Origin of the sequence: Streptomyces sp. NPDC001373 (assembly GCF_042895815.1) — a bacterium.
In the GTDB taxonomy this organism is placed as follows: domain Bacteria; phylum Actinomycetota; class Actinomycetes; order Streptomycetales; family Streptomycetaceae; genus Streptomyces.
In genome coordinates this window covers 1-55,168 of the sequence record NZ_JBIAWQ010000025.1, presented here as the reverse complement: position 1 = coordinate 55,168, position 55,168 = coordinate 1, and the positions used below count along the sequence as shown (strand labels likewise).

The 55,168-nt window shown below is 71.7% G+C and carries 55 protein-coding genes and 1 pseudogene (1 of these 56 cut by a window edge); 13 read left to right on the top strand and 43 right to left on the bottom strand.

What is annotated here, in order from left to right; all coding sequences use genetic code 11:
* The 27 genes from ACFY15_RS33465 to ACFY15_RS33335 form a co-directional block, all read right to left on the bottom strand.
* Positions 1–371, bottom strand: partial view of a BTAD domain-containing putative transcriptional regulator gene (locus ACFY15_RS33465; protein WP_390826693.1) — the 5' end (the start) only. Its footprint begins 418 nt before the window's first position; the window shows 371 of its 789 coding nt (coding positions 1–371); its start codon is at positions 369–371; its stop codon lies beyond the left edge, outside the window.
* 265 nt (positions 372–636) lie between these two features.
* Entirely contained in the window at positions 637–4,485 is a 3,849-nt protein-coding gene (locus ACFY15_RS33460) for an amino acid adenylation domain-containing protein (protein ID WP_390691132.1), read from the bottom strand.
* 309 nt (positions 4,486–4,794) lie between these two features.
* The gene (locus ACFY15_RS33455; protein ID WP_390691136.1) at positions 4,795–5,736 is read right to left on the bottom strand and encodes a ribose-phosphate diphosphokinase; all 942 of its coding nucleotides are present in this window, start codon (positions 5,734–5,736) and stop codon (positions 4,795–4,797) included.
* Between the two features lie 14 nt (positions 5,737–5,750).
* Positions 5,751–6,830, bottom strand: a complete 1,080-nt coding sequence (locus ACFY15_RS33450; RefSeq protein WP_390691131.1) for an alkene reductase — start codon at positions 6,828–6,830, stop codon at positions 5,751–5,753.
* Between the two features lie 59 nt (positions 6,831–6,889).
* Positions 6,890–7,834, bottom strand: a complete 945-nt coding sequence (locus ACFY15_RS33445) for a pseudouridine-5'-phosphate glycosidase (protein ID WP_390691130.1) — start codon at positions 7,832–7,834, stop codon at positions 6,890–6,892.
* A 10-nt stretch (positions 7,835–7,844) separates the two neighbouring features.
* A complete protein-coding gene (locus tag ACFY15_RS33440; protein ID WP_390691129.1) occupies positions 7,845–8,078 on the bottom strand; it encodes a tautomerase pptA in 234 nt (77 codons plus the stop codon).
* Positions 8,079–8,218: 140 nt separating this feature from the next.
* Positions 8,219–9,139: an EamA family transporter gene (locus ACFY15_RS33435; RefSeq protein ID WP_390691128.1), complete on the bottom strand. Its 921-nt coding sequence runs from the start codon at positions 9,137–9,139 to the stop codon at positions 8,219–8,221.
* On the bottom strand, positions 9,139–9,804 hold the full coding sequence (gene upp, locus ACFY15_RS33430; RefSeq protein ID WP_390691127.1) for a uracil phosphoribosyltransferase: 666 nt from the start codon (positions 9,802–9,804) through the stop codon (positions 9,139–9,141). Before upp ends, ACFY15_RS33435 begins: the two co-directional genes overlap by 1 nt.
* A gap of 97 nt (positions 9,805–9,901) precedes the next feature.
* Complete coding sequence (locus ACFY15_RS33425) at positions 9,902–10,591, bottom strand: phosphoribosylanthranilate isomerase (RefSeq protein ID WP_366455842.1); 690 nt, start codon at positions 10,589–10,591, stop codon at positions 9,902–9,904.
* A gap of 161 nt (positions 10,592–10,752) precedes the next feature.
* Entirely contained in the window at positions 10,753–11,691 is a 939-nt protein-coding gene (locus ACFY15_RS33420; RefSeq protein ID WP_390691126.1) for an alpha/beta hydrolase, read from the bottom strand.
* Positions 11,692–11,741: 50 nt separating this feature from the next.
* Positions 11,742–11,978: a hypothetical protein gene (locus tag ACFY15_RS33415; protein WP_390691125.1), complete on the bottom strand. Its 237-nt coding sequence runs from the start codon at positions 11,976–11,978 to the stop codon at positions 11,742–11,744.
* Between the two features lie 7 nt (positions 11,979–11,985).
* Positions 11,986–12,483, bottom strand: a complete 498-nt coding sequence (locus ACFY15_RS33410) for a nuclear transport factor 2 family protein (protein ID WP_390691124.1) — start codon at positions 12,481–12,483, stop codon at positions 11,986–11,988.
* Positions 12,484–12,519: 36 nt separating this feature from the next.
* Positions 12,520–13,824: a lipopolysaccharide biosynthesis protein RfbH gene (gene rfbH, locus ACFY15_RS33405; RefSeq protein WP_390691123.1), complete on the bottom strand. Its 1,305-nt coding sequence runs from the start codon at positions 13,822–13,824 to the stop codon at positions 12,520–12,522.
* Positions 13,825–13,910: 86 nt separating this feature from the next.
* Positions 13,911–14,147: an acyl-CoA carboxylase subunit epsilon gene (locus ACFY15_RS33400; protein WP_390691122.1), complete on the bottom strand. Its 237-nt coding sequence runs from the start codon at positions 14,145–14,147 to the stop codon at positions 13,911–13,913.
* Positions 14,148–14,211: 64 nt separating this feature from the next.
* Positions 14,212–15,162 (bottom strand): ACP S-malonyltransferase, encoded by a 951-nt coding sequence (locus ACFY15_RS33395; RefSeq protein ID WP_390691121.1) that lies wholly within the window; start codon positions 15,160–15,162, stop codon positions 14,212–14,214.
* Between the two features lie 23 nt (positions 15,163–15,185).
* Positions 15,186–16,013, bottom strand: coding sequence for a 4'-phosphopantetheinyl transferase family protein (locus tag ACFY15_RS33390; protein WP_390826692.1), 828 nt, complete (start codon positions 16,011–16,013; stop codon positions 15,186–15,188).
* The gene (locus ACFY15_RS33385) at positions 16,010–16,372 is read right to left on the bottom strand and encodes an acyl carrier protein (protein ID WP_042810227.1); all 363 of its coding nucleotides are present in this window, start codon (positions 16,370–16,372) and stop codon (positions 16,010–16,012) included. The genes ACFY15_RS33390 and ACFY15_RS33385 overlap by 4 nt, the downstream gene beginning before the upstream one ends.
* A gap of 69 nt (positions 16,373–16,441) precedes the next feature.
* The gene (locus ACFY15_RS33380; RefSeq protein WP_390826691.1) at positions 16,442–17,785 is read right to left on the bottom strand and encodes an MFS transporter; all 1,344 of its coding nucleotides are present in this window, start codon (positions 17,783–17,785) and stop codon (positions 16,442–16,444) included.
* Positions 17,786–17,914: 129 nt separating this feature from the next.
* Positions 17,915–20,290 carry an SDR family oxidoreductase gene (locus tag ACFY15_RS33375; RefSeq protein WP_390826690.1) on the bottom strand — a complete coding sequence of 792 codons (2,376 nt, stop codon included), beginning with the start codon at positions 20,288–20,290 and terminating at the stop codon, positions 17,915–17,917.
* 112 nt (positions 20,291–20,402) lie between these two features.
* The gene (locus ACFY15_RS33370; protein WP_390691117.1) at positions 20,403–20,672 is read right to left on the bottom strand and encodes an acyl carrier protein; all 270 of its coding nucleotides are present in this window, start codon (positions 20,670–20,672) and stop codon (positions 20,403–20,405) included.
* A gap of 128 nt (positions 20,673–20,800) precedes the next feature.
* A complete protein-coding gene (locus tag ACFY15_RS33365; RefSeq protein ID WP_390691116.1) occupies positions 20,801–22,018 on the bottom strand; it encodes a ketosynthase chain-length factor in 1,218 nt (405 codons plus the stop codon).
* Positions 22,015–23,286: a beta-ketoacyl-[acyl-carrier-protein] synthase family protein gene (locus ACFY15_RS33360; protein ID WP_390691135.1), complete on the bottom strand. Its 1,272-nt coding sequence runs from the start codon at positions 23,284–23,286 to the stop codon at positions 22,015–22,017. Before ACFY15_RS33360 ends, ACFY15_RS33365 begins: the two co-directional genes overlap by 4 nt.
* A 34-nt stretch (positions 23,287–23,320) precedes the next feature.
* Positions 23,321–23,650 (bottom strand): TcmI family type II polyketide cyclase, encoded by a 330-nt coding sequence (locus ACFY15_RS33355; protein ID WP_100865011.1) that lies wholly within the window; start codon positions 23,648–23,650, stop codon positions 23,321–23,323.
* A 38-nt stretch (positions 23,651–23,688) separates the two neighbouring features.
* Positions 23,689–24,366, bottom strand: a complete 678-nt coding sequence (locus ACFY15_RS33350) for a TetR/AcrR family transcriptional regulator (RefSeq protein WP_390691115.1) — start codon at positions 24,364–24,366, stop codon at positions 23,689–23,691.
* An 84-nt stretch (positions 24,367–24,450) separates the two neighbouring features.
* A complete protein-coding gene (locus tag ACFY15_RS33345; protein ID WP_390691114.1) occupies positions 24,451–25,917 on the bottom strand; it encodes an FAD-dependent monooxygenase in 1,467 nt (488 codons plus the stop codon).
* Positions 25,918–26,154: 237 nt separating this feature from the next.
* Entirely contained in the window at positions 26,155–27,027 is an 873-nt protein-coding gene (locus ACFY15_RS33340) for a hypothetical protein (RefSeq protein WP_390691113.1), read from the bottom strand.
* 67 nt (positions 27,028–27,094) lie between these two features.
* The gene (locus ACFY15_RS33335) at positions 27,095–27,865 is read right to left on the bottom strand and encodes a response regulator transcription factor (RefSeq protein ID WP_390691112.1); all 771 of its coding nucleotides are present in this window, start codon (positions 27,863–27,865) and stop codon (positions 27,095–27,097) included.
* Between the two features lie 231 nt (positions 27,866–28,096).
* On the opposite strand from ACFY15_RS33335, the gene ACFY15_RS33330 reads away from it, so the two are divergent.
* Positions 28,097–28,711 carry a ScbR family autoregulator-binding transcription factor gene (locus ACFY15_RS33330; RefSeq protein WP_390691111.1) on the top strand — a complete coding sequence of 205 codons (615 nt, stop codon included), beginning with the start codon at positions 28,097–28,099 and terminating at the stop codon, positions 28,709–28,711.
* A gap of 89 nt (positions 28,712–28,800) precedes the next feature.
* Here the strand turns inward: ACFY15_RS33330 and ACFY15_RS33325 are convergent, their stop codons facing one another.
* The 4 genes from ACFY15_RS33325 to ACFY15_RS33310 all read right to left on the bottom strand — a co-directional run bounded on the left by ACFY15_RS33325 (position 28,801) and on the right by ACFY15_RS33310 (position 32,223).
* A complete protein-coding gene (locus ACFY15_RS33325) occupies positions 28,801–29,760 on the bottom strand; it encodes an SRPBCC family protein (RefSeq protein WP_390691110.1) in 960 nt (319 codons plus the stop codon).
* A 76-nt stretch (positions 29,761–29,836) separates the two neighbouring features.
* Positions 29,837–30,100 carry a phosphopantetheine-binding protein gene (locus ACFY15_RS33320; RefSeq protein ID WP_390691109.1) on the bottom strand — a complete coding sequence of 88 codons (264 nt, stop codon included), beginning with the start codon at positions 30,098–30,100 and terminating at the stop codon, positions 29,837–29,839.
* A 153-nt stretch (positions 30,101–30,253) separates the two neighbouring features.
* Complete coding sequence (locus tag ACFY15_RS33315) at positions 30,254–31,075, bottom strand: AfsR/SARP family transcriptional regulator (RefSeq protein ID WP_042811903.1); 822 nt, start codon at positions 31,073–31,075, stop codon at positions 30,254–30,256.
* 326 nt (positions 31,076–31,401) lie between these two features.
* Positions 31,402–32,223 (bottom strand): BTAD domain-containing putative transcriptional regulator, encoded by an 822-nt coding sequence (locus ACFY15_RS33310; RefSeq protein WP_390691108.1) that lies wholly within the window; start codon positions 32,221–32,223, stop codon positions 31,402–31,404.
* Positions 32,224–33,393: 1,170 nt separating this feature from the next.
* On the opposite strand from ACFY15_RS33310, the gene ACFY15_RS33305 reads away from it, so the two are divergent.
* Positions 33,394–34,392: a ScbA/BarX family gamma-butyrolactone biosynthesis protein gene (locus tag ACFY15_RS33305; RefSeq protein ID WP_390691107.1), complete on the top strand. Its 999-nt coding sequence runs from the start codon at positions 33,394–33,396 to the stop codon at positions 34,390–34,392.
* Positions 34,393–34,411: 19 nt separating this feature from the next.
* Here ACFY15_RS33305 and ACFY15_RS33300 read toward each other — a convergent pair whose 3' ends face one another.
* Complete coding sequence (locus tag ACFY15_RS33300; protein WP_390691106.1) at positions 34,412–35,251, bottom strand: SDR family oxidoreductase; 840 nt, start codon at positions 35,249–35,251, stop codon at positions 34,412–34,414.
* A gap of 145 nt (positions 35,252–35,396) precedes the next feature.
* Here ACFY15_RS33300 and ACFY15_RS33295 point away from each other — a divergent pair, with 145 nt between their 5' ends.
* Positions 35,397–36,053 carry a ScbR family autoregulator-binding transcription factor gene (locus tag ACFY15_RS33295; protein WP_390691105.1) on the top strand — a complete coding sequence of 219 codons (657 nt, stop codon included), beginning with the start codon at positions 35,397–35,399 and terminating at the stop codon, positions 36,051–36,053.
* A 318-nt stretch (positions 36,054–36,371) separates the two neighbouring features.
* A pseudogene (locus ACFY15_RS33290) lies at positions 36,372–36,843 on the top strand (GNAT family N-acetyltransferase).
* Between the two features lie 18 nt (positions 36,844–36,861).
* Here ACFY15_RS33290 and ACFY15_RS33285 read toward each other — a convergent pair.
* From ACFY15_RS33285 to ACFY15_RS33275, 3 genes are all read right to left on the bottom strand, one after another.
* The gene (locus ACFY15_RS33285; RefSeq protein ID WP_390826689.1) at positions 36,862–37,857 is read right to left on the bottom strand and encodes an AraC family transcriptional regulator; all 996 of its coding nucleotides are present in this window, start codon (positions 37,855–37,857) and stop codon (positions 36,862–36,864) included.
* A gap of 19 nt (positions 37,858–37,876) precedes the next feature.
* The gene (locus ACFY15_RS33280) at positions 37,877–38,704 is read right to left on the bottom strand and encodes an NAD(P)H-binding protein (RefSeq protein ID WP_390691103.1); all 828 of its coding nucleotides are present in this window, start codon (positions 38,702–38,704) and stop codon (positions 37,877–37,879) included.
* Between the two features lie 79 nt (positions 38,705–38,783).
* Complete coding sequence (locus tag ACFY15_RS33275) at positions 38,784–38,987, bottom strand: DUF4287 domain-containing protein (protein ID WP_390691102.1); 204 nt, start codon at positions 38,985–38,987, stop codon at positions 38,784–38,786.
* Positions 38,988–39,170: 183 nt separating this feature from the next.
* On the opposite strand from ACFY15_RS33275, the gene ACFY15_RS33270 reads away from it, so the two are divergent.
* Positions 39,171–39,719: a flavoprotein gene (locus ACFY15_RS33270; protein WP_390691101.1), complete on the top strand. Its 549-nt coding sequence runs from the start codon at positions 39,171–39,173 to the stop codon at positions 39,717–39,719.
* An 11-nt stretch (positions 39,720–39,730) separates the two neighbouring features.
* On the opposite strand, the gene ACFY15_RS33265 is transcribed toward ACFY15_RS33270, so the two are convergent.
* From ACFY15_RS33265 to ACFY15_RS33245, 5 genes are all read right to left on the bottom strand, one after another.
* Positions 39,731–40,237 carry a DinB family protein gene (locus ACFY15_RS33265; protein ID WP_390691100.1) on the bottom strand — a complete coding sequence of 169 codons (507 nt, stop codon included), beginning with the start codon at positions 40,235–40,237 and terminating at the stop codon, positions 39,731–39,733.
* 329 nt (positions 40,238–40,566) lie between these two features.
* Entirely contained in the window at positions 40,567–41,388 is an 822-nt protein-coding gene (locus ACFY15_RS33260; RefSeq protein WP_390691099.1) for a BTAD domain-containing putative transcriptional regulator, read from the bottom strand.
* A 71-nt stretch (positions 41,389–41,459) separates the two neighbouring features.
* Entirely contained in the window at positions 41,460–42,191 is a 732-nt protein-coding gene (locus ACFY15_RS33255) for a ScbR family autoregulator-binding transcription factor (RefSeq protein ID WP_390691098.1), read from the bottom strand.
* A gap of 96 nt (positions 42,192–42,287) precedes the next feature.
* Positions 42,288–43,139 (bottom strand): BTAD domain-containing putative transcriptional regulator, encoded by an 852-nt coding sequence (locus ACFY15_RS33250; protein WP_390691097.1) that lies wholly within the window; start codon positions 43,137–43,139, stop codon positions 42,288–42,290.
* Positions 43,140–43,377: 238 nt separating this feature from the next.
* On the bottom strand, positions 43,378–44,013 hold the full coding sequence (locus tag ACFY15_RS33245) for a ScbR family autoregulator-binding transcription factor (protein WP_390691096.1): 636 nt from the start codon (positions 44,011–44,013) through the stop codon (positions 43,378–43,380).
* Between the two features lie 526 nt (positions 44,014–44,539).
* Here ACFY15_RS33245 and ACFY15_RS33240 point away from each other — a divergent pair.
* The 6 genes from ACFY15_RS33240 (at position 44,540) to tpg (ending at position 50,851) form a co-directional block, all read left to right on the top strand.
* Positions 44,540–44,731 carry a hypothetical protein gene (locus ACFY15_RS33240; RefSeq protein WP_390691095.1) on the top strand — a complete coding sequence of 64 codons (192 nt, stop codon included), beginning with the start codon at positions 44,540–44,542 and terminating at the stop codon, positions 44,729–44,731.
* Positions 44,732–45,032: 301 nt separating this feature from the next.
* The gene (locus tag ACFY15_RS33235) at positions 45,033–45,701 is read left to right on the top strand and encodes a ScbR family autoregulator-binding transcription factor (RefSeq protein WP_390691094.1); all 669 of its coding nucleotides are present in this window, start codon (positions 45,033–45,035) and stop codon (positions 45,699–45,701) included.
* 135 nt (positions 45,702–45,836) lie between these two features.
* Positions 45,837–47,093 carry a ParA family protein gene (locus tag ACFY15_RS33230; protein ID WP_390691093.1) on the top strand — a complete coding sequence of 419 codons (1,257 nt, stop codon included), beginning with the start codon at positions 45,837–45,839 and terminating at the stop codon, positions 47,091–47,093.
* A complete protein-coding gene (locus ACFY15_RS33225) occupies positions 47,090–48,016 on the top strand; it encodes a ParB/RepB/Spo0J family partition protein (RefSeq protein ID WP_390691092.1) in 927 nt (308 codons plus the stop codon). The genes ACFY15_RS33230 and ACFY15_RS33225 overlap by 4 nt, the downstream gene beginning before the upstream one ends.
* A gap of 114 nt (positions 48,017–48,130) precedes the next feature.
* Entirely contained in the window at positions 48,131–50,293 is a 2,163-nt protein-coding gene (gene tap / locus ACFY15_RS33220; protein WP_390691091.1) for a telomere-associated protein Tap, read from the top strand.
* 3 nt (positions 50,294–50,296) lie between these two features.
* Positions 50,297–50,851, top strand: coding sequence for a telomere-protecting terminal protein Tpg (gene tpg, locus ACFY15_RS33215; RefSeq protein ID WP_390691090.1), 555 nt, complete (start codon positions 50,297–50,299; stop codon positions 50,849–50,851).
* A 52-nt stretch (positions 50,852–50,903) separates the two neighbouring features.
* On the opposite strand, the gene ACFY15_RS33210 is transcribed toward tpg, so the two are convergent.
* Positions 50,904–51,476 carry an ATP-binding protein gene (locus ACFY15_RS33210; protein ID WP_390691089.1) on the bottom strand — a complete coding sequence of 191 codons (573 nt, stop codon included), beginning with the start codon at positions 51,474–51,476 and terminating at the stop codon, positions 50,904–50,906.
* Positions 51,477–51,706: 230 nt separating this feature from the next.
* Here ACFY15_RS33210 and ACFY15_RS33205 point away from each other — a divergent pair, with 230 nt between their 5' ends.
* Together ACFY15_RS33205 and ACFY15_RS33200 are read left to right on the top strand one after the other, a co-directional pair.
* Positions 51,707–52,183 (top strand): MarR family winged helix-turn-helix transcriptional regulator, encoded by a 477-nt coding sequence (locus ACFY15_RS33205; RefSeq protein WP_390691088.1) that lies wholly within the window; start codon positions 51,707–51,709, stop codon positions 52,181–52,183.
* A complete protein-coding gene (locus ACFY15_RS33200) occupies positions 52,180–52,611 on the top strand; it encodes a MarR family transcriptional regulator (RefSeq protein ID WP_390691087.1) in 432 nt (143 codons plus the stop codon). Before ACFY15_RS33205 ends, ACFY15_RS33200 begins: the two co-directional genes overlap by 4 nt.
* Before the next feature lie 132 nt (positions 52,612–52,743).
* Here ACFY15_RS33200 and ACFY15_RS33195 read toward each other — a convergent pair whose 3' ends face one another.
* Both ACFY15_RS33195 and ACFY15_RS33190 read right to left on the bottom strand, forming a co-directional pair.
* Positions 52,744–53,217, bottom strand: a complete 474-nt coding sequence (locus tag ACFY15_RS33195) for a hypothetical protein (protein WP_042811489.1) — start codon at positions 53,215–53,217, stop codon at positions 52,744–52,746.
* Positions 53,214–53,930, bottom strand: coding sequence for a hypothetical protein (locus ACFY15_RS33190; RefSeq protein ID WP_042811490.1), 717 nt, complete (start codon positions 53,928–53,930; stop codon positions 53,214–53,216). The genes ACFY15_RS33195 and ACFY15_RS33190 overlap by 4 nt, the downstream gene beginning before the upstream one ends.
* Positions 53,931–55,168 lie beyond the last annotated feature (1,238 nt).

Below are 55,168 nucleotides of genomic sequence, written 5' to 3'. Positions count from 1 at the left end.
GGCTCCTCCTCGGCCAGTTCGTACCGGGCCCGGGTGACGAGCCGCTCGAAGATCCGTACGTCGACCTCGGAGTCCTCGACGCTCATCACATAGCCCGAGGGGCTGGTGACGATCAGGCAGCGGCCGGCGGGTGCCAGGCGCTCCTGCGCGAACATCCGGCGCGCGTGGTAGACGTACGTCTGGAGCGTCGTGACCGCGCTGCGCGGGGGGTTCTCGCCCCACAGCTCCCGGATGAGGGCCTCGGCCGTGACGATCTCGCCGGGCCGGGTGAGCAGGAGCGCGAGCGTCTGGCAGACCTTGGGGGTTCCGGGCTGGTGGGTCCTGCCGTCGTCGGTGACGATCTCGAAGGGGCCGATGAGATTGAAGCGCATGGAAGATGACTCCTCATCAGCGAAAACGATGAAAAAACGGGACGGCTGGAATCAATAGAAGTCTCTTGTGCGGTGAATGCGCCGTCAACAGGGCCCATGTCAGAACACGGTCAATCTGCGTCAGAATTGAGCCACCTACTGGCCGGTTTTTCCTCCGGCCCGCAGGCGATGGGAAAGCGTCCGTGAAACGCGAAAAGGACGGCCGCCCCGCCGGATTCCTCCGGCGGGGCGGCCGTCCTCATTCGGTCCGCTGTCGGCTGTCAGGTCACTCGCCGAGCAGGTAGCGGATGTGCTTCACCAGCTCGCCGATGTCCTCGCGCAGCAGGCTGTAGTGGTCGGCGTCGAGGTCGATGACCGTCGGCGGCTCGGCCGAGTAGCCGCTGCTGTTCTCCAGGAACGAGTAGTCGTCGCCCACGGCCTTGAAGATGCTGATCGGCGCCTGGAGGGTGCGCTCGGCCAGCTCGTGGAAGGAGTACTCGAATTCGTAGGTCTGGCCCACGACCGAGATGATGCGGCGGGCGAGGTCGACGTCGATCCCCTTGAGCTCGCTGATGAACTCGGCGAAGGACGCCTCGTCCGTCACGGTCTCCAGGCACCGGTCCAGGTCCGGACCGGAAATGGTGCCGGTGAAGACGGAGAACAGGATCGTGGTGTAGCCGCGGTTGGCGAAGGACGCCTCACGGCCCCACACCTTGCCGTTCTCGGCGCGCACCTTCGGGGAGCCCGGGGCGATCAGGAAGAGGTTGTCCACCTTCTCGCCCGCCTGCTCCAGCTGGTAGGCGGTCTCGAAGGCCACACGGGCGCCGAAGGAGTAGCCCCACAGGGTGTAGGGGCCGGCCGGCTGGATCTCCTTGAGGGCCTCGATGTCCTTCTTGGCCATCTCGGTGATGGTCTCGTACGGCGTCTCGCCCTCGTTGATGCCGTACGACTGGACGCCGTAGAACGAGCGGCCGAGGCCGATCTCTCCGGCCAGGGAGCGCAGGTTCATCGGGTAGCCGCCCAGACCCGGCCAGCAGATCACGGGCCGGGCCTTGCCGGTCTCCGCGTGCAGGCGGACGAAGCGCGAGGACTCCTGGGCGACCTCCCGCTCCAGGCGGCGGGCCAGCTTCTCGATGGTCGGGGACTCCAGGACGCTCTGCAGCGGCAGGGAGACGCCCAGGCGCGTGTTGAGCTCGCGGACCAGGCCGACGGCGATCAGCGAGTTGCCACCGGACTCGAAGAAGTCGTCCTGGACGGACGCGTTCTCGCGGCGCAGGGCCTTCTCCCAGACGCCCGCGATCTCCTTCTCGGTCTCCGTGCGCGGGGCGACGAAGGGGCGCTCCACGAGCTCGGCGTTGACCTGGTCGGAGGCGTCGAGCGCCTTGACGTCGATCTTGCCGTTGGCGGACAGCGGCAGCCGCTCGAAGACCACGACCCGGTTGGGGATCATGTAGTCGGGCAGGAAGCTGACGAGGTCGTCGCGGATGAGCTCGGCCGGACCGCGCATGTGGACGCTGTCCTCGCGCATGCCCTCGTGGGCGATCTGCTCGTCGCTGACGCGGCCGCCGACGAAGAAGTACATCGGACCGCCGTCGACGCCGTTGGCGCCGAGGACGGCGTCCATGCGGCGGGACGCGGGCAGCGGGTTGCCGGTCTTGGAGCTGTAGCCGGAGGACATGAAGCCCAGGTTCAGCCCGTTCATCATCAGGTGCTGGAGCTTCTTGCCGAGGGTGATGTACTTCAGCCACTCCTCCTCGGCGCGGCTGTAGACGCTGATGCCGAAGCTGGCGGCCTGGTACACCGACTGGTTGATCGCGATGACGTGCTTCTTGAGGACGATGTCGTCCGAGAAGCGGGTCAGCTCGCCGTTCTCGTAGCGGTACTGGCCCTCGGGCAGACCGGCGATCTTGTTGCCGTGCGTCTGGACGTAGACCTCGGCGTGGTCCTCGCGCCGGCCCGCGTGCGGGACCAGCTCGAAGGTGCCCAGGTAGTAGTCCTCGTCGGCGACGTCGAGCAGGTCCTTGACCGCCGGCTCGTAGGCGCGGTCGTGGATGTCGAGGCCGTAGGCCGGCAGGATCTGCTCGAAGAGGCCGACCATGTGGCCGGTCTCGATCTCCAGGACCTCGACGATGTTGTTCTTGTAGACCGGCTCGATGCCGCTCTTCTTGCCGATGAAGTGGATCTGCGCGGTGGCCTTGCCCGTGGCCTCGCGCTCGCTGATCAGCACGAGCTGGTGGCGGACCGGCTGGTAGTAGTAGTAGCCCGGCTTCAGACCGCCGACGCCCTCCAGCTCGAAGTACATCTGCGTCGCGTACAGCGCGCCCGGGGAGGCGTAGCCGTACTTCGGCAGGAGGCGCTCCTCGCTGATGTACTGGCCGAACCAGCGCAGGATCTGGCCGAGTTCGGCGGGGGCCAGGTCGGCCGCCTTGCGCGAGTAGCCCGCGGTGACCTCGGCGCCGAGCAGGCCCAGCAGGTCGGCCTGGGTGACGGCGCCGCCCTCGTAGAAGCGGTACGTCTTGCGGGCGAAGACCCGGCCGCGCTGCTCGGGCGTGGGCTCGGAGCCCTCGAGGTCGAAGGCCGGGCGGGCGGCCAGCTCGGCGTCGTCGCGCAGGCCCGGGTTGGACAGCTGCGCCTTGACCTGGAGCTTGCTCTTCTTCGAGGCGTGGTGGGAGCCGTGGTTGCCCTGGTCCATCAGGGCGGCTTCCTTCTCGCTCAGCTCGATGCAGGCGATCAGGTTCTGGAAACCGGTGCGGCCGTCGTTCTTGACGATGACGGCGGCGTTGCGGACCCAGTCGTGGTTCTCGATCGCCAGGGATATCTCGTCCAGCTCGACGCGGTAGCCGCGCAGCTTGACCTGGTTGTCCGCGCGGCCGGCGAACTGCACGGTCCCGTCGGTGTTCCACTGGCCGAGGTCGCCCGTCTTGTACAGGCGGACGGGCTCGGCGCCCTCCTCGAGCTCGATCTCCAGGAAGCGCTCGGCGGTCAGGTCGTCGCGGTGCAGGTAGCCGCGCGCCAGCTGGATGCCGCCGATGTACAGCTCGCCGATCTCCCCGACGCCGACCGGCTTCAGGGTCTCCTTGTCGAGGATGTGGTAGGTGGTGCCGTGCACCGGGGAGCCGATGGAGATGGACTGCGGGCCCTCGTCCAGTTCGGCGGGGTCGACGGGGAACGAAGACGAGTTGATGGTGGTCTCGGTCGGCCCGTAGACGTTGATGAGCGCCCGGCCGGGCATCTCCTGCGTGGTCTGGATGGCCAGCAGGCGGGAGAGGGCCTCGCCGCCGCTGAAGATCTGCTGGAGGGAGACGCACTCGGGGAACTTCTCGGTGTCGAGCAGGCCCTGGAGCAGGGTCGGGACGCACTGGAGGGTGGTCACGCCGTGCTTGACGATGGTCTCGATGAGGCCCTCGGGGTCGGCGTAGACGCCGGGGGCGCCCATGACGACGGTCGTGCCGTTGGCCGGGGAGAGGATCTCCCACTGCGCGGCGTCGAAGCTCATCGGGGTCTTCTGCAGGATGACCTTGCTGCGGTCGATCGCGTAGGTCTCGCGCAGCCAGCCGAGCTGGTTGACGATGCTGCGGTGCTCGATCATCACACCCTTCGGCTTGCCCGTGCTGCCGGAGGTGTAGATCACGTACGCGAGGGTGTCCGGTCGGGCGCCGCCGCCGGCGGGGGCCTCCTGGCCCTCGGGGCGGACGAAGGCCTCGGACTCGCGCAGGGTCACGATGGTGACGTCCTGCGGGGCGAGTTCGCGCAGGCGGGACACCAGGCGCTGCTGCGCCAGGATGATCTTCGTCTCGCTGTTCTCGATCATGTAGCGGAGCCGGTCCTCGGGGTACTCCGGGGAGAGCGGCAGGTAGGCGGCGCCGGCCTTGAGGATGCCCCAGGCACCGACCATCAGGTCGATGGACGGCTCGACGAACAGGCCGACGCAGTCGTCGGCGGAGACGCCGAGGTGCCCCAGGTAGTCGGCCAGCGCCGAGCTTCTGGACCCCAGCTCGCGGAAGGTGAGCTTCTCATCCCGGTAGGCGACGGCGATCGCCTCGGGGTGCTCGGCCACCCGCTCCGCGAGCAGGCCGGGCAACGTGTTGGTCCCCTGCAGGGTGGGCTCGAGCACGCTGGTCTCCTGAAGAGTCATTTCCCGCTTCCTTACGTTCCGTTGTGGAGCACGGGCGCGGTCGGGCGCCCCCGCAACCGGGCTCCGGCGTGGTGGCGAGCCCGAGGTACGACGCTCACCGCGAGCGTGGGGGGTGGCGTCCGCACGGGGCGGACACCGCTGGAAGCGGTGGGCGTCGGTGGCCGAGCTGCAGCTCGGCCGGGAAGTGCGTAGAACTGAGGGGCGCAAGGGCAATGCCTCACCACCCGGAAGGTCCGGAACGGCGCGGTGCGTGCGGCCGCCTCCCCCTACGGACGGACGGGCCCCCGTCAGGCCCGCCCGTCCGGGCGATCACCGGTTCTGCAGGAGCCGGGTTACTGATCCGTTCTCGAACACCGCGCGCGAAGCGCCCGCGATGAGCGGGGCGATGGACAGGACGGTGACCTTGTCCAGTCCGAGCGCCCCGGGCACCGGGAGGGTGTCCGTGAACACGAACTCGCTCACCCGCGAGTTCTTCAGGCGGTCCGCCGCGGGGCCGGAGAGCACCCCGTGCGTGGCCGCCACGATGACGTCCCGCGCCCCCTGGGCGAAGAGGGCGTCGGCGGCGGCACAGATCGTGCCGCCGGTGTCGATCATGTCGTCGACCAGGACGCAGACGCGGTCGCGGACCTCGCCGACCACCTCGTGGGCGGTGACCTGGTGGGCCACGTCCTTGTCGCGCCGCTTGTGGACGATGGCCAGCGGAGCGCCGAGGCGGTCGCACCAGCCGTCGGCCACGCGCACGCGGCCGGCGTCGGGCGAGACCACGGTCAGCGCTTCGCGGTCCACCTTGGAGCCGATGTAGTCCGCGAGGACCGGCATGGCGAACAGGTGGTCCACCGGACCGTCGAAGAATCCCTGGATCTGGTCGGCGTGCAGGTCGATCGTCAGGATCCGGTCCGCGCCGGCGGTCTTGAGCAGGTCCGCCACCAGGCGGGCCGAGATGGGTTCCCGGCCGCTGTGCTTGCGGTCCTGTCGCGCGTATCCGTAGAAGGGCAGGATCACCGTGACACTGCGCGCGGAGGCCCGCTTCAGCGCGTCGATCATGATGAGCTGTTCCATGATCGACTTGTTGATGGGGGCGGTGTGGCTCTGGACGACGAAGCAGTCCGCGCCGCGCACGGAGGCGTGGTAGCGGATGTAGATCTCGCCGTTGGCGAAGTCGATCGCCTTCGTCTCGACCAGTTCCGTGCCCAGCTCCGCCGCGATGGCCTCGGCGAGCTCGGGGTGCGCGCGCCCCGAGAAGAGCAGCATCTTCCCGGAGTCGCTCACGCGGCGCTCTCGGCGAGCGTCGGGTAGTCCGTGTAGCCGGTGTGGTCGCCGCCGTAGAACTTGCTCTGGTCGGCCTCGGCCAGCGCGGCGCCGGTGCGGATGCGCTCCGGCAGGTCCGGGTTGGCGATGAAGGACGAGCCGAAGGCGACGGCGCAGGCGACGCCGGCCTCCAGCGCCTCACCGGCGATCTCGCCGCTGACCGGAACGCCGTTCTCCGGGTGCGGGCACAGGACGATGGTGCCGGTCCACTGGGCGCGCAGCGCCTCGATGTGGTCGCGGTTGCCGCCCTCGAGGATGTGCAGGAAGGCGATGGGCGGCAGGGCCGCGACGAGCGCCTCGTAGATGGCGCGCGTGTCGCCCTCGACGATGTCGTTGTACGGGTTGGACGGCGAGATGCGCACGCCGACGCGGTCGGCGCCGATGCGCTCGGAGACCGCCTCGATCACCTCGATCGCGAAGCGGATGCGGTTCTCGACCGAGCCGCCGTACTGGTCGGTGCGCTGGTTGGTGTTCTCCGCCAGGAACTGGTGGAGCAGGAAGCCGTTGCCCGCGTGGATCTCGACGCCGTCGAAGCCGGCCTCGATGGCGAGCTCGGCGGAGTCCGCGTGCTCCTTGACGACCTCGGCGATCTCCTCGACCGTCAGGGCACGCGGCTCCGGGTAGTCGAGCGGGCCCTGGGGGCCGTAGGCCTGGCCGGCCGCGGCGATGGCGGACGGGGCGACCGACTGGTGGCCGCTCGGGTAGAGCGAGGGGTGGCCGATGCGGCCGCAGTGCATGAGCTGTGCGACGATCAGACCGCCGCGGGCGTGCACGGCCTCGGTGACCGGCTTCCAGGAAGCGGCCTGCTCCTCGGTGTGCAGACCCGGGCTGTTGCCGAAGCCCTGACCCGTCACGGAGGGCTGGGCGCCCTCGGTGATGATCAGGCCGGCGCCCGCGCGCTGACCGTAGTAGGTGGCCATCAGGTCGGTGGCGAGGCCGTCGGCGGTGGCCCGGTTGCGGGACATGGGCGCCATGACCACTCGGTTGCCCAGGGCCAGCTTCCCCAGAGTGACCGGCTCGAACAGCTTCTCGGACATGTGTGTCTCTCTCCAGACTGAGGTCAACGCGTGGTGCGGTGGTGGTTCGAAGGGGCGGGTCAGCGCCCGGCGCGCTCGGCGAGGTGCGCGGAGTGCGCGACGGCCAGCCGGCCGGCCGCCTCGGCGCAGGAAGCGAGGACGGCCATGTTGGCCTTGGCCGAACGGCCGTCGGTGGCGGCGTCGACGGCGCGCATCAGGTACTTGGTGATGGCCTGGCCGGAGACCCCGTCGCGGGTGGCCTCGGCGACCGCGGCCCGGATGGCCGTGTCCACCTCGACGGAGTCGATGGCGTCCTTCTCCCGGACCGGGGTGGTGATCAGGAAGGAGCTGTTGTTGCCGAGCGCCCAGTGGGCCTCGACGGCGCGGGCGATGACCTGCTCGTCGTCCAGGCGGTGGGGCGCCTTGTGGCCGCTCGTACGGCAGTAGAACGCGGGGAAGTCGTCCGAGCGGTAGGCGACGACGGGGACGCACTGCGTCTCCAGGTACTCCAGGGTCAGCCCGAGGTCGAGGATCATCTTCGCGCCCGCGCAGACCACCGCGACCTTGGAACGGGTGAACTGGATCAGGTCCGAGGAGACGTCCCAGGTCTCCTGGGCGCCGCGGTGCACGCCGCCGATGCCGGCGGAGGAGAAGAAGGGGATCCCCGCGAGCTCGGCGGCGACCACGGAGGAGGCCACCGTGGTGGCGCCCAGGCCGCCCTGCGCCAGGATGACGGGCAGGTCCCTGCTGGACACCTTGGGAATGTCCGGCAGGGAGGCGAAGCGCTCGATGTCGGCGTCCGACATGCCGACGCGGATCTCGCCGGCCTCGATGCAGATCGTCGCCGGGACGGCGCCGCCGGCCCGCACCGCGTCCTCCACCTTGCGGGCGGTGGCCGCGTTGTCCGGGTACGGCAGGCCGTGCGTGATGACGTTGCTCTCGAGGGCGACGACGGCCTTGCCCTCGTGGAGGGCCTCCCGGACTTCCTCGGTGTAGACGACGGGGATGCCGCTGCTTGCGCTCATCGGGTCTCTCTCAACTCTCGTTCCAGTAGCCGGGTCGCTTGACCAGCAGATCCGGGCGGGCCGCTATCTCTGAGAGGACCCGGTCGTCCCAGTCCTCCGGACTGACCGGCTCGACGGAGATCGAGACGGTGTCCTCGCCGGTGGCGAAGGTCTTCGTCACGGCGGCGGTGACCGCCTCGTCGATCGCCTGGAGCTGCTCGGCCGTGAAGTCCCTGGGGTAGTGCCTGATGTGGATGTGGGGCACGGCTTCGGTCCTCTCGCGAGTCGTTCGTGCAGGGGGTTGGTGGCACACCGCGGACGGGGGAGGCCGCGGTGTGCCACCACCACTCCCCACCCGCCTCGGGGGTGGTGACGGGCGGGGAGTCTGTGGCGGGTGTCCTCGGCCTAGGCGGCCTTGACGGACTCCCGCGAGGTTTCGAGGGCCGGCTCGGGTTCGGGCTTGGGCTTGCCCTTGCGCGGCTGGGCCAGGATCACGGACGCGACCACGGTCAGGGCTCCGACGATCTGGATCGGCGAGAGCGACTGGTCGAGGACGAAGTAGCCGAGCAGGGTGGCCGCCAGGGGCGAGGCGAAGCTCAGGAACGACACGGCCAGCGCGGGCAGCCGGGCCACGCCGCGGAACCAGATCGCGTAGGCGAACAGGGCCCCGATGATGCCGAGGTAGGCGAAGCCCCAGAGGTTCTTGGCGGTGATCTCGCTCGGCAGGCCCTCGCCGATCAGCGTGATCGGGAGCAGCACCAGCCCGCCGACGGTGAGCTGCCAGCCCGTGAAGGGCAGCAGGCCCACGCCTTCGGGGCGTCCCCAGCGCTTGGTCAGGACGATGCCGGAGGCCATGCTGAGCGCGCCCAGCAGACCGGCGATGACACCGGTGGCGTTCAGCCCGGCGTTCGGCTGGAGGACCAGCAGGGCCACACCGCCCGCGCCGAGGGCGCAGGAGATCAGGTGGATCGGCTTGATCTTGTCCTTCAGCAGGGCCGCGCCCAGCAGGAGCACGATCATCGGCTGGATGGACATCACCAGCGCCGCGACGCCGCCCGGCAGGTGGTAGGCGGCCACGAAGAGCAGGTAGAAGAAGGCACCGATGTTCAGCACGCCGAGCACCAGTGCGCGCCACCACCAGATGCCCTTGGGCAGTGTCCGCCCGATGAGCACCAGGATCAGGCCCGCGGGCAGGGCACGGAGCAGGGAGGCCAGCAGCGGCCGGCCCTCCGGGAGCAGCTCCGTGGTGACCAGGTACGTGGACCCCCAGATCGCCGGCGCGAGTGCCGTCAGCGCGGAGTCGGCAACGGTACGGCTGCTCTTCATCAGGCGACTGCCGAGTCGGTCGTGCCGAAGTAGCGGTCGCCGAAGTCGCCGATGCCCGGGATCATGAACGCGTTCTCGTTGAGGCGCTGCTCGATCGAGGACGTGACGATCTTGACGAGCGGGTACGCGGCGTGGACGGCCTCGATGCCCTCGGGCGAGGCGAGGAAGTTGACGAAGACGATGTTCTCCTCCTTCACGCCGGCGTCGAGGAGGACCTCGATGGCCGCCTTGGCGCTGCCGCCGGTGGCGAGCATCGGCTCCAGGAGGAGGACGTGCCGCTGGGCGATGTCCTCGGGGAAGTTCTTGTAGTACAGGTGCGGGAGCTTGGTGGTCTTGTCCCGCTGGATGAGCAGCTTGCCGACGGTGATGTCGGGGATGACCTGGCGGAGCTCGTCGAGCATCGAGTCACCGGCCCGGACCACGGGCACGGCGCAAAGCTGGGGACCGAGTCTCAGTCCCTCGTACGTCTCTCCGACCGGCGTGATGGCCTCGTGCTGGTCGAACGGCAGCTGGTTGAGCGCCGATTCGAGCAGGAGGCGGATGATCCGCCGGGAGTAGAACACGAAGTCCGCGCGGGAGGCCCTGCGGTCACGGATGATCGTGTGCATGGCGCGGAGCTGGTTGGTCTGCGGCAGCGGGTGGACATTGTGGTGGCCGGTCGCCATGAGAAACCTGCTTCTCGTCGGTCGTGGAGACGTGCTGCGGCCGGGCCCGGGGCCCCGCGGGCCCCGGGAACCGCAACCGTGTGGTCGGGTGCCGGGATCAGCCGTTCGCGATCTCGGCGAAGGCCTTCCGCGACTCGGCCACGAACTTCGCGACCTTGGCGCGGTCCTTGCGGCCGTCGGGGCCCTCGAGGAGGCTGTGGGCGTCGACGGCGGCGGGCTTGACGAAGCGGATGGCGTCGGCGACGTTCTCCGGGCTCAGGCCGCCGGCCATCATCAGGGGCTTGGGGGAACGGCGCACGAGCTCGGCGCTGACGTTCCAGTCGTGGGTGAGGCCGGTGGCGCCCTTGGCACCGGTGGCCGGGTTGAAGGTGTCGGTGATGAACATGTCCACCACGTCGGCGACCTCGTCGACGAGCTGGAGGAGCTCCTCGGCGTTGTCCTCCTTGACGACCAGGCTCTTGAGCACGTACAGGTCGGGGCGGTTGGCCTTCAGCTTGCGCAGCTGCTCCGGCTCGACGTCGCCGTGGAGCTGGACGGCCTTCACACCGAGCTGCGTGGTGAAGGCGCTGATCTCGTCGGCGTCCGTCATGTAGCTGATGAGGACGCCCTCCTGGGGAGCCGTCAGCCCGGCGATGATCTCCGAGGCGGCCGCCTCGGAGATGTCGTCCTTGCCCGACGGGAGGCGGAGCGGGAAGCCGAACCAGTCGCAGCCTTCCTCGGCCAGCATCTTGGCCTCCTCGGCGTCGATGATGCCGGCGACCTGCACCAGGTCCTTCACGTCACTCATGTGTGTTCCTTTGCGGAATGATCTGATGAATCAAACAGGCTTGTGAATCAAACAGACGTACGAGATGCCGAGTGGACGTGTCCCGGTATGACGGACTTCGTTACACGTCACGGGATGCTCACGAAAAGCCTCGTTGGTACCGATCTGCTGGTCAACGGGATCTATGTCAGATCCCGGTCAACCTTCTTCATTTCTCGGTCAGTTGTGGCCGGGATCCGCCCGTCTCCCGGCTCCCGGGCGAGTAGGCACTCCTCCAGGAAGGCCATGACCCGCAGGTGGTAGCCCCGGGAGGCCCAGCCCAGACTGACGTTGTGTCCAGCATGCGGCTGGATGACCACCTCTGTGGAGGCCCCGCTCAGCGGAGTCAGCAGTTCCTCCACGGCCGCGCGGTCCCGCCTCCACCAGAGCTCCTGTTCGGCGAACGTGAAGCGAACGGGAGCCCTCACACCGGCCGCCACGGCGGGGTACATCGCCGGCCACGAGGGGGTCTCCCGGGCCTCCTCGGCGGGTACCGGCCGCACCAGACCGGTGCAGGCCCGGAAGGCCTCCGGCGGGTAGAAGCGCAGCGCGCCCCAGTGCCGGCGCCACTGCCCGGGGAAGTCCGCCCCGGGCAGCTGCCCGGGCTCCACCGCGAAGTGGCGGCCGACCCCGCACAGGTCCACGCCGAGCGGCGCGAGCCTGCCCCGGGCGCCGGCGGCAGCGGACAGGGCGAGGCGGCCGCCGTTGGAGTGGGCCACGAGGAAGACGCCCGCGCCGAGCCCGTGGCCGTCGGCGTACCCGTCGAGGGCGGAGAGCAGGGCGGCCGTCTGCCCGGCGAGGTCCAGCCCCCGCGGCAGCACGGCCGCCGAGGCCCCGTACCCGGGCCGGTCCAGGGCGAGCACGGCGAAGCCCAGCGAGGCGCCGAGCTCCAGCAGGGAGAACCCGGGCCGCACCCGGCTGTCGAAGTAGCCCGCGCTCATCCCCGCCCCGTGCAGGGCCACCACCACGGCCCGGGGCACGGGGTCCGCGGGCACGGCGAGCAGCCCCGACAGCGGGATCCCGTCCGCGTCGAGGACGACGGACCTCACCGGGGGCGCGGCAGGGGACGGGGTGGGGGCCATGGGGGTCCTCCGGGCATGGGTCGGCACCCCGCCGGGGTCCCCCGGCGGGGTCAGGCGGGCCGGGCCGACCGGCCCGGCGGGTTCGGGGCGGGACGCGCGGCCCGCCCCCGGGTGACGGCCAGCCCCCAGGCGGCCCTGCGGCGCAGGAGCGTGACCAGGGGCGGCGCCGGGTGCGGCCGGACCCCGTGCGGGGACTCCCGTACGGGTTCGCATACGGGTTCGCGTACGGGATCCCGCGGGGTCTCACGGGCGGGGACCCAGTAGCCGGCGATCTGCACGGCGTTCATCCGGCGCTCACAGCCGGATCCCGGCGAGCTCGGGCAGGCGGACGCCGGAGTCCCACACGACGCGGAACGAGACGTGGCTCAGCCGCCAGCCGTCCGGGGTGCGCACGGCATGGGCCTCGGTGTGCCCGCCGACGTCGAAGTGGGCCGCCGGGCCCGCTCCGGCGTGGTGGACGTGGGTGGTGAGCTGCTGGGCCCGGACGACGGCCCGGTCACCGTCGAGGGCGATGGAGTGGCTGGCGCTGACGTGGTGCGTGCGCGCCCACCGCTCCCGCGCCTCGCGCTGGAAGGCGGCGAAGGCCTCGACGCCCGTGCAGACGCCGATGGGGAAGGCGAAGGTGGCGTCCTCGGTGAACAGCGTGGCGAACCGGGCCTCACCCGGGCCGGTTCCGTCGAAGGTGTCCAGGGCGACGACGTAGCGGTCGAAGAGCTCGCGCAGCTCGGCGCGGTCGCGCAGCACCCGTATCTGCTCGCGCAGGTCCGCGATGTCGTCGTGGGTCGATGGCATGGCCTCTCCTGTGGGCGGACTCGCGGGGTTCGGCGGTCAGGAGTGTCCGCCCACGAACTCCTTGACCGAGGCGATGACGTAGTCGAGCATCTCGTCGGTCAGCGCCGGGTAGACGCCGATCCAGAAGGTCTGGTCGGTGACGATGTCGCTGTTGGCGAGGTCGCCGACGATCCTCTGGGGCTGCCCGATGTAGGCCGGGTGGCGGGTGAGGTTGCCCGCGAACAGCCGGCGCGTGCCGATCTTGCGGCCCTCCAGGAAGTCCACCAGGGCGGCCCGGCTGTACGGGGCACCGGGGTCCACGGTGATCGCGAACCCGAACCAGCTCGGGTCGCTGCGCGGGGTGGCCTCGGGGAGGATCAGGTGCGGCACGCCGTCGAGCCCCTCGCGCAGCCTCCGCCAGTTGCGGCGGCGGGCTTCGCAGAACTCGTCGAGCTTGTCCAGCTGGGTCAGGCCGAGGGCCGCCTGGATGTCGGTGGCCTTCAGGTTGTAACCCACGTGGGAGAAGATGTACTTGTGGTCGTAGCCCTCGGGGAGGGTGCCCATCTGGTAGTCGAAGCGCTTGAGGCACTTGTTGGTCTCGCCCGGCTCGCACCAGCAGTCCCGGCCCCAGTCGCGCAGCGACTCCACGATCCGGGCGAGCGCCAGGTTCGAGGTGAGGACGCAGCCGCCCTCGCCCATGGTCAGGTGGTGGGCGGGGTAGAAGCTGACCGTCGTGATGTCGCCGAAGGTCCCCGTCAGCTGTCCGTCGTAGGTGGAGCCGACCGCGTCGCAGTTGTCCTCGATCAGGAACAGGCCGTGGTCCTCCGCCAGTCGGGCGATCTCGGCGACCTCGAAGGGGTTGCCCAGAGCGTGCGCGATCATGATCGCCCGGGTCTTGGGCCCGATGGCCTGTTCCACCCGGTCGGCGGTGGTGTTGTAGGTGCCCAGCTCGACGTCGACGAAGACGGGCACCAGCCCGTTCTGGATGATCGGGTTGACGGTGGTCGGGAAGCCGGCGGCCACCGTGACGACCTCGTCGCCGGGCCGCAGTCGCCGGTCCTCCAGCAGGTGCGAGGTGAAGGCCGTCAGGGCCAGCAGGTTCGCCGAGGAGCCCGAGTTGACCAGGTGGGCCTTGCGCCGCCCCAGCGTGCGGGCGAAGCGGGACTCGAAGCGGCGCGAGCTGGGCCCGGCGGCGATCCGCATCTCCAGGGCGGCCTCGACCAGCGCGGTGCGGTCGCGCTCGTCGAGCACCGCGCCGGCGGGCCAGATCTCGGTGGTACCGGGGACGAAAGGCCGATCGTCCTGCACGTCCTGATGGAACTTGGCGGTCTCGTCGAGGATGAGTCCTTTGTGGACGTTCATGACGGAATGGGGTCCCTTCCCGGCCCTGACGGCCGATGGTGCGGTGGTACGGGGGACGGCGCGGGGGCGGTACTGCCCCGCGCCGGTCAGGCGGAGCGCGGCCCCGCGTGGTTGTCGCGCCAGGTGCGTGCGCCGTGGAAGGCCCGGGGCTGCCGCGGACAGCGCCAGCCCGCCAGGGTGGGCCCGCCGCCGGCCGTGCCGCCGTGCTCGCCCTCGTAGGCCGCGGCCCGGGCCAGCACGACAGCGGTGAGCGCCGCGAGTTCCTCGGCGTCGGGACGCCCCCGGACCACGTGGATGAGGCCGGTCTCCGGTTGCCTGTCCATGGACTGCTCCTCGTCTCGTGACGTCCCGCCGGCGTTCGCGGCCGCGGGTGTGACTGCCTGCCGGTCAGACCGCGGTGGCGCTCAGTTCGTCCACGGCCTCCGCCAGCCGCTCGGGCGTGTGCGTGCTGTGGACGCGGGCCCCCGGCAGGATGCGGCGGACCAGCCCGCCGAGCACCCGCCCGGGGCCCACCTCCACGAAGCGGTCGGTGCCCGAGGCGGCGAGCGTCCGCACCGCGCCGGTCCAGCGCACCGGGGTGGTGAGCTGGCCGCGCAGGGCGACGACGGCCTCGGCGGCCGTCGTCACCCAGCCGCCGGTGACCCCGGAGACCAGCGGCACGGCCGGGTCCCGGAACTCGGTCGCGATCAGCGTCTCGGTGAACTCCGCCTCGGCCTCGCCGAGCAGACTGGAGTGGAACGGCCCCCCGGTACGCAGCCACGCCACCCGCGCCCCGGCCGCCCGGGCCTCGTCGGCGACCCGGGCCACCGCCTCGGCCTGCCCGGACACCACCGTCTGCCGGGGCTCGTTGTCCCCGGCCACCTCCACGACCTGGCCAGTTGCCGCCCGGGTCTCGGCGCACAGGCGCGTCAGGTCCGGGCGGCTCAGGCCGATGACCGCGGCCGTGGCGCTGCCGACCCGGTCGCCGACGGTGGCCACCAGTTCGCTGCGCAGCCGGACGAGCCAGAGCGCCTCGGTCCACTCCAGGGCGCCCGCGGCCACCAGAGCCGCGTACTCGCCCAGGCTGTGCCCGGCCACCGCGTCCGGCTCCAGGCCCCGTCCGCGCAGCACCTCCAGCACGGCCATGCTGGTGAGGAAGGCGGCCGGCTGTGCCACCGTCGGGTCCTCCAGGTCCCGGGGGGACCCGTCGACGCACAGCCGCGACAGCGGGAACCCGAGGAGGTCGTCGGCGGTGCGGTAGTGGGTGTCGGCGAGGTCGGGCCGCAGGGCGAGCAGCTCCTTGGCCATGCCGGCGCATTCGGAGCCCTGGCCCGGGAAGAGGAAGGCGGTGCGGGTCATCCGGTCACGTCCTTACTTGCGGTTCAACTGGTGAGGACCGTGTCGTGCGGTCCGGGGGCGGCAGCGCCGCACACGGTGTTGCCTGCGGCCAGCCAGGTGTCGGGCACCCACCTGACGTTGACGACCTTGGGGGCCTGGCCCTTGACCGCGACGGCTGCGGCGTGGGTCGTGTCGGCCGGGACGCCGACCATGGTCCAGCCGTCGGGGTGGCGGTCCAGTTCGGTGCCCAGGTAGTCCTCGGCGGGCGAGCGGCTCAACCCTGTCCCAAGCCCCTTGAGAAACGCTTCCTTGCGCGTCCAGATCTGTCCGAAGAGGTGCCTGCGCGCCTCGCCGGAGCCGGCACGGGCGATTTCGAGCTGCTCGTCGGGGTGCAGGGCCTTCGAGCAGATGTCCACCGTCTCGGCGCCGGGGAGTTTCTCCACGTCAACGCCGAGCGGGACCGTTCCGACGCCGACCATGGCCACTCCCCCGCTGTGCGAGAGGGAGTAGTGCAGGGGCGGCGGCGGGGGCGACAGCGCCGGGCGGCCGTGCGCCTCGCCGCAGCCGGGGCAGGGCTCGCGCATGAACCGGACGTCCTGGGGCAGGGTCGCGGTGTACCGTCCGAGCAGCCGGCGCACCGCGACGTGCGCGGCGGCGTAGAGCATGCCGTCCGAACGGCGGATGAAGGCGTCGGCGCGCTTGCGTTCGTCCGCGTCGAGTTCGCCGACCGCGAGGGCGTCCGCGTCGGCCCCGGTGGGGCGGCGGATCAGCCAGAGGTCGACCCGGTCGGCGGAGAGGGTGAAGTCGAGCCGGTCGAGACCCTGGTGGTTCACCACCGGACGGGCGGCCGGCAGCAGAGTGGTAGTCGTCATGCCGGCACCGCTGTCCCGTGCAGGTGGGCCTCGGGACCGAGCTGGCCGGCGAGGCAGTCGATGAGCTCCTGGGCGCTGTTGGCGAGCAGCAGCCGCTGGAGGTTCACGTCGACGCCGAGCGTGGCCTCCATCCGGTACTGGAGTTCGATGCCGGAGATCGAGCCGATGCCGAGGCAGCCCATGGGGCGGCCCGTGGTGTCGACGAGGTGTGGCTCGATGCCGAGGATCCGGCCGAGCTCCTCGCGCACGTACTGCTCGAGGATCCGGGTGCGCTCGCGCAGCCCGGCGGTGGCCAGTACGGCCATGTCGGGCCTGGTCATGTGGACCAGGCCTGTGTCTGTCTCGTATGTCTGCGACATGTGAAGTGTGGTCATGATGCTTTCCGGTTCGTAGGGGGCACCGCCGGAGGAGAGAGGGGTCGGCGGTTCTCAGGAAGGGTCGGTCGAAGGGTGTGCGAGGCCGGCGACGGCGACGCCCGCGCCGGCCAGGCCGACGGCGGTGACCAGCCCGAGCGCCGCGCTGGGGCCGGAGGTCGTGTACAGCGCGGACGTCAGCGCGGGGGTGAGTGCCGCGCCGAGCTGCACGCAGGTCTGGTAGAGGCCGCCGGCCGCCGTACGGAGGCCGGAGGGAAGGGATCCGGTCGCCTGGAGGTGCAGCGCGGTGAAGGCGAGCACGAAGGCGAGGCCGACGAGGGACATCGAGGGCAACAGTTCGACATACCGCACCCCGCCCGCACCGGAGTCCGGGTAGAGCGCGTATCCGGCCGGTGCGGCGAGCGCCCCGGCGGCGACGGCCCGCGCGGGCCCCAGCCGGGCGGCGATCCGCCCCGAGTGCAGGGCGGTCAGGGCGAGCGGCGCGGCGGCGGGCAGGAACCCGAGGGCGGTCTCCCAGGCGCTCCACCCGTCCCGCCGCAGGTCCGTCGCCGCGACCAGCAGGAAGCTCACGTAGGAGCCGTTGAGCGCGGCCGCCCCGAGCGCGGAGCGCACCAGCGGTGCGTGCCGCAGCAGCGTGGTGTCCACGAGCGGCCGCGGGGAGGCCCGCTCGGCCCGGACGCAGACGAGGACCAGCACCGCCGCCGCGACGGCGCCGCCCCACCGGCCGCTGGACGACGCGTCCACGAGCAGCAGCGCCGCCCCGGTCGACGCGCCCCCCACCAGCACCGCGTACCGGCGGGGCCCCCCGTCGTGCACGGCGGGCTCCCGCGGGACCACCCGCAGCGCGGCGACGAACAGCGCCAGCGCGACGGGGGCCGGGAATGCCAGGGTCCACCGCCATCCGAGCCCGGTGAGCAGTCCGGACAGCAGCAGCCCCGAGCAGAACCCGGCGGCCCCGAAGAGGGAGTAGACCGACACGGCACGCCGTCGCGCCTCCCCCTCGGGGACGGCGGCCACGATGATGGAGAGCCCGGTGGGCGCGGTCAGTGCGACACAGAATCCTTTCACCACACGGGTGGCGACCAGCAGTTCCACACCGTCGGCCAGCGCCCCGCCCAGCGACGCGGCGGCGAAGACGAGCAGCGCGGCGAGGAAGACCCGCCGCCGCCCGAACCACTCCACCAGCCGGCCGCCGAGCAGCAGCGCCCCGCCGAACCCGGCGGCGAAGCCGGTGACGATCCACTGGACCCGGGTGACGGAAGCCCCCAGCGCGCCGCCGACGGCCGGCAGCGCCACCAGGGTCGCGGACACCTCCAGGGCGTCCACCAGCATGTTCGCGGCGAGTACGGACACCAGAGCCCAACGGGCCCCGACCCGGGCGCCGGAGGCAATGCTCATCGAGGAGTACACGCTCGCATTCGGAAGAAGGGGCGGGCCGGCCGGGGAGGGATCCCCGGCCGGCCCGCCCGCCGTCGGCGTGGCGCGTGGGATACACACGCCGACGGAGTCAGGAGGGGCCCGGGGGCGTCAGCCGAGCAGGGTGCCGCCCGTGGCGTCCACGAACGACCCGGTGATCCACCGGGCCTCGTCGGTGGCGAGGAACGCCACCACGTCGGCGACGTCCTCCGGCTCCCCGACCCGGTTGAAGGCCGACAGCCCCGCCATCTGCTCCACCGCCTCGGGGATGTCGAACACCGGGTTCCCGTTGCGCGTGATGCCCGGCGCGACCGAGTTGATGGTGATCCGGCGCGGCCCGAGCGCCTTCGCGAAGTGCAGGGCGAGCTGTTCCAGCGCGCCCTTGCTCATCGCGTACGCGATCTCGTCCGGGTTGGCGAACCGGGTCAGCCCGGACGAGATGTTGATGATCCGCCCGCCGTCCGGCATGTTCCGCAGCGCCCGCTGGATGAGGAAGAACGGCGCCTTCGCGTTCACCGCGAAGATCCGGTCGAACTGCTCCGGCGTGACCTCGTCCGCGGCGACCCCGCCCATCACCCCGGCGTTGTTCACCAGGATGTTCAGGTCAGTGGAGCCGGTCCGCTCGCGCAGGTCCTCCTCCAGCGCGGCGAACAGGGTGTCCACGTCTCCGTCGACCCCCAGCTCGGTCCGCACCGCGAACGCCCGCCCCCCGTCCTTCTCGACGGCGGTGACGACGTCACGCGCGGCCGCCTCGTCCTGGTGGTAGTGGACGGCGACGAGCGCGCCCTCCTGCGCGAGCCGGATCGCGGCCGCCCGGCCCATGCCGCGGCTCGAACCGGTGACCAGCGCGGTCCGGCCCGTGAGCCGCTCCGCGCCGACACCCCGCCGGACGCCGGCGAGCGCCGCCGGCTCGGCGGCGACGCGGGCCGGCTCCGCCCCGGCCGGGAGGCTCCCGGTGCCGGCGGAGTCCCGCACGGCCGGGGCGGGCGCCGGCCGTTCGGCCCCGAACCACCGCGTGAGCGCCTCGTCGAGCGCCTCCGCCCGCGGTCCGTCGGCCCAGACCACGTACCCGTCGGGCCGTACGAGGACGGCGCCCTCGGGAGCACCGGCCCCCGCGGACCCGTCGGCCACGGACACCGCGGTCACGATCCGGACCCGGTCGCTCCAGGCCCCCGCCGCCTCCGCGAGCTCCGCCCGCCGCGCCTCCTCGCCCGGCGGCAGGAGCAGCAGCCCCCGCCCCGGCCGCAGCAGGCCCAGCGTCGTGGTGCTGCCCTCGGCGGTGGTGACCTCCCAGGCCGGCACGCGCGAGCCGGGCAGCCCGGGGGCGTCCGCGGGGGCGCCGACGTCGTGGCGTACGGACAGCCCGGAGATCAGCCCGGCCAGGTGCGTCCGTACGTTCTCGCTGGCGCTGAGCTCCGCGAACACCTCCCGTACCGCGTCCACCTCGGGGCCTCCGAGCAGCAGCAGGGCCTGGGTGCGGACGTTGCTCTGGACGCCCTGCCCGACCGCGTGCCGTTCCTCGTGGTACGTGTCCAGGAGCGCGTCGGTGCCGTGGCCGGCGATCCGGGCGCCCAGCTTCCAGCCGAGGTTGAAGGCGTCCTGGAGCCCGAGGTTCAGTGCCTGGCCGCCGATCGGCATCTGCTGGTGCGCCGCGTCCCCGGCGAGCAGCAGCGGGCCCCGCCGGTACCGGTCGGCCTGCCGGGAGGCGTCGCCGAACGAGTTCACCCACAGCGGGGTGCCGCCGCCGATGTCCTCGCCGGTGATGCGCTTCCAGGAGTCGGCGACCTCCTCGAAGGAGAGCCGTCCGGACCGGGGCCGCGCCCCGAACTCGTGCGCCATCACCCGGGTGACGCCGTCGGGCCGGCGGGCGGCGATGACGAGTCCGCCGTCCTTGCGCTCGAAGCGGCGGTCGGGGATGTCGATGCCGGCGACGTCCGCGCGCAGCAGTTCGCGTTCGGCGTCGGTGCCGGGGAAGCCGAAGCCGCCGAGCCGGCGGACGGCGCTGTCCTCGCCGTCGCAGCCGACCACGTACCGGGCCCGCAGGGACAGCCGGCCGCCCTCGGTGCGTACGTCGGCCACCACCCCGTCCGCGGTCACGGTCAGCCCGGTCAGCTCGTGGCCGCGCCGGATGTCCGCGCCCAGGTCGGCGGCCCGTTCCCCGAGGACTTCCTCCAGCCGGGTCTGGGCGACCTTCCACTGCCCCGGGTAGGGGCCGGGCAGGCCGAGGTCGAGGGGGATGCCCCCGAAGTGTCCGGCGTTGTCGTGCGGCACCTCGCCGATCGCGTCGAGGAGGCCGCGGCTGTCCAGGATCTCCATGGTGCGGGCGTGCAGGGTGGACGCCCGTGATGCGGAGGTGGGGGCGGTGAGGGTGTCGAGCACCACCACGTCCGTGCCCGCCAGCCGGAGTTCTCCGGCGAGCAGCAGTCCGACGGGGCCCGCGCCGACCACGATCACCTGGGTCTCGGTGAGGTCCTGATCGATGGCCATGGGCGTACTCCCTTTCTGTGGGCGGGGGTGGGGCGGCGGGGTGGTGGCGTGGGTCGGAGCCGCGGCCCCGACGTGGGGGCCGGGCTCCGACGGCTCGGCCGGCCCGCGCGGCTCAGGCGTTGACGGTGACCTTGAGGCTCGCGTTGATGGCCTCGACGAGGGAGCGCGGGGTGCTGTTGTCCGCGAAGATGTCGTCGTCGAGCGTGATGTCGAACTCGCGCTCGATCCGGCTGGCGGTCTCCAGCAGCGCCAGCGACTCGTAGCCGAGCGACTCGAAGTCGGTGTCGAGGATGTCGCCGTCGAGGTCGACCTCCTCGTCGGCGCCGGCGCCCTCCAGGAGGATGCGCTTGAGGTCGTCGAAGGTGAATTCCTGCTTGGACACGTGGGGTCCCTTCATCGGTGTTCCGCACCGGTGTTTCCGGCTGCGGGAGTTCGGCGCGGGGCGGGCGGCGCCCGCCGCCGCCGGGGGAGGAGGACGGGGGCGGGCGCGGACCGGGGAGGCGGGGCCGCTCAGTCGAGCGCGCGCAGCACCACCGCGGAGTTGAAGCCGCCGCGGCCGCGCGCGAGGACGAGCGCGGTGCGCACCGACGCCGTCCGCGGCCGCACGGCGACCAGGTCGATGTCGTACGCGGGGGAGGGCTCCACGTTGGTGGTCGGCGGGATCAGTCCCTCGCGCATGGCGAGGACCGCCGAGACCACGTCGACGGGCGCCGCTCCCGCGCCGATCCGCCCGGTCGTCGTCTTGGGCGCGGTGACCGGTACGCCGAGCGGACCGAAGACCGCGGTGATGGCCTCGGCCTCCTCCCGGTCGAGCCGCGGCACGCCCGCCCCGTCGGCGAAGACGACGTCGACCTCGGCCGGGTGGCATCCGGCGTCGGCGAGGGCCGTCTCGACGGCCCGGCGCAGGCCGGGTTCGCGTCCGCTGCCGGGACGCGGGTCGAGCGTGGCGCCGTACCCGGCGAACTCGGCGTAGACGTTGCGCGCCCCGCGGGCGGCGGCGCTCTCCTCGTCCTCCAGGATGATCAGCGCGCCGCCCTCGCCCGGTACGTAGCCGGAGGCGGCCTCGTCGAAGGGCAGGTAGGCGCGTTCGGGCTCGTGGCTGGTGGACATGTGGCCGCCGGCGAGGTGCGCGGCCCAGCCGAGCGAGCAGACCGAGGCGTCGAAGCCCCCGGTGGCGATGAGCCGGCTGCCCTTGCGGAGCCGGCGCCGTGCCTGGGCGAGGGCGTCGAGGCCGCCGGCCTGGTCGCCGACGAGGACCCCGGTGGGCCCGCGCAGGTCGTTGCGCACCGCGATCTGGCCGGTGTTGACGGCGTAGAACCAGGCGAAGGACTGGTACGCGCTGACATGCTTGGGACCCTCCCTCCAGAGCTTGCGCAGTTCGTTCTCGCCGAACTCGAAGCCCCCGGAGCCGGCCGCGGTGACCACGCCCATGTCGCAGGGGTGCAGGTCTCCGGGGGCCAGTCCCGCGTCCTCGAAGGCGCAGTCGGTGGCCACGAGGGCGAGCTGGGTGACCCGGTCGGTCTGCGGCACGAGCCGACCGGGCAGGTGCTCCCCGGGCTCGAAGCCGTGGATCTCCCCGGCCAGGCGCGAGGGGTAGGAGGAGGCGTCGAAGCGGGTGACGGGCCCGATGGCGTTCTTGCCGATGCGGGTCGCCGCCCAGAAGTCCTCCACCCCGAGCCCGCTGGGGGCGGCCACGCCGATGCCGGTGACCAGGGTCCTGGCGCTCATGCGGTGCTCCTGTCAGGACGGGCCAGCACCATCGCGCTCTGGAACCCGCCGAATCCGCTGCCGACCGTGAGGACGGCGTCGGTGCGGTGCTCCCGCGCGACGAGCGGGACGTAGTCGAGGTCGCACTGGGGGTCACGGGTGCGCAGGTTCGCGGTGGGCGGCACGACGTGGTGGCGCATCGCGAGGACCGACGCGGCGATCTCGATGGACCCGACGGAGCCCAGCGAGTGCCCGATCATCGACTTGACCGAGCTCACCGGGGTGCGGTGGGCGTACGGGCCGAGGGCCAGCTTGTAGGCGGCCGTCTCGTGGGCGTCGTTCTGCCGGGTGCCGGAGCCGTGCGCGTTGACGTAGTCGAGGTCGGACGGGTTCAGGTGCGCCTCGTCGAGCGCCACCGTGATGGCCTCGGCCAGCTCGCGGCCGTCGGGGCGCAGTCCCGTCATGTGGAAGGCGCTGGAGCGGGAGGCGTACCCGGCGACCTCGGCGTAGACGGTCGCGCCGCGGCGGCGGGCGCTCTCGAGCTCCTCCAGGACGAACACCGCCGCGCCCTCGCCGAGGACGAAACCCCGGCGGGTGGCGTCGAAGGGCCGGGAGGCCCGCTGCGGGTCGTCGTTGAGGCTGGTCGTCGCCTTGATCGCGTCGAAGCACGCCAGGGTGAGGGGCGTGATCGGGGCGTCGGTGGCGCCGGTGACCATGACGTCGGCGCTGCCCTCGCGGATGAGGTCGACCGCGTGCGCGACCGAGTCGATCCCGGAGGTGCAGCCGGTGGAGACCACCGTGGCGGGACCCTCGGCGCCGACGGCCCAGGCCACTTCGGTCGCGAAGGAGCCGGGCACGAAGTGGTCGTACAGGTCGCCGGGGGCGCGCGTGTGGTCGACCGCCGCGAGCCGGCCGTGGTCGCTGGCCGCGCGGTAGGCCTTGTCGAGGCTGGAGACGGCTCCCACGCCCGTGCCGATGCTGACACCGGTGCGGTACGGGTCGAGCCCGGCGAGGTCGAGGCCGCTGTCGGCGACCGCCTCGCGCGCCGCGACCACGCCGAACTGGGCGGCCCGGTCCATGCGCCGGATCTCCCGATCGGTCAGCCCGTGCAGCTCCGGCAGGAAGTCGGCCTCGGCCGCCACCCGGGAGCGGAAGGGGGAGGCGTCGAAGTGGGTGATCTCCCGCGTCGCCGTGCGCCCCGAGCTCAGCAGCTCCCAGAACTCCCGGACGCCGATGCCTCCCGGCGCCAGCACCCCGATCCCCGTGATGACTACCCGGCGGGCCACGATCGGTGTCCTCCCGTCGTCCGTGATTCCTCGGACATCACTCGGTCGCCGTCCAGTCGTAGAAGCGGGTGGCCATCGCGTCGGCCGGGGAGCGCCAGGTCTCCGGGTCGTACGGCTGGATGAAGGGCTGGAGGTCGTAGCTGATGCGCATGAACCGCGGGTCGTTGCGGGACTGCTCGATGCGCTCGCCGCCGTCGTCCTCGGCGAAGTCCTGGAGGTGGAAGTAGAGCCCGTTGTACGAGAACAGCCGCCGCCGGAGCGTACCCATGCGCTCCGGCATGTCCGTGCGGTCGAACTCGGCGAAGATCTTGGCCACCTCGGCGCTCGAACGGACGTCCATCCGCGCCACGATCAGGTTGCTGTGCATTGTTTCTACTCTCTCCGGGGATCGGCGGGGTCAGCGGGTCAGCGGGAGGCCGGGCCGTACAGGCGGATGAAGTCGTCGACTCCGTCGGCGATGAGCGCGTTCTCCTCGAGGCGTCCGAGCGGCAGCGCACCGTGGAAGGAGCGCTGGACGACGGACGAGGGGACCAGCAGGATGAAGCGCTCGGCCGCCTGGTCGGCGTCGGCGATGTCGAGCAGGCCCTGGGCGGCGACCTGGCGCAGGCGCCGGGCCAGTTCGCGGCGGGCCTGGCGGGGGCCGGTGGCCTGCCACTTGTCGACGGCATCGGCGGGCAGGTGGGTGACCTCGGCGCTGATGTGCCGGACGATCGCGAAGTGCTCGCGGAAGGCCTCCAGCGGCGCCAGCCAGGCCCGGCCCAGTGCGATCAGGTCCTCGCGGAGGTCGCTGATCTCCGCGAGGTAGCTCTCGGCGACGGCCGCGAGGGAGGCGGCAACGGAGGCGGAGCTGTCCAGCAGCACGCCCAGCAGCAGCTGCTCGTGGTCGGGGAAGTGACGGCCTACGGCGGCCGTCTCGACCCCGGCCTCGGCGGCGGTGGCGTCGGCGGTGCAGTGCCTCCAGCCCTCGCGGGCCAGGACGGTCCGGGCCGCCCGGACGATGTCGAGGCGCTCCCCGTCCGGGGCGGCCGGGGCGGCGCGGAGGCCTCCGGGGACGCGCTCGATCGTTGCTTGCGGCGTTGCCATGTCGTGGTTCCTCCGGTTGACGTGCTCGTCGGGCCGTGGGGATGCGTCGGCCTCAGGGGGTGCCGGTCGCGCGGGCCCCGGTCGTCACGGGGTCCCGAACCAGCGGTCGAGCGCCATCGGCAGGTCGTGGTGGCTGCCGGGCGCGGCCCATGCCACGTATCCGTCGGGCCGGATCAGCAGGGCTGTGGTGTCGTGCGGTACGTCGGCGGTGCCGGCCCCGTGCGGCCGGGCGGTGACGGTGTCCACCCGTTCCGCCCAGGCGGCGGCGCGCCGGCGCAGCCGCGGGTTGTCCGCCAGGTCGAGGAGCACCCCGCGGGCGGGGCGCAGCAGTTCGGTGCTGGAGGTGGGACCGTCGGGGCCGGCCAGTTCCAGGTGGGGCATGCGCCGGCCGAGCAGCGGGTGGGAGCCCTTGCCGACCTCGTAGGAGATCTCCAGGCCGGTGACCATGGCGGCGAGGTGGCGGGCCACGTCCTCGTACGCCATGAGTTCCCTGAGCGCGTCGCGCAGCGGCTGCACCTCGGCGCCGCTCAGGAACAGCAGCCCCTGGGCGCGGGTGTTCATCAGCAGCCGCCGGCCGACCGCGTGCCGTTCGGTGTGGTAGGTGTCGAGCAGGCTCAGCGGGGCCCGGTCCTGCACCACGGCGGCGAGTTTCCAGCCGAGGTTGAAGGCGTCCTGGATGCCGGTGTTCATGCCCTGCCCGCCGGCGGGCAGGTGGATGTGGGCGGCGTCGCCGGCCAGCAGGACCCGGCCGCGCCGGTACTCGGTGACCTGCCGGGCGGCGTCGCCGAAGGCGCTGACCCAGACCGGTTCGGCGGCCGAGATGTCGTCCCCGGTGAGCCGCTGCCAGGCGGCGGCGACCTCGTCGAAGGAGGGGGCGCTCTCGCGCCGGCGCGGGGGCGTGCCGCGCTCGCAGACCACGATGCGGGTGGTGCCGCCGGGCAGCGGGCCGACCATGACCATGCCGCCGGGGAGGGTCTCGCCGATCATGCGGGGCTTCAGGTCGATGCCCCGGATGTCGGCGAGGAACATCTCCATGGTGGCCGGGGTGCCGGGGAAGTCGAAGCCGGCAGCCTTGCGCACGGTGCTGCGCCCGCCGTCGCAGCCCACCAGCCAGGAGGTGCGCAGGGTGCGGGTGCCGTCCGGGCCGCGCACCTCGACATCGACGCCCTCGCCGTCGTCGTGGACGGAGAGGACCTCCCGGCCGCGCCGGATGTCGGCGCCCAGGCCGGCGGCCCACTCCTCCAGATGGGTCTCGGTGACCGACTGGGGCACGGTCTTCGCCGCCTGGCAGGCGCCGTCGAGCACGCCGAAGTCGAGGGGCAGCCCGCCGAAGTGGCCGAGCGTGCTGCGCTCGATGTCGCCGAAGCGGGCGAGGATGCCGCGCTGGTCGAAGGTCTCCATCGTGCGCGTGGTGAAGCCGAGGCCGCGCGATTCGCCCGTACGCCGCTGCAGACGTTCGAGGACGACGACGGGGACTCCCGCCAGCCTCAGTTCGCCGGCGAGCATCAAGCCCGCGGGACCCGCACCGACGACGATCACAGGGGCGTCCATCACGTCTCCTTGAATTCGCCTCCGGAGACAGTGCACCGGATCTTGACTACAAGGTTCTTCGGACGCGAGCGGCCGTTCAATGGCGTCGGATTCAGGACTCGGTCAGGTTCCACAAGGACCGGTCCGCTGCCTCGCGAACCGGCCAAGGGAATGTCAAAGCGCGGTCAGACGCCTGGATCCGGCTCCTACCGGATCGAGTGCGGACCGCTGCGGAAGATCGTGCGGGAGGAGACCGTCTCAGGTGTGCGCGGCCGCCCGGCGGTCGAAGCAGGTCCGTACGTCGGTCTCGTTGTAGTACGTGCGGCCCGCGCGGTTGCGCCGGCGCCACTTCTGCTCGCTGGCCAGCCGGTAGACGGTGCCGGTCGGCGTGTGCCACAGGCGGGCGATGTCCGCGGCGGTGAGCCAGCGCTCGGTGGCCGCGGCCCGGGGCGCGGCGGACCGTCCGCCGGACTCCATGGACAGGCTGAGCCGGCTCCACTGGTCGCTGGTCCAGCGGTGGGCCGGGTCGGCGTCGCACACGACCGCCCGGTCGGTGTCCCGGTCCGCGTCGCGGCCGAAGTCCCGGTCGGTGTCGCGGACGGCGACGGTGAGGGAGCCGGCGCAGCCGGACTCGGGGCAGGCGCCGAGGCGGATGCTGCGGGTCGGTTCGGGGAAGGCGGCGCGGCGTCCGGCCCGCACCAGGCGGGCGATCTCCTCGGTGGCCTCGGCGGCCGCGGGGTGGGCGGCGAGCCAGTCGCCGTTGCGCCGCAGGAAGGCGGTCAGCGCGGCGACGGTGCGCGGCGGGGAGGCGAAGCCGCGCTCCTGCGCGACCAGTCCGCTCCAGGAGCCCAGCACGGAGACCATCCGGGCCCGTACGTCGGCCGCGGCCCCGTTGAAGGGCAGGCCGGGCAGGTCGCCTCCGGTCGTCCGCTCGCGCAGACTGCCGGGGGCCGCACCGGCGAGCATCCTGCCGCACTCCTCGTAGAGGTGCGCGAGCTCCGCCAGTCCGGCGTCGAGGCGCTCCCGGCAGGGCCGGCACAGCCGCCCGCCGTCGGCCGTGCGCCGGCGGGAGCGTCCGTCGGCCTCCGGACGGCGGCATCCCTCCCCCTGGCACAGCGCCGTCACTGCCATGGTCTCCCCCCTCGGCTCGGATCGGTGTGGACGGGTCCGGCCCTGGCCGGACCGGGATTCGGCCGGCTCAGCCCTGGCCGAACCGGAAGCCGACGCCGCGGATCGTGATGATCCAGTTGGCGCCGATCTTGTTGCGCAGGGTGCTCACGTGGGTGTCGACGGTCCGGCGGGACCAGGAGTCGCCCCAGACCTGCTGCATCAGCATTTTGCGCGGGATGACCGTGTCGGGGTGCGAGGCGAGGAGGTAGAGCATGTCGAACTCCTTGCGGGTGGTCTCGACGGGCTCCCCGTGCAGGGTCACCTCCCGCGTGCCCGCGTCGATGCGCAGCGGTCCGCAGGTGATGGTGGCGGCGGCGGGCCGCGACGGTCTCGCCCGGCGCATGACGGCCTCCATCCGCGCCATCAGCTCGCGGAACCCGTAGGGCTTGACCAGGTAGTCGTCCGCGCCGGCCTGGAGGCCCAGGACCCGGTCCAGCTCGCTGCCCCGGGCGGTGACCGCGATGACGGGGATCTCGTGGGCCGCGCGGATGCCCCGGCAGACCTCCAGCCCGTCCAGGTCGGGGAGTTCCAGGTCGAGGAGGACGAGGTCGGCGTCGGCGTAGCCGCGCAGCGCCTCGCTCCCGGTGCCGACGATGTCGACTTCGTGCCCGTGCCGGCGCAGGCCGCGCGCCAGGGTCTCGGCCTCGGCCGTGCTGCTCTCCACGATGAGGATCCGCCACAGGGCCGACTGGGCCGACGCGTGCGGTGGCACCCTCAGTCCCTCGGCCGGCAGGAACGCACCGTTCGCCCCCGCGGCGGTGGTCTGAGGTTCCAGTACAGCGAAGGTCCGCTGGTTCATCTGCCCCCCTCCCTCAAGCTCAGTCGAGCCAACGTCAACGAAGATACAAACCGCTTCGCCGGTTTGTCAAAGCCCCCAAATCGCGGCAAGGTTCGCGATAAATAGATCAAATCAGGCCACAGCGGGGTATGAATCGCCGCTGATCAGGCCATTCCGGGCCACAGGGACGCTCTTCCCATACCAACGGGGCGGTTTAATAATAGGAGGAAACTGATACAGGAGCTATGCGTGATGAAACAAGAACGCGCCGTCCGAACCCGTCAGGCACTGCTCGAGTCAGCGGCCACGGTGTTCGGACGGCGCGGGTACGCAGAGGCGACGCTGAGCATGATCAGCGTCGGCGCCGGAGTGAGCCCGGGCGCGCTCCACTTCCACTTCGAGAACAAGGCGGCCGTCGCGGAGGCCGTGGAGGCCGCCGGGGCCCGGGCCCTGCGCGAGGTGGCCCGCGAGGTGTACGCGGGGCGGACGTCGGCCCTCCAGGCCCTGGCCGACAGCTCCCAGGCCCTCGCCGGGCTGCTCCTGTCCGACGTCGTGGCCCGGGCCGCCTTCCAGCTCAACCGGGAGCCGGCCTACCCGTCGTCCTTCGCCCTGCCCAAGGAGTGGCACGACTACGTGCACCGGCTGCTCGTCGAGGCGGCGGACGAGAACGCCCTGCTGCCCGGCCTCAACCACCGCAACGTCGCGACGACGGTGGTGGCCGCCACCCTCGGCTTCGAGGCCCTCGGGCGCGACGACCCCCAGTGGCTCGCCCCCCGGACCCTGGCGGGGTTCTGGCGGGTGGTCATGCCCTGTCTGGCCGCGCCCGCCGTCCTGCGGGGACTGGACACGGCCGGGCGCGGGGGCTGACGCGCCCGTGGCCCGCCGCCGCTCGCAGCGGCGACGGGCCACGGACCCGCCCGACAGGGCACGAAGAAGAGGGCCGGCCCCTCACGGGTTCACACCGACCGCAGGGCCCTCACCGGCTCCCCGGCGCACTCCTGCGCCGCCTCCAGCACGGCCCGGCCCTCCCGCCCGAGCACGTCGCGCACGTACCGGCGCGCCCGCCCGAGGTCCGCTCCGGGCCCCAGCACCCGCTCCACCGCGTTCCCGTCCAGCAGCACGTCGTGCCGGCACACCACGGTCACCCCGGCCGGGTCCGGCTCCACGGACCACTCACCGGCGTGCGCCGCGAGCAGGGGGTGCGGCCGGGTCCGCTTGAAGACGATGCGCCCGGCCGCCGGGAAGCACACACGCACCTCCTCCGTCGGGTAGGAGGCGCCGTCCTCGGCCTGGTTGACCAGCCGGGCGCGCTGTACCCCGGGCCGGTCCTCGACGACCTCGGCCTCCGCGACGTGCGCCACCCGGCCGGGCCAGGACCCCGCCTCGTACAGGAAGGCGTGGACCGGCTCGGCCGGGCCCTGGAGCCGTACGGACTCCTCCAGGGACACCAGCAGCCCGTCGAGGCCCCGCCAGCGTTCGGCGACGGCCCGCAGCCCGTCCGCAGCCGCCCGCCCCCGCTCTCCGGCGGCGGCGAGGGTCCGCCCCGCCGCGGGGCCGTCCTCGACGGTGATGTCCTGCTCCAGGAGCAGGCGTGACCAGCCCGGCGCCAGCTCCTCCACGCGCCAGCTGCCGCCCACCCCCGTCACGGGGCCGGCGGGGCGCTCCTCGCGGAAGTCGACGCGCCGCCGCCCGGGGTCCAGGGCCCTGCGCCACGACGACCGCCGCAGCTCCCCGTCCACCCCCGCCCAGTGCGCGTACCGCTCGACGGCGCCGTCGAAGTCCAGCCGCTCCGTGTGGACGGTGTCCGGCAGGAACAGCGGCCACGGCGCGGTGTCGGCCACCAGGGCGTACAGGGCTCCGGCCGGCGCGGCCGCGTCGACCGCGTACGACAGCCGGTGCACTCGCTCGACTGACATCGGACACCCCTCTCTCAGCGCTTGGCACAGATCGTGTCGTGATCCGCCGGAGTCCGGATGGACCGCCGCTGGAGTCTCAGACCGCGGCCCGGCTGCCCAGGACCCGGTTGACCAGTTCGAGGAAGCGCCGGGGGGTGTCGCCCCGTTCGATGAGCTCCCCGTCGAGGAGGACGTCGAACTTGCGCTCGATGGAGCCGGTGGTCTGCAGGACGGAGAGCGAGTCGTAGCCGAGCTCGTCCCAGTAGAGGTCCTGGACGTCCTCGGTCAGCTCGACGCACTCCTCCTCGCCTCCCCAGATCCGCAGGATGCGGGTCAGGTCGGTGAGTTCGAGCCGGTGCATGGTGTGCCTCTCTCCCGGTCGGCCGGCGTGGCGACGCATACCGCGTCGCCACGAGCCTGGCCGAGCGTTCTGGAGGGCCGCTCACGCCGGGCCCCAGCCGCGCTGGAGCCCCGCCACCACACCGTCGGGCCGTCCGGCCGCCCCCTGATATACCTAGGCGGCGTACAGATCGAAGGTCGAGCTGCGGCGCGGTCCCGCGACCACGTCCAGCGCCGGGTCCACCCGCAGCATCGCCTGGTGCAGACGCTGGAGCTGCTGCGAGGGCTCCACCCCCAGTTCGCCGATCAGCCGGGCGCGCAGCCGGCGGTAGACGTCCAGGGCGGTCGCCTGCCGGCCCGAGCGGTAGAGGGCCACCATGGCCTGCGAGTGCAGGCCTTCGTGCTGGGGGTTGCGGGCCATCAGCTCGGTGAGCTCCGCGAGGAGTTCGGTGTGCCGGCCCAGCCGGAGGTCGACGTCGATGCGCCGCTCGGTGGTCACGAGCCGGCTCTCGGCGAGCCGCAGCACCTCGATCTCCAGGATCGGCCCGACCCGTACGTCGACCAGGGCGGGGCCCTGCCACAGGTCGAGCGCCTTGCGCAGCAGGTCGGCGGCGCGCTCGTCGTCGCCCTCGTCGAAGGCGTTCTGGCCGGCGGCCGCCAGGGCCTCGTAGGTGTGGACGTCCACGGACTCCTGCGGGATCTGGAGCAGGTAGCCCCCGTGCCGCGTCGCGAGCACGTCCTTGGCGGTGCCCGGCGCGCCCGGCCCCATGGCCGTGCCGAGCCTGCGGCGCAGCTGGAGGATGTACGTCTGCAGGGTGGTGAGCGCGCTTTCGGGCAGCTTGGTGCCCCAGATCTCCTCCATGAGGGTCGGTACGGGCATCACCCGGCCCGGGTAGAGCGCGAGAAGCGCCAGGATCTGACGCGGCTTGCCCGCCGTAGGAACGATCGATGCCCCGTTGACCTCGGCACTCAACGGACCCAGAACCTGAATCTCCACGATCTCCCCGTCTCCCCTCCACATTTCGTCGAGATACCCTCGGTTATCAGTATTCGACCCGATGACGGTAAGCCAGCCCAGGGCAACATCACCGGGCGCTCAAGCCGACGTCGAGCGGACCTCCGAAACGGGGGAACAGACGGCGGATTCCCGGCACAAGATTCCGACAGAAGGTCAAACCTCGTGCTCAGCCCGTGGATCGGGCTCTTCGTATCTGTTCCGATTCCCGGCTGTGCAAATTACTTCTCAGGTTTTCCGGCAGCTTCTGCAAAAGACCTGACAAAGATTTCTCATTTCGGACGCCGGTCTCCGCGCTCCCCCCGGGGTCAGCCGACCCGCGCGAGCCGCTTCCGCGCGCTCTCCGGAGTTTCCGCCGGGCTCTCGGGGCTGCTCATCAGGATCGAGCGCTGGAGGCTGCGCAGGGCGGAGGAGGGCTCGATGCCGAGTTCGCGCACCAGGGTGGAGCGCAGCCGCTGGTAGACGCTGAGCGCCTCGCCGCGCCGGCCGGAGCGGTGCAGGGCGAGCATGAACTGCCCGTGCAGGTTCTCGTGGATGCGGTAGCGGCTGGCCAGCACGGTCAGCTCCGCGAGCAGCTCGCGGTGCCGGCCGAGGCGCAGGTCGGCCTCGATACGCTGGTCGAGCGCGCACAGCCGGGTCTCCTCCAGCCGCCGCGTCTCCATGTCGAGCTGCACCCCGCCGTCGACGTCGGCGAAGGCCGGCCCCGACCAGAGGGCCAGCGCCTCGCGCAGCAGCCGCGCCGCCGTGGGGAAGTCCCCGGCGTCCATCGCCCGGTAGCCCATCCCGGCCAGCCGGTCGAATTCGCGGACGTCACTGGTGCCGCCGCCGCTGTTGAGCATGTACCCGCCGGGCAGCGTGACGAGCACGTCCTTGGCGGTACGCGACCCGTCGGTGCCCTCGAGCGCGTTGCCGATGAGGCCGCGCAGCTGCAGTACGTACGTCTGGAGCGTGGTCCGGGCGCTGCGCGGCGGTTCGGTCCCCCACAGCTCCTCGATGAGCGCGGCCACCGGCACCACCTGGTCCGCGTGGAGCGCGAGCAGCGCCAGGACCTGGCGGGGCTTGGCGGCGGTGGGAGTGATCGAGACCCCGTTCTCCCGCACGGTCAGTGCGCCCAGTACATCGATGTCCACGCCGTACTCCCCTGCTTCGTCCTTGGATGAACCCTCGAAGTTCGCTGGAACGAGGAAAAAACAGCCGAGCCGGTTTGTCAATACCAAACCGGCTGTTCCGTTTCCCACCTCGATGGACGCCCTTTCGAGCGAGCCGCAACCGCCTCGACCTGCGCTTTCACCTAGCCCCACCTGCTGGAACGAATCCTTCCACCCCCTCCCGGGCGCCTCAGAAGGGGCTCAAAATGTCGATCTTCAGACCCTCGAACGGCCGAAAACATACCGATGCGTTGAACCGACCCGATGGATCCCCCGGCGGCCCTCACCGCCCGGAACGTCCGCAGAGCACAGAGAGGCGCCAACAGGACCAGGCTTCCCAGAAAACCAGAACCTTCACAAACCGCTTCAGCGGTTTGCTCGCCTGTATACCGGCTCAGTCGGCGGCGGAGACCAGCCTGAGGCCCACTGGAGCCTCGCTCAAGGGGGCGCGCGGGTACGGCGCCCGGCGCGTCCCCGACGGCGGGCGATCGGGCCACGGCCCAACGGCCGCAACGGCCACCGCACCGTCGCCCCACCAGCCCGCCGCGGACCGGTCCGCCCGGGGACGGCTTCCGTTCTCCCGCCGCGCCGGTACGGATCCACGGCGCGACGGAGTGCCCGGAAACGCGTGTGGATTCATGACCGCAAACCGCGAACATCGCCGGCCGGGGCCGCTCGCCCTGCCCTGCCGTCCCCCACACCCGCCCGGGCGCCCCGTGGCCGGACCCGCCGGCCCCGTCCCCCGCGCCGCACCCCATGGTCTGCACAGGGCTCGCCGGCGGCAGCCCCCGCACCCCCCGGTCGACCGGACGCTCACCCGGCGGGTCCGACCGCGGCCGGCCCTGACCGCCGCCGGAGCGGACGCCGGGTGCGCAAAGGAAGCCCCGGGATGCGAATCGGCCATTCCGACCCCCAGGACATGCACCTACCCCATCAAAGGACCACTCTTGGCCCGCTTCTGATGCTTAAGGTCAGATGGCGGAGATCCGGCACATGCGGACCAGCACGCACCAGGAGTCACAGGTGGCCGGAATGCAGCACTCCGATTTTTTCGGAATCCGGAACCCGGCTCCCTCTGGATAAAAAACCGGTTGGTATATATTTTTCTTCGAAGTCACACCTGTAACTCGCCAGCGCTGCCTAGGGGGACCAATGAGCGCGAGCACGTTTCATGTTGAGCGCACAGCGATCTACGACCCGGCGTGGCGTGCCGCAGCTCCACCCCTCGAAGAGCGCGGCTCCCACTTCCCCTCCCTCACCTCAACCGTTCCCAAGGAACTGGTGCACCGCGCGGCCGTGGCGGAAGTGCTGCTCACGGACTGGCGCCGCATCGACGACACCCGTTTCGAGGTGAGCGCGCAGTGGCCCCGCAGCCACAGCTTCTTCACCCCGATCGCGGGCACCCACCACGATCCGCTGATCTGCGGCGAAACCATCCGGCAGATCGGCAGCCTCCTGGCGCACGCCGAGTTCGGGGTGCCCTTCGGCTACAACTTCCTGTGGTGGGACGTCGAGTTCTCCGTGCGCCCGGAACACCTCCGGGTCGACCGGACTCCCGCCTCGCTCGACATCGAGGTCACCTGCACCGAGGTCAAGCGGCGGGCAGGGCGCCTGGCCTGGCTCAGATACGAGGCGGTCGTGCGCCGCGACGGGCACGTCGCGGCGCGGGGACGGATGTCCTTCGCCGCCATAAGCCCGTCCGTATACCAGCGGGTGCGCCCCGCGCACACCCTGGAGGCCGACCACCGTCCGCTGCCGCTGACGGCTCCGGTCGCACCGCAGAGCGTGGGCCGGCTGTCACCGACCGATGTGGTGCTCTCTCCCGTCAACGAGCCCGACCGCTGGCAGCTGCGGGTCGACATCCACCACGCGGCCCTCTTCGACCACCCCGTCGACCACGTGCCGGGCATGCTCCTCCTGGAGGCCGCCCGCCAGGCCACGGCGGCCACCCTGGGACGCTCGTCCCTGCTGCCGATCAGCATCGCCGGCGACTTCAAGCGGTACGCCGAGCTGGACTCCCCCTGCATGATCGAGGCCCAGCGCCTGTACGGCGACATACCGGGGTCGAACGACGCCGTGCTCGTGACGGGCCACCAGGACGGGCAGCCCGTCTTCACGGCCACCGTGACGGCCGATTCCTGCACCGACTGACCGTCCGGCCGCCCCTCTCCTAGGAGAAGGCCGACAGATGGTCCCGGGCCCACGCCCTGTATGAGCGCGCCGGCCTGCCACAAACGTCCTGAACCGTATCCTCCACCCCGGCCTTGGCACCTTCGCGCTGCCGTTCGGCGCTCCGCAGCAGCGCGTCGACCACGGCATCCGGATGGCGTGCGCTCCATTGGGCACGTGCCTGGCCGGGCTCCATCTCCTCGAAACGCAGCGGACGGCCCAGCAGATCGGACAGCTGGGCCGTCTGCTCCGCTGCGCTGAGCGCCTCCGGCCCGGTCAGCGTGTAGGTGCGGCCGGCGTGCCCGGGCCCGGTCAGGGCGCGCACGGCCACCTCCGCGATGTCCCGCGGGTCGATGCAGGAGTTCACGGACGTCCCGTAGAGAGCCCGCACGACCCCGTCCGAGCGGATCGAGGACGCCCAGGACAAGGAATTGGACATGAACGAGCGCGGGCGCAACAGCGTCCAGTCCATCCCGGAGCCGCGCAGCAGGTCCTCGTTGTCCCGCTGCCACCGGGTGATCAGGTCCTCGGCCCGGTGGTCCTCGACCGCCGCGGCCGAGATCTTCACCACATGCCGCACCCCGGACGCCCGCGCCGCGCGGAGGAACCGTCCGTCGTCGCGGCCGACGGCGCTGGTCAGGAGAAACATGCGGGTCACCCCCGCGAGCGCCGCCGCCACCGACTCCGGATCCTCGTAGTCGCCCCGCACGATCTCAACGGTTCCCGCTGCTCCCCGGACCCGCTCCGGCTCCCGGGCCATGACGCGGACCCGGCGGTCGGGAGGGAGCATCCGCAGCACCTCACGGCCCACCGTCCCGGTGGCCCCCGTCACGAGAATCATCGTGTCTCCTCCTGGTCGGTCTTGCGCCACGCCCGAGCCGAAGGGTTGGCGTAGCGATTACCCGCTGTAAGATACGTACGGGACGGACGGTTTGCGTATAGAGCCTTCCGAAAGATGCAGAGAACCTGTGGAGGAAGGAGGCGGCATGGCCGAGCAAGTACGCGCCATTCGCACACGCCGGACGATCCTGTCCGCGGCGGCCAAGATCTTCGAGGAGCGCGGCTATCAGGCGGCCACCATCTCCGAGATCCTCACCACGGCCGGGGTGACCAAGGGAGCCCTCTACTTCCACTTCCAGTCGAAGGACGACCTGGCCCAGGGGGTCCTCAACGCGCAGAACCAGAACCTCGTGCTGCCGGACCGCGCTTCCAAGCTCCAGGAGATCGTGGACATCGTCATGCTCCACACCTACCGTCTGCAGACCGACCCCATGGTCCGGGCAGGAGTGCGCCTGACCATGGACCAGCTGGCCGGCGACCTCGACCGCAGCGGACCGTTCCGCAACTGGGCCGCCCCCGTCCGGGAACGGCTGGAGAAGGCGCAGGCACAGGGCGAGCTGCTCCCCCATGTCATCCCGCACGAAACCGCCGACGTCATCGTGGGCACGTACGCGGGGATCCAGTCCATGTCCCAGGCGCTCACCGACTACGAGGACCTGACCGTCAGAACCAGCGCCCTGCTGCGCCATCTGATGCCCAGCATCGCGCAGCCCTCGGTCCTCGCCTCCCTGCACATGACCGAGGACCGGGCGGCCGAGGTCTTCCGTGAAGCCTCGGCAGGGGCGTCCGACCAGCCGGCGTAGCCGTCGGCCGACGCCGAGCGCCGCACACACCGTTCGGGAGCCTGCGCACCGCGCCGGTCCCCGCCCCTCGCCAGGGTCCTCGCGTTCGACCGGGGCCGGCCTTCCTGTGAGGACAGAGGGTCCGCGCACCCGGGGAGTGCCGATTCCCGGGCGCTGACCGCAGCGCCCGGCCGGCCGGTACCGCCCTCTACCGTCGGCGGTCCGCACACCGCCGCCACTTCTGCCCTCAGGGCTGTCCCTACTCCCCCGGCCACCCCGATAAGATACCGCACGTCCTGTTCTTTTCGAACGGTGCGACCGCACTAGGCTGCGCCCGTGATCAGCTCTTCACTCCGCCTGGTACCGGTCACCCCGGACAACTTCGACGCGGTGTGCGCCGTGCGGGTGCACCCGAGCCAGGAGCACCTCGTCTCCCCCCGTCATGAAGTCCCTCGCCGAGGCCTACGTCCACGGGGACGTCGCCTGGCCCCGCGCCGTCGTCGACGGGGACGAGGTGGTCGGCTTCGTCATGGCCTTCATGGACTACGTCTGGGACCCGGCGAAGGACCCGGAGCACCGCCGCTCGGGCCTGTGGCGCCTGAACATCGCGGCCGACCGGCAGGGCAGGGGCTACGGCCGCTTCGCCGTCCAGGCGGTCACGAAGGAGATACGCCGCCGCGGCGGGGAGCGGGTGTACGTCACCTGGAAGCCGGCGCAGGACAGCCCGGAGCCCTTCTACCTCGGCCTCGGCTTCCGCCGCACGGGCGAACTCAGCGGCGACGAACCCGTCGGCGTCCTCGACCTCGCCTAGCTGGTGCTGTGACCGGAACTAAACGGTCCGGCCCAGCACCACCGTGCCCGGGCCCCCCGGCACGCCCGAGCTGGCCCCCGCCCCGGCCCGGAACTGCTGCGGGCTCACCCCGCGGACCCGCTTGAAGGCCGCCGACAGCGCGAACGCGCTCCCGTACCCCACCCGGCGGGCCACCGACGCCACCGTGGCGTCCGGCTCGCGCAGCAGGTCGGCGGCCAGGGTCAGCCGCCAGCCCGTCAGATAGGCGACGGGCGGCTCCCCGACGAGCTCCGTGAAGCGCCGGGCCAGCGCGGCCCGCGACACCCCCGCCTTCCGCGCCAGCTCGGCCACGGTCCACCCGTGCGCGGGGTCCTCGTGCAGCAGCCGCAGCGCCACCCCGACGACCGGATCGCCCTGCGCCCGGTACCAGCCCGGCGCCCCCGCCCCGGGTGCGGCGAGCCAGGCCCGCAGCACTCCGATCAGCAGCAGGTCGAGCAGCCGGTCCAGCACGATCTCCTGCCCCGGCTCGTCCCGCGCCACCTCCGAGGCCAGCAGCGCGATCAGGGCGGTGTCGGCGGCCCCCGCCGGGCGGATCAGCACCGCGGGCAGCGCGCCCAGCAGCCGCTGCCCGATCTCGCCCGGTGCCTGGTACGTCCCGCTCAGCGTCACCGCCGCGCCCGCGCCCGGCCCCGGTCGCCCCCACGTGCGCACCCCGAGCGCCAGCCGCTCACCGAGGTCCTCACCCTCCTGCGTACTGCACCGCTGGTCGGGGCCGACGGTGATGTCCACCGGGGTGTCCGGGCCGTCCGCGAGGGTGTAGGCCCCCGGCCCCCGTGCGACCGCCACGTCGCCCGGCCCGATCGTCGCCGGCTCCCCGTCGTCGGGCAGCAGCCACGCCGTGCCCCGCACCATCGTGATCACCGACAACGCGGCCCGGTCCTCGATCCGCACCGCCCACGGCGGGTCGAAGACGGACTTCAGCAGGACGGCTCCCCGGGCCTTGGGCCCGTCGAGCAGGCCGGTCAACGTGTCCATGCCACCATCCTCGCCCTTCTCAGACGTCCCAGACCCCGCGGGCCGCCGCCTCGCGCGCGTAGTCGGCGAAGTCCCTGGGCTGGCGCCCCAGTACCTCTTCCACCCCGTGGACCAGGTGCGCGTTGCGCCCGTCCAGGATCAGGGCGAACAGCTCCGCGAACTCCTCCGGGAGCCCCTCCTGCCGCAGCGCCGCCCGGAACTCCCCGTCGGAGACGGGCACGTACGCGATCGCGCGCCCGGTCGCCTTCGACAGCTCGGCGGCCACCTCCCCGAAGCCCAGCAGCCGCGGCCCGGACAGCTCGTACGTCCGGCCCGCGTGCCGGTCGTCGGTGAGCGCGGCCACCACCACGTCGGCGATGTCGCCGGCGTCCACGAAGGGTTCCACCGCGTCCGCCACCGGCAGGGCGATCTCCCCGGACCGTACGGGCTCCAGGAAGAAGCTCTCGTCGAAGTTCTGGTTGAACCAGCTGGCGCGCACGACGGTCCAGTCGGCGCCGGAGGCCTTCAGCCGCTCCTCGGCAAGCCGCGCCCCCTCCTCACCCCGCCCGGACAGCAGCACCAGCCGCCGCGCCCCGGCCGCGATGGCCGCCTCCGCGAACGCGCCGACCTCATCGGCGGCCCCGGGGAAGGCGAGGTCGGGCTGGTAGGTGACGTACACCCGGTCCACGTCCCGCAGCGCCGGGCCCCAGGTGGCGGGCTCGTGCCAGTCGAAGGCCGGCGCCCCGGTCCGCGAACCGATCCGCACCGGCCGTCCCCCGGCCGCCAGCCGCTCCGCCACGCGCCGCCCGGTCTTCCCGTTGCCGCCGATGACCAGGGTCTTCTTCGTCTCGTTCGTGTGCGTCGTCATGGGAACCAGTCAATCCCCGCACGACGGGACGCGACATGGCCCGGACGCTCGCCCGCATACGCGTGCGTCCACGCCCCCGCTACTTCTCCGCGAGGGTGTGCGCGACGAGGGCGTTGGCGTGCCCGTGTCCGAGCCCGTGCCCGCTCTTGAGCCAGGCGACCAGCTCCATGTGCTTGACCAGCGGAGACGACCGGATCAGCTCCTTCCACTCCGCGACCGGGCGGCCGTACTTCTTCTCGATCGAAGGGAAGTAGCTGGCGGGGCCCTTCACCGGCTCGCTCATCTCGTCACGCTCCTCGTGGCTGTTCCCATGGGGACGGCTCCCCGTCCACACAGGGGTAGACCGGCGGCCGTGCGGAAACTCATCGCCGATCCCGAAGGTTTTTCCGCCCGGAACCACACGACGTGCCGGATCTGCCGGACCCTCAGGACAGTCCGGGGCAGTTCATGTGATCCCATGATCCACATGACGAGGACTCTCTACCTGTTCTGCTCCGCCGCCCCGCCCGTCTTCGACGTGGCCCACGTGATCGAGGACGCCCAGTCGCGCGGCTGGAACGTGTGCGTGGGCCTGACCCCGACGGCGGCGCGGTGGGTGTCCGAGAGCCTCGACGGGCTCGCCGTCCTGACCGGCAACCCGGTGCGCTGGCAGTACAAGCTCCCCGGGGAGCCCGACGCGTGGCCGGCCGCGGACGCCGTCCTGTTCGCCCCCGCCACCTTCAACACGGTCAACGCCTGGGCGCTGGGCCTCACCGACCGCTTCACCGTCGGCGTCGCCACCGAGGCCCTCGGCAAGGGCGTCCCGGTGGTCGCCATGCCCTGCACCAACACAGCGCTCGCCGCGCACCCCCAGTTCGAGCAGTCCCTCGCCGTGCTGCGCGGCGCGGGCGCCGAGCTGCTCTACGGCGAGGGCGGCTTCGTCCCCGGCCCGGCCGGCCCCGACACCCCGCCGCACTTCCCGTGGCAGACCGCCCTGGACGCCGTGGACCGCGCCGCCGCCGAACGGGCCGTCTGAACCCTGCCTCCCTACTCCCCCGTGACCCCGTCGATCGCCTCGCGCAGCAGGTCCGCGTGCCCGTTGTGCCGGGCGTACTCCTCGATCATGTGGGCCAGGATGTAGTGCAGCGAGTACGGCTGGTCGCCGAAGTTCCCCCGCACGTCGAGGGATGCGGCGGCCTCCACGATCCTCCGCGACCGCTCGCAGGCGTCCTCCCAGATCCGGAACGCCTCGGCCGGGTCCGCGTCGTCGACGTGGAACTCCGTCCGCTCCCCCGCCCCGTCCTCCGGGAAGTACCCGCGCACGTCCTCCCCGGCCAGCACGTTGCGGAACCAGCCGCGCTCCACCTCCGCGAGGTGGCGCACGAGCCCCAGCAGGCTCAGCCCGGACGGCGGGACGGCCCTGCGCCGCAGCTGCTCGTCCGTCAGGCCCGCGCACTTCATCCGCAGGGTGTCCCGCTGCCACTGCAGGACGCTGGTCAGGGTGGCCCGTTCGTCGCCCACCAGCTCGGGCGGGGTCCGCTGTTCATCGCTCATCGGCCGATGATCACACCGGTCACCGCACCCCACCGGGCCATTCCACATGCCGGACGCCCCGGACGCCCCGGACGCCCCGCGGCCCGGCGGCCCGGCGGGCACTCAGGCCACGACGCGCCGCCCCGCGCCCGTCGGCGCCCGTACGCCGTCGGGGCTGCTCCCGTACCCGGCCGCCACCCCAGCTCCCGCCGGGCCCTGGCGTTCGACATCCGCAGGTCGGTCCCCACGACGGCCCGCGCGCGAGCGGCGCGGGCCGCAGCACCCACAGCGGCAGGTCATCGCCGGATGCGACACCTTCCCGGAAGAAGTCCGAGGAGGATTCCGGCGCCCTACGCGGCGTAGAGGTCGAAGGTCGATCCCCGCTTGGGCCCCGCCACCACGTCCAGCGCCGGATCCACCTTCAGCATCGCCTGCTGCAGCCGCTGGAGCTGTGGCGACGGCTCCACACCCAGCTCCCCGATCAGCCGCCCGCGCAGCCTGCGGTACGCGTCCAGTGCGGCCGCCTGCCGGCCGGACCTGTACAGGGCCACCATCAGCTGGGAGTGGAGCCCCTCGTGCTGCGGGTACCGGGCGGCCAGCTCGGTGAGCTCGGCGAGGAGTTCGGTGTGCCGTCCGAGCCGCAGATCGGCGTCGATCCGCCGCTCGACGGTGACGAGCCGGCTCTCCTCCAGCCGCATCACCTCGATGCCCAAAACCGGCCCCACGCGTACGTCGACCAGCGCGGGCCCCTGCCACAGCGCGAGCGCCTCCCGCAGCAGCGCGGCCGCGCCCGCGTCGTCACCGCCGTCGAAGGCGGCCTGTCCCCGGGCGACGAGGCCCTCGTACACGTTGGCGTCGACGGCCCCGGGCGGCACCTGGAGCAGGTATCCGCCGTGCCGCGTCGTGAGGACCTCCTTCGCGGCGCCCGGCCGTCCGGGGCCCATGGCCGTGCCGAGCCGCCGGCGCAGCTGGAGGATGTACGTCTGCAGTGTGGTCGGCGCGCTGAGGGGCAGCTCGTGCCCCCAGATCTCCTCCATGAGGGTGGGAACCGGCATCACCTGCCCGGGGTGCAGCGCGAGGAGGGCCAGGATCTGACGCGGCTTGGACGCCGTCGGCACGATCGAGTCCCCGTCGACCTCGGCACTCAGCGGACCCAGAACCCGAATCTCCACGGTCTCCCCTCCTCTGTTCGTCGCTTCACCCCACGGTCTCGGCCGGACGACGGCACCGCCACGGCGACGTCCTAGACCCCGCTGCCGAGGAACTCGTAACTGCGCACCTCGTCCGCCGCCCGTGTGTCACGGGCCCGCGTCCGGTACTCCCGGGCCTGCTCCGCGCCCACCAGGCTCGGCAGCAGCAGCCCCCACAGGGCGGCCACCTTCCGCTGGAGCTCCGCGTACGACAGCCCGGTCCCGGCGAGCACCTCGATCCCGCAGACGGCGGCTGCCACCAGCGCCTCGGCGCTCTCCCACCGGTCGGCGGCCGGACCCCCGTCGGCGGTGCTCTCGCCGGCGGCGCCGTCCAGCCCGCCGACCGACGGGTCCAGCGGCAGCTCTCCCACGTCCCGCGCCATCCTCAGCAGTTCGCAGACCGCCTCCAGCCACGCCCCGTGGAAGTCCATCGCGGGCGGCTGCTGGCCGGCGCACTCCTTGGTGATGCGGAAGCTCGCCGGGATCGCCGGATCCTCGTGCAGCGTCCGCGCCAGCCAGTGCGTGGTGTCGATCAGGACCTGCAAGGGCGAGGCCCCGCCCTCGCGCAGTCCGCGCACCGCCTCGTGCAGCAGGCCGCACCCGCGCCGCTGCACCGCGTCCGCGAGCTCGTCCTTCGAGGCGAAATGGAAGTACAGCGCCCCCTTCGTCACCCCGGCCGCACCCGCGATCTCACCGAGCGTCGCGTTGGCGTATCCGTTGCGGTGGAACAACTCGGCCCCGGCGAAGACCAATCGCCTGCGCGTCCGCTCCGACCTTTCCTGCACCGCTCCGTCTCCTTCCGCCCCCGCTGCGTCCCTGGCCGTTCCCCCGGCCATCCCCCGGCCGCACCGACCGCCACCGGCCGGCACCGGCCGCGCGGGTCAGGCCCGTACGAGCCGGTCGGCCCTCACACCCGCTCCGGCGACCGCGGCGGCTGCCACGGGCGCCTGCTTGCCGACGCCGCCCTCCGGACCCGCCATCAGGATCGACCGCTGGAGGCGGCGCAGGGTGGTCGACGGCTCCAGCCCCAGGTCCCGGACGAGCGTCGCGCGCAGCCGCTGGTACACGTCCAGCGCCTCGCCCCGGCGGCCCGAGCGGTGCAGGGCGAGCATGAACTGCCCGTGCAGGTTCTCGTGGGTGCGGTACCGGCTCACCAGCACCGTCAGCTCCGCCAGCAGCTCCCGGTGGCGGCCCAGCTTCAGGTCGGCCTCGATGCGCTGGTCGAGCGCGCACAGCCGGGTCTCCTCCAGGCGGCGCGTCTCCATGTCCAGCTGCACGCCGCCCTGCACGTCGGCGAAGGCGGGCCCGGACCACAGGGCGAGCGCCTCGCGCAGCCGCTGGGCGGCGACAGGGAAGTCACCCGCGTCGATCGCCCGGTAGCCCAGGCCGGCCAGCCGGTCGAACTCCCGTACGTCGCTGGTCCCGCCGTCGCTGTTGAGCAGGTAGCCGCCGGGCAGCGTGACGAGCACGTCCTTCGCGGTGCGGTCCTCGTCGTTCCCTTCCAGGGCGGTCGCGATCAGCGCGCGCAGCTGGAGGACGTAGGTCTGCAGCGTGGTGCGGGCGCTGCGCGGGGGCATCGTCCCCCACAGCTCCTCGATCAGCGCCGAGACCGGTACGACCTGGTCGGCGTGGAGCGCCAGGAGCGCCAGGACCTGCCGGGGCTTGGGGGCGGTGGGCGTGATGGAGATCCCGTTCTCCCGCACGGCGAGTGCGCCCAGTACATCGATGTCCACGTCGTACTCCCCTGTCCTTTGGATGAGTCGCAAGAGTCAGTAGAAAACAGGCCGGACGGTTTGTCAATACGAAACCGGGCAACCAGTTTGCACCCTGGTGAGATCTCGACGCCGCTCAGGAATACCCTCCGACCTGGGCATTTACGGGTCATGCACCCACCCACGACAGCGTGGAGCTCTTCAGCCGCCTCGCGACAGCAGCCATATAACACCCACGGAGGCCTAAAAATCAAACCATTCAGTCTGTTTCCTTGTCGGCCATCGCCTCGACAAGGACCGCAGCCGCCGCCTCGCCGCTCGCGATACCCGGAAGAACCACGCTCCAGATACGGGTCAGGAGCTGTCGGGCGCTGCGGCCGGGCTCGAGCCCTCCCAGCCCCTCCAGCCCGACCGTCGACGCCACCACCAGGCACGTCGCGTCCTGCGGGGACACCCCCTGGGCCAACAGCCCGGCCCGCTCGGCCGCTTCCAGCAGTTCCCCGGCCCACAGCCGCCACTGTCCGCGCAGGTCCACCGGGCTGCTGCGGGCGGTGTCCGCGCACAGGACGAACGCCGCCCGCACGGCGATGTCCTCGGCCAGCAGCGCGAGCATCGTGTACGTGGCACCGACCAGCACCCGCAGCGGCCCGGCCTCGCTCCCGCGCTTCCCTTCCGCCGCCGCGGCCTGCCGCAGCGCCCGCTCGGCGCGCTCCTCCACGGCCAGGGCGAGAGAGGTCTTCCCGTCGAAGTGGAAGTGCAGGGCGCCGGAGGTCACTCCGGCCCGCTGGCTGATCTCGGCGATCGACGCGGCGGCGAACCCTTCCTCGGCGAACACCTCCGCGGCCGCGTGCACCAGGGACTCCCGCGTGCGTGCCGCACGTTCCTGCTTGACCATGGGGGGCTCTCCACACCGCATCCGCCGCGTCAGCGGTCCGCCCCGCAGAAATGGGGACATCGTGCGCCACAGTCGGTTCCCCCACCGGAGCCGGACCGGACTCCCACCGGAGGAGCACCCCCGTTCACACGGTTGCCACCCACCCTTGCCCGCCCGCCCCCGCGCCCCGCGCCACCGTTAACGGCGTTAACGCCGTTAACGCCCCCCTCCCGTCAGAGCACCCACCGAGCGACGGTCAGGCCGTCGCCGACGGCCGCCGTCCCCCGCCACATCCGCAGCAGGGTGCACCGGCACCAGACCCGAACAGCAACAGCCCCTGACCCAGGCGACCCCAGACGCACCATCCAAAGCACCCCACAGAACCCCCCGCGCAAAACCACCCCCAGGCCGACCAACGCCGTCATCGCCGTTAACGCCGTTAACGGCGCCCCGCCGCCGGCGCCGTCACAGCGCCCGGTGCGGCGGTCCCGCCCCGGTCCCGCCGCCACCCGTGCCAAGGACGACGGCCCATCCCCCGGAGGCCCCCGTGGCGACCACCACCGCCGAGGCCCGTACCGAACCCGCCCGCGCGAGCCCGCGCAAGCGGAAGCCCGTCCGCCCGGCGCCACCCTCCCCCGGGAGCTCCCCGCCCGAGGGGCCGGCCTCAGGACCCCACCCGCCGCTCCACGAGCAGCCCGACCCCGTCGAGGATCCGCTCCAGCCCGAACTCCAGCCCTGAACCTGCCCCCGTGCTCCGCGACGGACCCCAGCGCCGGCGCCGGATACTCCCGCCCCCGGCCCCCGCCGACGCGAAGTCCGGCCCCGCGCCCCGATCCGGCAGGGCCCCGTCCCATTAACGGCGTTAACACCGCCGCCTCCACACCCCCCTGACGAAAAGAAACACGCAAAACAACCACCAACCACCCTGAACCCCCACCTACTAAGCACCTTAAAAGTACTGGTCGACTGGTTTTCTTTCACCGCCTCCCACTAGATTGATCTTGAACACCAACGGACGAAACCGACATCGGGAGACACACGTGGCGAGGGTCAGGCAGGAACGGGCCGAGATCACCCGGCAGGCGATCCTCGACGGCGCGGCCATCGCCTTCGACCACGCCGGCTTCGGCGGCACCAGCCTCAGCGACGTGGTCAAGCACGCCGGAGTCACCAAGGGCGCCCTCTACTTCCACTTCCCCTCCAAGCAGGCCCTCGCCCGCACCCTGGTGGACGAGCAGTTCCAGGTCTCCGCCGACGTCCCGGCCATCGAGGACCCGGGCCTCCAGACCGTCATCGACCTCACCCACCAGATGGCGTCCGGGCTGCGCACCAACGTCCGCATCCGCGCCGGCATCCGCCTGGTCATCGAATTCGGCTCGTTCACCGACCCCGACCCGTCCCCGTACAACGCCTGGATCGAGACCTGCCGCAGCTGCCTGACGCCCGCCCAGGAACGCGGCGACGTACTGCCGTCGGTCGACCTGTACGACCTCTCGACCTTCCTCGTCGGCTCCTTCACCGGCATCCAGGTGACCTCACACGTCCGCACCGCCCGCGAGGACCTGCACGCCCGGATCGTCGACCTCTGGACCCACCTCCTCCCGGGGATCGTGCCCGCCGGCCGCCTCGGCCTCTTCGACCCGGCAGGCTCCTCCGAGTGCCGCACGGCACTGGACCTGCCCACCATCCGGCCCGTCCCGCGTCCCTGACGACCCCTCCAGGGCGGTCCCGCACACCCGCGGGGCCGCCCTTTCGCATGCCCGGAGCCCTTCCCCACCCATTTCGTTAGCAAAACCCAAGCGTGGCGCCCACACGGACCCAAGAACGTTAGTAAAGTCCCTCTCATGACTTCGCCCTCGTCCCCAAACGACCGAGAGAAGGTCGTCTCCAAGCTCCCCCCGTGGCTCCGCCAGGAGTTGAAGATCCGCACCGCCCAGCTGCGGGTCGACATCCAGGACGCCGTCCACCAGGGCATCGCCCACTGGAGCGCCCTCGCCTCCGCCCCCTCCCCCGTCGACACCTCCGGCGCCGAGTCGTTCTCGACGTGGCTGCCCGCCGGGCAGTGGGAGTCGTTCCGCTCCGCCTCCAAGGACCGCGGTGTCTCCCTCATCCAGGGTCTCGCCCAAGCGGTGCACCTCTGGCTGGAGATGAACCCGGCCCCCACCGTCCAGCGCCCCTCGGTCGTCCGCCGCATCGTCGTGTGCAACCAGAAGGGCGGCGTCGGCAAGACCGCCATCACCGCCGGCACCGCCGAGGCCCTCGCCGAGGACCCCTCGACCCTGCACCCCGTCCGCGTCGCCCGCCAACTGGCGAGGCTCGCCGGCCCCGGGGAAACCGAAGGCGCCCACCCCACCACCCCGCTGGACCTCGAAGACCTCCCGGGCCTGGGCATGCGCGTCCTGCTCGTCGACTTCGACCCCCAGGGCCACCTCACCAAGCAGCTCGGCCAGCAACCGCTCCCCATCGGCGGAGACAGCCTCACCTGCCACATGGCCGGCGAGGCCAAGGGCCCCCTCCAGGACCTGATCGCCCCGATCGAGCACGACCGCTTCGGCGACCGCCTGCACCTCCTGCCCGCCTGCACGGACGCCTTCCTCCTCGACGTCCGCCTTTCCACCGTCCGCGCCCGCGAGGCCGCCCTCGAACGCGCTCTCGCCCCCGTCGAGTCCGACTACGACGTCATCCTCATCGACTGCCCGCCCAGCCTCGGCCTGAGCATGGATGCGGCGATCTACTACGGCCGACGCCGCGACACCGAACAGCCGGGTGCCTCCGGCGCGCTGATCGTCGTCCAGGCGGAGGACTCCTCGGCGGACGCGTACGACCTCCTGACCTCCCAGATCAACGACCTGCGCGACGACCTCAGCCTGGACATCGACTACCTCGGCCTCGTCGTGAACCTCTACGACGGCCGCCGCGGCTACATCGCGACCAGCTCCCTCCAGGCCTGGATGGACATAAAGGATCCCCGGGTCGTGGCGATCGTCCCCGACCTCAAGGAACAGCGCGAGTCCGTCCGCCTGAAGCAGCCCCTCTTCGTCTACGCCCCCAACGGCGACCAGGCCGTCGCCCTGCGCGCCCTCGCCCGGGAGATCTCATGAGCAGCAAGGCCGACAAGCTCGGCGTCTCGGCGTCCTTCGCACGGGCCCAGCCCGTCGGCGTCAGCTCCCGCCGCGCCGCCATCGCAGAAGCCACGGGCGCCCCCACCTCCGGGGTCGTCCCGCCCTCCGAGGTCCCCATCGAGGCCCTGGCCCACAACCCCTTCAACCTCCGCGAGGACCTCACCGACCTCGACGAGCTGGCGCAGTCCCTCAGCGTGCGCGGCCAGCTCCAGCCCCTGGCCGTCGCGACCCGCATGGCCTTCATGGAGGCCCACCCGGGCGCCACCGACGGCCTCGGCCGCGCCCCGTACGTGGTCATCGACGGCAACCGCCGCCTCGCGGCCGCCCAGCTGGCCGGGCTCAAGACGATGCACATCCACGTCAACGACGCCCTGTCCGCCTCGGCCGCCGACATCCTGGAATCAGCGCTCATCGCCAACGTCCACCGGGTCGACGTGGCCCCCATGGACCAGGCCCGCGCCCTCCAGGAGCTCGTCGAGGTCCACGGCTCCCAGGCCCAGGTGGCCAAGCGGATCGGCAAGACCCCCGCCTGGGTCTCCCAGCGCCTGACCCTCCTCAACCTGACGCCCGAGCTCCAGGACAAGGTGGAGACGGGCGAACTGAAGGTGGAGCCGGCCCGCCGCATCGGCCGCCTCCCCCAGGAGGAGCAGGCGGCGGCCGCCACGGAGAGCATCAACGCCGTCAACCCCCCGCGCCAACGCACCCGCCCGACCCCCCCGACCCCCCCGACCGTTAACGCCGTTAACGCCCCGGCCCCCGCGGCTGCACCCACCCCACCCGCCCCCACCCCCCGCATCACGATCTCCGCCCAGTCCCCGGAGACCATCGCGGACGCCCTCACCGCCCACCTCACCCCGGACGATCTCAAGGCCGTCACGGAACTCCTGATGCAACGCATCTGAGCCGGACCCCACGCACCCCGGGGGCGCTGACGGCGTTAACGCCGTTAACGCCCCCGAGTGCGTTTCAGGTGCGTTCAACCGTGCGCTTCACATAGGGTGCCCTTGGAGGTAGCAATGAGCGAGACGAACGAACAGACCACCCTCTTCGCAGCGGTCGACGCCCTGCTGGAGGAAGCCGCGGCCAAGGACGGCCTCCCCGCCCCCGACGAGCGCAAGCGCCTGCGCGAGGCGGCCGGCCTGAGCCAGGACCAGATCGCCAAGGCCCTCTCCGTCCGCCGCGAGACCGTCACCTCCTGGGAGACCGGCCGCACGGCCCCCCGTCCCCCCAAGCGCGCGGCCTACGCCCGCCTCCTCGAAGGCCTCGCCGCCCTCCACCCCACCCCGGGCACCCCCACCGTTAACGCCGTTAACACCCCCACCCCTCCCCCCGCCGTCAACGCCGAGCCCGCGCCCCCCACCGCAGCCCTCACCCCCCCTCCCACCGTTAACGCCGTTAACACCCCCGCCCCCCACGAAGCGGCCCCCCGCCCCGCGACAACGCCGGCCCACCCCCAGCCCCGCACCACCACACCCACCACCCGTGCCGCCCACTCCACCCCCCTCCCCCTCCAGGGCAACGGCCCCCTCGCCGTCCTGGACGGCACCGGCCACGCCCATGCCGCCGGCGGGGTCCTCCTCAACCACCCCACCTCGGGCCTCCCCGCCCTCATCTCCTGGGCCCTCGGCCCCGACGCCGACCTCCGCGCCCCCCGCCTCCACCGCAACGGCAAGGACGGCGACCCCCTCCTCGTCCTCACCGCCCCCGCCGCCGAGCGCCTCGGCCTCCCCCTCACCCTCGAGGACCGCCGCGCCCTCCGCCTCCCGGACGACCACCCCGTCGTCAAGCAGCTCACCAAGGCCAAGTGGCAGCTCACCCGACGCGGCTTCGGCCCCTGGGCCCGCATCTACCGCCCGGCCTCCCCGTCCACCGGCCGTCAGTGCGTCCAGCTCGCGGTGCTCCCCTGGGGCGCCCTCGACCCCCGGGCGTGGGGTGAGGACACCGCCGACCTCCCCGCCCCCGAACTCGCCGAGCTGCTCTCCACCTACGCCGCCCGCGTCCTCACCCCCCGCGGCTCCACCGCCGTCACGGGCCTGGAGCTCATGACGGCCCTGCGCCCGCCGACCCGCGCGGTCCGCAACCCCGCGACCAACGCCTGGGAGTCCGCCCCCGTTCCCGGCTCCCTCACCCGCCCGGTCGACCCCGCCCCGCCGGAGGCCCCCGACGAGCACCCCGTGGTCGCCTCCCTGTACCCCCGCTCCCACCAGCGCACCCCGGACCAGGTCCTCGACGAGGAGGCCTACGACTGGATCCGCGACCCGGAGCTCCTCACCGACGCCGAGTGCGCCCGCACCCACGCCGTCGGCATCGACGTGAACATGGCCTTCGCCGCCGCCGCGAACCGCCTCACCGTCGGCACCGGCCCCGCGATCCACACCACCAACCCCCGTTTCGACCCGAAGCTCCCCGGCTGCTGGCTCGCGGACCTCTCCTCCCTCCCCCTGGACCCCCGCCTCCCCAGCCCCTTCACCCCGCACGGCAGGCCCCCCACCGGCCCGGCCTGGTACGCGACCCCGACCCTGGCCTACGCCCGCGAGCTCGGCCACGACGTCCGCCCCACCGAGGCCTGGACCCGCCCGGAGCACGGCCCCTACCTCGACGCCTGGTACACCCGCCTCCGCGACGCCTACCTGGCCACGATGACGGACCTGGGCGTCACGACCGCGCTCACGGAACCCGAGTTCCTCACCGCCATGGAGACGTACAAGCAGAACAACCCCTCCACCACCGCAGTCCTCTCCGCGATCAAGTCCACGGTCAAGGGCGGCATCGGCAAACTCCGCGAACGCCCCCAGGGCGCCGGCTACCGCCCGGGCGAGCCCTGGCCCGCCCTCGAACGCCCCACCTGGCGCCCGGACATCCGCGCCGCCGTCATCTCCACGGCCCGCGTCAACATGCACCGCAAGATGCAGAAGCTCGCCACGGCCGCCGGCCTCTACCCCATCGCGGTCCTCTCCGACTGCGCGGTCTACCTCTCCGACGGGCCCAGCCCCCTGGACTTCCTCCCCCGCACCCCCGACGGCAAGCCGCTCCCCGGCGGCTTCCGCCTGGGCGTCAGCCCAGGCATGGTCAAGCACGAGGGCACCCAGCCCCTCCTGTGGGCCGTGCAACTCCTCGACGAACACCTCAACCCCGCCCGCCACATCAAGGGCCACGACGCAGCAGCAGACGGCGAGTAACCGATGCCCGACATCTCCGACAGCCTCACCAAGGCCGACGAACAGCACTTCACCCGCCCCATCCCCAAATCCCCGGGCGCCCAGATGCGCTACCTCGTAAAGCAACTCAAATCCACAAAGAACGTAGCCACCCTCCTCGGCATCTCCCAACGCACGGTCGAGCGCTACGTGAAGAACGAGATCAAGCAGCCCAAGCCCGCCCTCGCGGCCCGCCTGGAAACCGAGGTGCGCCGCCGCTGGCAGCCCCTGGTCCGCAAGCGCGCCCGCGAGAAGGCCGCCCGCACCACCGGCCTGGTCATCGAGACCCGCGCCCGCTTCGGCTTCACCGCCGCCCCCGGCACCACCGACGACGGCCGCATGCGCCGCATCACCCAGCACCTCCCCCCGGAGTACGCCCAGCGCCTCTTCGCGGCGCAGGACACCGGCGCCACCGAAGCCCAGCTGCGCCACATCACGGCGGAGGCCCTCCAGGAGATCTACTTCAAGGACAACGGAGCCCGCGCCTCCAGCCTCCTGGTCGAGTTCACCGACATCGACTACGTGGACTTCGCCTTCTAGACCACCCAGAACACCCACCCACCCACCCCACTGAGCCGACGCACAGTAGTTGTCACATAGGCAGTCTTGTTGTCACCTGCGAGGTGCGGCGCCGGAAGGTCTCAGCTCTGACGGCCTCCGCGATCTGCTGGGCGGCCTGGGCGGGTGTCAGGTGCGTGGTGTCGACGACCTCGGCCTCGGCGTGCAGCCACGTGCGGGCGGCCTCGGCGTAGGGTTCGAGGTATGCGAGGCGGAACGGGGAGTTGGGGCCGAGAACGGTGTCGCCCGCGATGCGCGCGCGGAGAGTGCCCTGATCGGCATGGAGGACGAAGTGCCGGACCGGAATATCGTGCTCGGCAAGACCCGAGCTGATCTCGCGCCAGTACTTCTCGACCAGGACGGTCATGGGCATCACCAGGGTGCCGCCGGTGTAGTCGAGGATGCGTCGGGCGGTCTCGACCACGAGGGGCCGCCACGGTGGCCAGTGCTGGAAGTTGTCCGTCGCGGGCAACCCTGGCTTGATGTCCATGAGTGTCTCGCCGACCTTCTCGGCGTCGAACACCCGTGAGTCCGGAATCAGCTGCTGGAGGAACGTGCTGGTTGTCGTCTTGCCCGCGCCGTGCGTGCCGTTGAGCCATACGATCATGGACCTGACGCTAGCGCCGTGCGGGCCCCAGGAACACCTTCTGGTGACAGTAGGGCTGCTGAACGAGGTCATGTGACAAATCGGATGCCTCACCTGTGACAACCATGGTGCTTCAAGCGACCCCCTCTCGCAGCTCACCCGACTCCGCTGGTGACGACTACCGTGCTTCGGCTCACGCACCCCACCCCAAACACTAGCCATGTACATACTAGCCATGTACTCTATCCGCCATGGACGGAGAAATCGCCACGCCCGGCTTCCTGCTCTGGCGCCTGTCGACGAAGTGGCGGGTGGCCGTCGACCGGGCGGTCGCCCCCCTGGGCATGACCCACGCCCAGTACGCCCTGCTCGCCTCGCTGTACGGCATGTCCCGCGCCGGGCTGCGCCCCAGCCAGCGCCGCCTCGCCGACCACACCGGCCTCGAACCGCTGTACGTCTCCAAGCTCGCCCGCGCCCTGGAATCCTCCGGCCTCGTCGCCCGCACCCGCGACCCGGACGACCCGCGCGCCATGCAGCTGTCGCTCACCGAACAGGGCCACGAGCTCACGAGCCGCGCGATCACCACGGTCCAGAACCTCCTGGACCAGCTCCTGCGACCGCTCGGCGGCCAGGACGACCCCCGCGCACGACAGTTCGCCCGCGACCTCGCGACCCTGCTCGAAGCACCTCTTGATTCGCACACCGAGAACGAGAAGGAGCAGCCGTGACCGCCCCCACCCTCAACGCCCGCGTCATAGCCCTGGCGCACCACGCCGCCCGCACCCTCGCCGAGGGCGCCCTGACCCGCCACGGCGTGACGTTCCACCAGAGCGTCACCCTCCGGACCGTCGCCGCCGCGGGCGGCACCCTCGCCCACCGGGACCTGGTCGCCAAGGTCACCGACGCCCTCAAGACCACCGAGCCCCTGATCGACGCGGTCATCGCCGAACTGACGGCCGCGAAGCTGCTGCACCGCCGGGCTTCCGCCCTGAACCTCACGGACGCCGGCCGGGACCTGTACGAGACCACCGCCGCCGAGACGGCCTCGATCGCCGCCCGCCTGTACGCCGACATCCCGGCCGAGGACCTCGCCGTCGCGGGCCGCGTCCTCACCCTGATCACGGCCCGCGCGAACGCCGAACTGGCCGACGCCTGAGCCCCCACACCCCCGAACCCACAGGCGCCCCCACAAGCCCCTGAAACCCTTTGAGGACCCCGGGACATCCCGAGGCCCTCAAAAGCTCTTGAGAAGCCGCCAGAGGCCTTCTGAGGCCCCTTCTCAAGCCACTTACCCCACAGCGTGCAGGGTCCGCCGACGCTTCGACTCCGCGGCCTTCTTCGCGGCGGCCTGCGCGGCACGCTTCTTCCGCTGCTCGGCGAGCTGGTCCTGGTACTCCGCCACCGCCTGGTGGTAGCTGGCGACGTACCCGCGCGCGTCCAGCCGCTCGTCCGGCGCCATCTCGTTCACGGCGGCGACGGCGTCCTCGAAGGAGTTGTACCCGGCCAGCATCGGGTTGATCTGGTACACCCCGTTCCTGACCTTACGCACGAGCTTCGCCAGCTCCAGGCTGCGCAGAGCGGCGTTGACGCTCGGCCGGCTCAGCTCCAGCAGCCCGCCGATGGTGGCCTGGTCGATCAGGATCCGCCCACCGGGCTCGCTCAGCGAACGCAGCTTCAGCAGCACACGGTACGCGGCAGGCGGAAGGTCGAGGTCGGAGAGAAGCCCGTCGGCGTTGACCGCAGCGAATCGCAAGGTGCTCACTGAGCTGTCCCTTCTTCCTTGCGCTGGGCCCGGCTCAGCCGGCGCGCAGCGCGCTCTTTGGACCGTTCGGCCCGCAGTTCCTCGATTGCCTGCCGCATGTGGTCCAGCGACGGGAACCGCACCAGGTCGGGCAAACTCGTGTCGCTGCGAATCTGCGAGATGGTGCTGTGCTGCTCCACCTTCACGAACTCACCCGCCGTCTCCGTCCCCGGGATGAACTCGGCCACCCGGTAACTGTAGGGCGGGTTGAACTGGTACACACCCCGCCGCACCTTGAAGACGATCCCATGAGACATGACGGTGTGCAGAGCCTCCGAGGTCTTTGTCCGACTGACGTCCAGGATCGTAGCCATCTCCTCCTGGGTAAGTGGAATCCGCCCTCCCGCCCGTTGGCACGCGATCAACAGCAGGATCAGCCTCAGGGGCAATGCTTCCCTGAAGTACTGGGCGATCACCAGGAAGAACTCCAGGCTGTCCATCGAGAACGCGTTTGGCTGACTCTGCGTCCCGTAGAACTCCAGCGGCTTGCGCTCACCGTCCAGCGTGAGCTTCCGGCTGGGGTACCGCTTCGCGAGGCTGTCCAGATCCTTGACCGGAGCCAGCGGCTGACTCCACGCCGAGATCGCGTCATCAACGGGGAGATCAGGACGCGGCGCGCGCGACGGACTCTGCCGGCGGCGCTGTGCTTCTGATGACACGAGGATGCTCTCCACTTCGTTGATCTGCAGAGAGAGTATGTCAACAAGGGTGACACTAATGTCACGCTCGTTGACGTTCGGCGTGTCTTGTGTCCCCCCTGGGGGGACACATCTCGGCCACAGCTCCCCGCCAGGCCCCCTCGAACCCCCCTCGCCCAACCCCATCCCGCCCTGGCGCAGTTCGCCGACGTATCTCGCGAAAAACGTCAGTCTCCCCGACGTTTTAGCCCAAAAAGCGTCAGCCTCACTGACATTTTGCAGCCGTTGTGTCCCCCTACCAGCGACACATCGCCCGAGTTATGTCCCTCCTGAGGGGACATAACTTTCCCCCTGCACCCCCGCTGACCTGCGGCAACGCATATCCGTACCCTCTATAGGCCGTCTCCTGCCGCGCTGCGCGCACGCAACGCCGCCTTCAACCCCCAGCTCCAGCCCATTTCCTGACGCCGAACCACTCCAGCCATCCCACCGACACGGACCGGACACCCTGTCCGTAACCGCGCAGAATCTGACTGATTCCTATCTCTATCCCCACATCACTTTGAATCACCCTCGCACTCGACCATTAACGCCGTTAACGCCCCACGCCCTACCTCCAGCACCTTTCCACCAACCTCCAAGCACTTCACCCCAACCTCTCCAGCCAACAGCCCAAACCCATCACCCCTGGCCAGACCCCATGAACCGTCGCCCTACCCACCATCCTGTCTGACTACCCGTCACAACAACCCACACACTCCTCCCAGCACGCCCAGAACCACCCCACCACCACTCCTAAACCACTCAAGAGGCCGACAAACAACACATCTCACTCAAGAACAACTACAAAACGACCCAACAATCACTCCAAAACAACCCTCCTTTCCAGCCGAGAAACCATCCCAGCCTGCAACAAAGCAACAAACCACACACCCACACGTTCACATCACCTACTCAAACCCGGAGCAAAGCGGAAGGCTCACCCACCAAAGGGCGGACCCTGGCCCGCAAAGCGGGCCGCTCCCCGAGGCGCAGCCAGGCGGGCTCCCTACCCTTCAGGAGCGGAGCGAAGCGGAGGCTCCCTCGGCCCGAAGGGCCAGCCCTGGCTCGCGAAGCGAGGGCCTCCCGAGCGCAGCGAGGTGGTCTCCCTACACCGGGGCGGAGCGAAGCGGAGGCCTACCCGGCCCGAAGGGCCGGCACTGGCCCGCGAAGCGGGCCACCCGCCGAGCGCAGCGAGGCGGGCTCCCTACCCACCAGGGCGGAGCGAAGCGGAG

Excerpts from the sequence above, each read along its gene's own strand:
- ACFY15_RS33460 (WP_390691132.1), bottom strand. The coding sequence starts at position 4,485 with ATGACTCTTCAGGAGACCAGCGTGCTCGAGCCCACCCTGCAGGGGACC.
- ACFY15_RS33455 (WP_390691136.1), bottom strand. The coding sequence starts at position 5,736 with ATGCTGCTCTTCTCGGGGCGCGCGCACCCCGAGCTCGCCGAGGCCATC.
- ACFY15_RS33450 (WP_390691131.1), bottom strand. The coding sequence starts at position 6,830 with ATGTCCGAGAAGCTGTTCGAGCCGGTCACTCTGGGGAAGCTGGCCCTG.
- ACFY15_RS33445 (WP_390691130.1), bottom strand. The coding sequence starts at position 7,834 with ATGAGCGCAAGCAGCGGCATCCCCGTCGTCTACACCGAGGAAGTCCGG.
- ACFY15_RS33435 (WP_390691128.1), bottom strand. The coding sequence starts at position 9,139 with ATGAAGAGCAGCCGTACCGTTGCCGACTCCGCGCTGACGGCACTCGCG.
- upp (WP_390691127.1), bottom strand. The coding sequence starts at position 9,804 with ATGGCGACCGGCCACCACAATGTCCACCCGCTGCCGCAGACCAACCAG.
- ACFY15_RS33425 (WP_366455842.1), bottom strand. The coding sequence starts at position 10,591 with ATGAGTGACGTGAAGGACCTGGTGCAGGTCGCCGGCATCATCGACGCC.
- ACFY15_RS33420 (WP_390691126.1), bottom strand. The coding sequence starts at position 11,691 with ATGGCCCCCACCCCGTCCCCTGCCGCGCCCCCGGTGAGGTCCGTCGTC.
- ACFY15_RS33415 (WP_390691125.1), bottom strand. The coding sequence starts at position 11,978 with ATGAACGCCGTGCAGATCGCCGGCTACTGGGTCCCCGCCCGTGAGACC.
- ACFY15_RS33410 (WP_390691124.1), bottom strand. The coding sequence starts at position 12,483 with ATGCCATCGACCCACGACGACATCGCGGACCTGCGCGAGCAGATACGG.
- rfbH (WP_390691123.1), bottom strand. The coding sequence starts at position 13,824 with ATGAACGTCCACAAAGGACTCATCCTCGACGAGACCGCCAAGTTCCAT.
- ACFY15_RS33400 (WP_390691122.1), bottom strand. The coding sequence starts at position 14,147 with ATGGACAGGCAACCGGAGACCGGCCTCATCCACGTGGTCCGGGGGCGT.
- ACFY15_RS33395 (WP_390691121.1), bottom strand. The coding sequence starts at position 15,162 with ATGACCCGCACCGCCTTCCTCTTCCCGGGCCAGGGCTCCGAATGCGCC.
- ACFY15_RS33390 (WP_390826692.1), bottom strand. The coding sequence starts at position 16,013 with ATGACGACTACCACTCTGCTGCCGGCCGCCCGTCCGGTGGTGAACCAC.
- ACFY15_RS33385 (WP_042810227.1), bottom strand. The coding sequence starts at position 16,372 with ATGTCGCAGACATACGAGACAGACACAGGCCTGGTCCACATGACCAGG.
- ACFY15_RS33380 (WP_390826691.1), bottom strand. The coding sequence starts at position 17,785 with ATGAGCATTGCCTCCGGCGCCCGGGTCGGGGCCCGTTGGGCTCTGGTG.
- ACFY15_RS33375 (WP_390826690.1), bottom strand. The coding sequence starts at position 20,290 with ATGGCCATCGATCAGGACCTCACCGAGACCCAGGTGATCGTGGTCGGC.
- ACFY15_RS33365 (WP_390691116.1), bottom strand. The coding sequence starts at position 22,018 with ATGAGCGCCAGGACCCTGGTCACCGGCATCGGCGTGGCCGCCCCCAGC.
- ACFY15_RS33355 (WP_100865011.1), bottom strand. The coding sequence starts at position 23,650 with ATGCACAGCAACCTGATCGTGGCGCGGATGGACGTCCGTTCGAGCGCC.
- ACFY15_RS33350 (WP_390691115.1), bottom strand. The coding sequence starts at position 24,366 with ATGGCAACGCCGCAAGCAACGATCGAGCGCGTCCCCGGAGGCCTCCGC.
- ACFY15_RS33345 (WP_390691114.1), bottom strand. The coding sequence starts at position 25,917 with ATGGACGCCCCTGTGATCGTCGTCGGTGCGGGTCCCGCGGGCTTGATG.
- ACFY15_RS33340 (WP_390691113.1), bottom strand. The coding sequence starts at position 27,027 with ATGGCAGTGACGGCGCTGTGCCAGGGGGAGGGATGCCGCCGTCCGGAG.
- ACFY15_RS33335 (WP_390691112.1), bottom strand. The coding sequence starts at position 27,865 with ATGAACCAGCGGACCTTCGCTGTACTGGAACCTCAGACCACCGCCGCG.
- ACFY15_RS33330 (WP_390691111.1), top strand. The coding sequence starts at position 28,097 with ATGAAACAAGAACGCGCCGTCCGAACCCGTCAGGCACTGCTCGAGTCA.
- ACFY15_RS33325 (WP_390691110.1), bottom strand. The coding sequence starts at position 29,760 with ATGTCAGTCGAGCGAGTGCACCGGCTGTCGTACGCGGTCGACGCGGCC.
- ACFY15_RS33320 (WP_390691109.1), bottom strand. The coding sequence starts at position 30,100 with ATGCACCGGCTCGAACTCACCGACCTGACCCGCATCCTGCGGATCTGG.
- ACFY15_RS33305 (WP_390691107.1), top strand. The coding sequence starts at position 33,394 with ATGAGCGCGAGCACGTTTCATGTTGAGCGCACAGCGATCTACGACCCG.
- ACFY15_RS33300 (WP_390691106.1), bottom strand. The coding sequence starts at position 35,251 with ATGATTCTCGTGACGGGGGCCACCGGGACGGTGGGCCGTGAGGTGCTG.
- ACFY15_RS33295 (WP_390691105.1), top strand. The coding sequence starts at position 35,397 with ATGGCCGAGCAAGTACGCGCCATTCGCACACGCCGGACGATCCTGTCC.
- ACFY15_RS33285 (WP_390826689.1), bottom strand. The coding sequence starts at position 37,857 with ATGGACACGTTGACCGGCCTGCTCGACGGGCCCAAGGCCCGGGGAGCC.
- ACFY15_RS33280 (WP_390691103.1), bottom strand. The coding sequence starts at position 38,704 with ATGACGACGCACACGAACGAGACGAAGAAGACCCTGGTCATCGGCGGC.
- ACFY15_RS33275 (WP_390691102.1), bottom strand. The coding sequence starts at position 38,987 with ATGAGCGAGCCGGTGAAGGGCCCCGCCAGCTACTTCCCTTCGATCGAG.
- ACFY15_RS33270 (WP_390691101.1), top strand. The coding sequence starts at position 39,171 with ATGACGAGGACTCTCTACCTGTTCTGCTCCGCCGCCCCGCCCGTCTTC.
- ACFY15_RS33265 (WP_390691100.1), bottom strand. The coding sequence starts at position 40,237 with ATGAGCGATGAACAGCGGACCCCGCCCGAGCTGGTGGGCGACGAACGG.
- ACFY15_RS33245 (WP_390691096.1), bottom strand. The coding sequence starts at position 44,013 with ATGGTCAAGCAGGAACGTGCGGCACGCACGCGGGAGTCCCTGGTGCAC.
- ACFY15_RS33230 (WP_390691093.1), top strand. The coding sequence starts at position 45,837 with ATGACTTCGCCCTCGTCCCCAAACGACCGAGAGAAGGTCGTCTCCAAG.
- ACFY15_RS33225 (WP_390691092.1), top strand. The coding sequence starts at position 47,090 with ATGAGCAGCAAGGCCGACAAGCTCGGCGTCTCGGCGTCCTTCGCACGG.
- tap (WP_390691091.1), top strand. The coding sequence starts at position 48,131 with ATGAGCGAGACGAACGAACAGACCACCCTCTTCGCAGCGGTCGACGCC.
- tpg (WP_390691090.1), top strand. The coding sequence starts at position 50,297 with ATGCCCGACATCTCCGACAGCCTCACCAAGGCCGACGAACAGCACTTC.
- ACFY15_RS33210 (WP_390691089.1), bottom strand. The coding sequence starts at position 51,476 with ATGATCGTATGGCTCAACGGCACGCACGGCGCGGGCAAGACGACAACC.
- ACFY15_RS33205 (WP_390691088.1), top strand. The coding sequence starts at position 51,707 with ATGGACGGAGAAATCGCCACGCCCGGCTTCCTGCTCTGGCGCCTGTCG.